Annotated in this window: 56 protein-coding genes and 3 pseudogenes (1 of these 59 running past the window's edge); 32 read left to right on the top strand and 27 right to left on the bottom strand. The window is 61.2% G+C overall.

What is annotated here, in order from left to right; genetic code table 11:
• Both ABIB90_RS27930 and ABIB90_RS27925 read left to right on the top strand, forming a co-directional pair.
• Positions 1-1,006, top strand: the 3' portion of a protein-coding gene (locus ABIB90_RS27930; RefSeq protein WP_354172141.1) for a tyrosine-type recombinase/integrase. 401 nt of this gene lie to the left of the window's left edge; only the last 1,006 of its 1,407 coding nucleotides appear in the window; its start codon lies off the left edge, out of view; the stop codon is at positions 1,004-1,006.
• Positions 1,007-1,317: 311 nt separating this feature from the next.
• Complete coding sequence (locus tag ABIB90_RS27925) at positions 1,318-2,091, top strand: bestrophin-like domain (RefSeq protein WP_354172139.1); 774 nt, start codon at positions 1,318-1,320, stop codon at positions 2,089-2,091.
• 340 nt (positions 2,092-2,431) lie between these two features.
• Here ABIB90_RS27925 and ABIB90_RS27920 read toward each other — a convergent pair whose 3' ends face one another.
• Positions 2,432-3,784, bottom strand: coding sequence for a phospholipase D family protein (locus ABIB90_RS27920; RefSeq protein WP_354172137.1), 1,353 nt, complete (start codon positions 3,782-3,784; stop codon positions 2,432-2,434).
• Between the two features lie 637 nt (positions 3,785-4,421).
• Between ABIB90_RS27920 and ABIB90_RS27915 the strand changes: the two genes are divergently transcribed.
• Complete coding sequence (locus ABIB90_RS27915; RefSeq protein WP_354059947.1) at positions 4,422-4,595, top strand: hypothetical protein; 174 nt, start codon at positions 4,422-4,424, stop codon at positions 4,593-4,595.
• A 231-nt stretch (positions 4,596-4,826) separates the two neighbouring features.
• Here the strand turns inward: ABIB90_RS27915 and ABIB90_RS27910 are convergent, their stop codons facing one another.
• Positions 4,827-5,348, bottom strand: coding sequence for an HdeA/HdeB family chaperone (locus ABIB90_RS27910; protein WP_354201712.1), 522 nt, complete (start codon positions 5,346-5,348; stop codon positions 4,827-4,829).
• A 629-nt stretch (positions 5,349-5,977) separates the two neighbouring features.
• Positions 5,978-6,118 (bottom strand): annotated as a pseudogene (locus ABIB90_RS27905) (helix-turn-helix domain-containing protein); the annotation flags it as partial.
• Positions 6,119-7,196: 1,078 nt separating this feature from the next.
• Here ABIB90_RS27905 and ABIB90_RS27900 point away from each other — a divergent pair.
• Positions 7,197-7,331 (top strand): hypothetical protein, encoded by a 135-nt coding sequence (locus ABIB90_RS27900; protein WP_354172134.1) that lies wholly within the window; start codon positions 7,197-7,199, stop codon positions 7,329-7,331.
• Between the two features lie 317 nt (positions 7,332-7,648).
• On the opposite strand, the gene lpxD is transcribed toward ABIB90_RS27900, so the two are convergent.
• A complete protein-coding gene (gene lpxD / locus ABIB90_RS27895) occupies positions 7,649-8,674 on the bottom strand; it encodes a UDP-3-O-(3-hydroxymyristoyl)glucosamine N-acyltransferase (RefSeq protein WP_354172132.1) in 1,026 nt (341 codons plus the stop codon).
• 428 nt (positions 8,675-9,102) lie between these two features.
• Here lpxD and ABIB90_RS27890 point away from each other — a divergent pair, with 428 nt between their 5' ends.
• Complete coding sequence (locus ABIB90_RS27890; protein ID WP_354172130.1) at positions 9,103-9,483, top strand: hypothetical protein; 381 nt, start codon at positions 9,103-9,105, stop codon at positions 9,481-9,483.
• A gap of 79 nt (positions 9,484-9,562) precedes the next feature.
• On the opposite strand, the gene ABIB90_RS27885 is transcribed toward ABIB90_RS27890, so the two are convergent.
• A complete protein-coding gene (locus tag ABIB90_RS27885; RefSeq protein ID WP_354059941.1) occupies positions 9,563-10,489 on the bottom strand; it encodes a hypothetical protein in 927 nt (308 codons plus the stop codon).
• 1,418 nt (positions 10,490-11,907) lie between these two features.
• A complete protein-coding gene (locus ABIB90_RS27880) occupies positions 11,908-12,387 on the bottom strand; it encodes a PH domain-containing protein (protein WP_063995469.1) in 480 nt (159 codons plus the stop codon).
• Positions 12,388-12,633: 246 nt separating this feature from the next.
• Between ABIB90_RS27880 and ABIB90_RS27875 the strand changes: the two genes are divergently transcribed.
• On the top strand, positions 12,634-13,386 hold the full coding sequence (locus ABIB90_RS27875) for a hypothetical protein (protein WP_063995468.1): 753 nt from the start codon (positions 12,634-12,636) through the stop codon (positions 13,384-13,386).
• Between the two features lie 260 nt (positions 13,387-13,646).
• Positions 13,647-13,883 (top strand): hypothetical protein, encoded by a 237-nt coding sequence (locus ABIB90_RS27870; RefSeq protein ID WP_354172298.1) that lies wholly within the window; start codon positions 13,647-13,649, stop codon positions 13,881-13,883.
• A gap of 322 nt (positions 13,884-14,205) precedes the next feature.
• On the opposite strand, the gene ABIB90_RS27865 is transcribed toward ABIB90_RS27870, so the two are convergent.
• Positions 14,206-14,961: an outer membrane protein gene (locus tag ABIB90_RS27865; protein ID WP_354172300.1), complete on the bottom strand. Its 756-nt coding sequence runs from the start codon at positions 14,959-14,961 to the stop codon at positions 14,206-14,208.
• 222 nt (positions 14,962-15,183) lie between these two features.
• Entirely contained in the window at positions 15,184-15,498 is a 315-nt protein-coding gene (locus ABIB90_RS41655) for a DUF1488 family protein (protein ID WP_502917087.1), read from the bottom strand.
• 216 nt (positions 15,499-15,714) lie between these two features.
• Here ABIB90_RS41655 and ABIB90_RS27855 point away from each other — a divergent pair.
• A pseudogene (locus tag ABIB90_RS27855) lies at positions 15,715-15,981 on the top strand (tyrosine-type recombinase/integrase); the annotation flags it as partial.
• A gap of 175 nt (positions 15,982-16,156) precedes the next feature.
• On the opposite strand, the pseudogene ABIB90_RS27850 reads toward ABIB90_RS27855, so the two are convergent.
• A pseudogene (locus ABIB90_RS27850) lies at positions 16,157-16,740 on the bottom strand (calcium:cation antiporter family protein); the annotation flags it as partial.
• Between the two features lie 194 nt (positions 16,741-16,934).
• On the opposite strand from ABIB90_RS27850, the gene ABIB90_RS27845 reads away from it, so the two are divergent.
• Together ABIB90_RS27845 and ABIB90_RS27840 are read left to right on the top strand one after the other, a co-directional pair.
• On the top strand, positions 16,935-18,527 hold the full coding sequence (locus tag ABIB90_RS27845; RefSeq protein ID WP_354172304.1) for a DUF3631 domain-containing protein: 1,593 nt from the start codon (positions 16,935-16,937) through the stop codon (positions 18,525-18,527).
• Positions 18,528-18,574: 47 nt separating this feature from the next.
• On the top strand, positions 18,575-18,862 hold the full coding sequence (locus ABIB90_RS27840; RefSeq protein WP_354201711.1) for a helix-turn-helix transcriptional regulator: 288 nt from the start codon (positions 18,575-18,577) through the stop codon (positions 18,860-18,862).
• A gap of 180 nt (positions 18,863-19,042) precedes the next feature.
• Here ABIB90_RS27840 and ABIB90_RS27835 read toward each other — a convergent pair whose 3' ends face one another.
• Together ABIB90_RS27835 and ABIB90_RS27830 are read right to left on the bottom strand one after the other, a co-directional pair.
• On the bottom strand, positions 19,043-20,914 hold the full coding sequence (locus ABIB90_RS27835; RefSeq protein ID WP_354172308.1) for a sensor histidine kinase: 1,872 nt from the start codon (positions 20,912-20,914) through the stop codon (positions 19,043-19,045).
• Positions 20,915-20,927: 13 nt separating this feature from the next.
• On the bottom strand, positions 20,928-22,268 hold the full coding sequence (locus ABIB90_RS27830; RefSeq protein ID WP_354201710.1) for a carbohydrate porin: 1,341 nt from the start codon (positions 22,266-22,268) through the stop codon (positions 20,928-20,930).
• A 397-nt stretch (positions 22,269-22,665) separates the two neighbouring features.
• On the opposite strand from ABIB90_RS27830, the gene ABIB90_RS27825 reads away from it, so the two are divergent.
• From ABIB90_RS27825 to ABIB90_RS27805, 5 genes are all read left to right on the top strand, one after another.
• Positions 22,666-23,298, top strand: a complete 633-nt coding sequence (locus tag ABIB90_RS27825; protein ID WP_354201709.1) for a response regulator transcription factor — start codon at positions 22,666-22,668, stop codon at positions 23,296-23,298.
• A gap of 83 nt (positions 23,299-23,381) precedes the next feature.
• Positions 23,382-23,750 carry a response regulator transcription factor gene (locus ABIB90_RS27820; protein WP_354172315.1) on the top strand — a complete coding sequence of 123 codons (369 nt, stop codon included), beginning with the start codon at positions 23,382-23,384 and terminating at the stop codon, positions 23,748-23,750.
• Positions 23,751-23,874: 124 nt separating this feature from the next.
• A complete protein-coding gene (locus ABIB90_RS27815) occupies positions 23,875-24,585 on the top strand; it encodes an ion channel (RefSeq protein ID WP_354172317.1) in 711 nt (236 codons plus the stop codon).
• Positions 24,586-24,770: 185 nt separating this feature from the next.
• A complete protein-coding gene (locus ABIB90_RS27810) occupies positions 24,771-25,034 on the top strand; it encodes a hypothetical protein (RefSeq protein ID WP_354172319.1) in 264 nt (87 codons plus the stop codon).
• 122 nt (positions 25,035-25,156) lie between these two features.
• On the top strand, positions 25,157-25,360 hold the full coding sequence (locus ABIB90_RS27805) for a hypothetical protein (protein WP_354172321.1): 204 nt from the start codon (positions 25,157-25,159) through the stop codon (positions 25,358-25,360).
• A 652-nt stretch (positions 25,361-26,012) separates the two neighbouring features.
• Here ABIB90_RS27805 and ABIB90_RS27800 read toward each other — a convergent pair.
• A complete protein-coding gene (locus tag ABIB90_RS27800) occupies positions 26,013-26,402 on the bottom strand; it encodes a hypothetical protein (protein ID WP_007601441.1) in 390 nt (129 codons plus the stop codon).
• Positions 26,403-26,690: 288 nt separating this feature from the next.
• Here ABIB90_RS27800 and ABIB90_RS27795 point away from each other — a divergent pair, with 288 nt between their 5' ends.
• Positions 26,691-26,948, top strand: coding sequence for a DUF2798 domain-containing protein (locus ABIB90_RS27795; protein ID WP_354201708.1), 258 nt, complete (start codon positions 26,691-26,693; stop codon positions 26,946-26,948).
• 50 nt (positions 26,949-26,998) lie between these two features.
• Here ABIB90_RS27795 and ABIB90_RS27790 read toward each other — a convergent pair whose 3' ends face one another.
• The 3 genes from ABIB90_RS27790 to ABIB90_RS27780 form a co-directional block, all read right to left on the bottom strand.
• Positions 26,999-28,786, bottom strand: a complete 1,788-nt coding sequence (locus tag ABIB90_RS27790) for a chloride channel protein (RefSeq protein WP_007601437.1) — start codon at positions 28,784-28,786, stop codon at positions 26,999-27,001.
• 12 nt (positions 28,787-28,798) lie between these two features.
• Positions 28,799-29,452, bottom strand: a complete 654-nt coding sequence (locus ABIB90_RS27785) for an L-fuculose-phosphate aldolase (RefSeq protein WP_007601436.1) — start codon at positions 29,450-29,452, stop codon at positions 28,799-28,801.
• A 158-nt stretch (positions 29,453-29,610) separates the two neighbouring features.
• Complete coding sequence (locus tag ABIB90_RS27780; protein WP_354201707.1) at positions 29,611-30,237, bottom strand: MarC family protein; 627 nt, start codon at positions 30,235-30,237, stop codon at positions 29,611-29,613.
• A gap of 89 nt (positions 30,238-30,326) precedes the next feature.
• Between ABIB90_RS27780 and ABIB90_RS27775 the strand changes: the two genes are divergently transcribed.
• From ABIB90_RS27775 to ABIB90_RS27755, 5 genes are all read left to right on the top strand, one after another.
• The gene (locus tag ABIB90_RS27775) at positions 30,327-30,533 is read left to right on the top strand and encodes a hypothetical protein (RefSeq protein WP_007601434.1); all 207 of its coding nucleotides are present in this window, start codon (positions 30,327-30,329) and stop codon (positions 30,531-30,533) included.
• Positions 30,534-30,633: 100 nt separating this feature from the next.
• On the top strand, positions 30,634-31,200 hold the full coding sequence (locus ABIB90_RS27770; protein WP_354201706.1) for a YciE/YciF ferroxidase family protein: 567 nt from the start codon (positions 30,634-30,636) through the stop codon (positions 31,198-31,200).
• A 154-nt stretch (positions 31,201-31,354) separates the two neighbouring features.
• On the top strand, positions 31,355-31,738 hold the full coding sequence (locus ABIB90_RS27765; protein ID WP_354201705.1) for an Hsp20/alpha crystallin family protein: 384 nt from the start codon (positions 31,355-31,357) through the stop codon (positions 31,736-31,738).
• 8 nt (positions 31,739-31,746) lie between these two features.
• Complete coding sequence (gene lon, locus ABIB90_RS27760; protein WP_354201704.1) at positions 31,747-34,152, top strand: endopeptidase La; 2,406 nt, start codon at positions 31,747-31,749, stop codon at positions 34,150-34,152.
• A gap of 5 nt (positions 34,153-34,157) precedes the next feature.
• Positions 34,158-34,313, top strand: coding sequence for a hypothetical protein (locus tag ABIB90_RS27755; RefSeq protein ID WP_167552295.1), 156 nt, complete (start codon positions 34,158-34,160; stop codon positions 34,311-34,313).
• A gap of 71 nt (positions 34,314-34,384) precedes the next feature.
• Here the strand turns inward: ABIB90_RS27755 and ABIB90_RS27750 are convergent, their stop codons facing one another.
• From ABIB90_RS27750 to ABIB90_RS27740, 3 genes are all read right to left on the bottom strand, one after another.
• Positions 34,385-34,687: an HU family DNA-binding protein gene (locus ABIB90_RS27750; RefSeq protein ID WP_007601427.1), complete on the bottom strand. Its 303-nt coding sequence runs from the start codon at positions 34,685-34,687 to the stop codon at positions 34,385-34,387.
• Between the two features lie 358 nt (positions 34,688-35,045).
• Positions 35,046-36,278, bottom strand: a complete 1,233-nt coding sequence (locus tag ABIB90_RS27745; RefSeq protein ID WP_354201702.1) for an acetyl-CoA C-acetyltransferase — start codon at positions 36,276-36,278, stop codon at positions 35,046-35,048.
• 146 nt (positions 36,279-36,424) lie between these two features.
• Entirely contained in the window at positions 36,425-37,888 is a 1,464-nt protein-coding gene (locus ABIB90_RS27740) for a GH1 family beta-glucosidase (RefSeq protein WP_354201701.1), read from the bottom strand.
• 491 nt (positions 37,889-38,379) lie between these two features.
• Between ABIB90_RS27740 and ABIB90_RS27735 the strand changes: the two genes are divergently transcribed.
• A complete protein-coding gene (locus tag ABIB90_RS27735) occupies positions 38,380-38,586 on the top strand; it encodes a hypothetical protein (protein WP_007601421.1) in 207 nt (68 codons plus the stop codon).
• 27 nt (positions 38,587-38,613) lie between these two features.
• Here the strand turns inward: ABIB90_RS27735 and ABIB90_RS27730 are convergent, their stop codons facing one another.
• The 6 genes from ABIB90_RS27730 to ABIB90_RS27705 all read right to left on the bottom strand — a co-directional run bounded on the left by ABIB90_RS27730 (position 38,614) and on the right by ABIB90_RS27705 (position 44,079).
• The gene (locus tag ABIB90_RS27730) at positions 38,614-39,021 is read right to left on the bottom strand and encodes a hypothetical protein (protein WP_354201700.1); all 408 of its coding nucleotides are present in this window, start codon (positions 39,019-39,021) and stop codon (positions 38,614-38,616) included.
• A gap of 59 nt (positions 39,022-39,080) precedes the next feature.
• Positions 39,081-39,248 (bottom strand): hypothetical protein, encoded by a 168-nt coding sequence (locus ABIB90_RS27725; protein WP_007601419.1) that lies wholly within the window; start codon positions 39,246-39,248, stop codon positions 39,081-39,083.
• A gap of 169 nt (positions 39,249-39,417) precedes the next feature.
• Positions 39,418-39,651, bottom strand: a complete 234-nt coding sequence (locus tag ABIB90_RS27720; RefSeq protein WP_007601418.1) for a hypothetical protein — start codon at positions 39,649-39,651, stop codon at positions 39,418-39,420.
• Complete coding sequence (locus ABIB90_RS27715; RefSeq protein WP_007601417.1) at positions 39,648-39,947, bottom strand: hypothetical protein; 300 nt, start codon at positions 39,945-39,947, stop codon at positions 39,648-39,650. Before ABIB90_RS27715 ends, ABIB90_RS27720 begins: the two co-directional genes overlap by 4 nt.
• Positions 39,948-40,077: 130 nt before the next feature.
• Positions 40,078-42,567, bottom strand: coding sequence for a TonB-dependent receptor (locus tag ABIB90_RS27710; protein WP_354201699.1), 2,490 nt, complete (start codon positions 42,565-42,567; stop codon positions 40,078-40,080).
• Positions 42,568-42,720: 153 nt separating this feature from the next.
• Complete coding sequence (locus ABIB90_RS27705; protein ID WP_354201698.1) at positions 42,721-44,079, bottom strand: histidine kinase; 1,359 nt, start codon at positions 44,077-44,079, stop codon at positions 42,721-42,723.
• A gap of 145 nt (positions 44,080-44,224) precedes the next feature.
• Between ABIB90_RS27705 and ABIB90_RS27700 the strand changes: the two genes are divergently transcribed.
• Together ABIB90_RS27700 and fghA are read left to right on the top strand one after the other, a co-directional pair.
• Positions 44,225-44,845 (top strand): response regulator, encoded by a 621-nt coding sequence (locus tag ABIB90_RS27700; RefSeq protein WP_018460280.1) that lies wholly within the window; start codon positions 44,225-44,227, stop codon positions 44,843-44,845.
• A 70-nt stretch (positions 44,846-44,915) separates the two neighbouring features.
• The gene (gene fghA, locus ABIB90_RS27695; protein ID WP_354201697.1) at positions 44,916-45,761 is read left to right on the top strand and encodes an S-formylglutathione hydrolase; all 846 of its coding nucleotides are present in this window, start codon (positions 44,916-44,918) and stop codon (positions 45,759-45,761) included.
• Between the two features lie 9 nt (positions 45,762-45,770).
• Here the strand turns inward: fghA and ABIB90_RS27690 are convergent, their stop codons facing one another.
• Positions 45,771-46,271 (bottom strand): DUF3280 domain-containing protein, encoded by a 501-nt coding sequence (locus tag ABIB90_RS27690; protein WP_219678755.1) that lies wholly within the window; start codon positions 46,269-46,271, stop codon positions 45,771-45,773.
• 127 nt (positions 46,272-46,398) lie between these two features.
• Between ABIB90_RS27690 and ABIB90_RS27685 the strand changes: the two genes are divergently transcribed.
• The 6 genes from ABIB90_RS27685 (at position 46,399) to ABIB90_RS27660 (ending at position 51,247) form a co-directional block, all read left to right on the top strand.
• A complete protein-coding gene (locus ABIB90_RS27685) occupies positions 46,399-47,580 on the top strand; it encodes a lanthanide ABC transporter ABC transporter substrate-binding protein PedA1 (RefSeq protein WP_354172343.1) in 1,182 nt (393 codons plus the stop codon).
• An 8-nt stretch (positions 47,581-47,588) separates the two neighbouring features.
• Positions 47,589-48,557 carry a YVTN family beta-propeller repeat protein gene (locus ABIB90_RS27680; RefSeq protein WP_219678751.1) on the top strand — a complete coding sequence of 323 codons (969 nt, stop codon included), beginning with the start codon at positions 47,589-47,591 and terminating at the stop codon, positions 48,555-48,557.
• Positions 48,554-49,360: a lanthanide ABC transporter ATP-binding protein PedB/LutE gene (locus ABIB90_RS27675; RefSeq protein WP_007601404.1), complete on the top strand. Its 807-nt coding sequence runs from the start codon at positions 48,554-48,556 to the stop codon at positions 49,358-49,360. Before ABIB90_RS27680 ends, ABIB90_RS27675 begins: the two co-directional genes overlap by 4 nt.
• On the top strand, positions 49,357-50,205 hold the full coding sequence (locus ABIB90_RS27670) for a lanthanide ABC transporter permease protein PedC (RefSeq protein ID WP_035994388.1): 849 nt from the start codon (positions 49,357-49,359) through the stop codon (positions 50,203-50,205). The genes ABIB90_RS27675 and ABIB90_RS27670 overlap by 4 nt, the downstream gene beginning before the upstream one ends.
• Positions 50,202-50,816: a hypothetical protein gene (locus tag ABIB90_RS27665; RefSeq protein ID WP_354201696.1), complete on the top strand. Its 615-nt coding sequence runs from the start codon at positions 50,202-50,204 to the stop codon at positions 50,814-50,816. Before ABIB90_RS27670 ends, ABIB90_RS27665 begins: the two co-directional genes overlap by 4 nt.
• Positions 50,817-50,947: 131 nt before the next feature.
• Positions 50,948-51,247, top strand: a complete 300-nt coding sequence (locus ABIB90_RS27660) for a copper-binding protein (protein WP_354201695.1) — start codon at positions 50,948-50,950, stop codon at positions 51,245-51,247.
• 161 nt (positions 51,248-51,408) lie between these two features.
• Here the strand turns inward: ABIB90_RS27660 and ABIB90_RS27655 are convergent, their stop codons facing one another.
• Both ABIB90_RS27655 and ABIB90_RS27650 read right to left on the bottom strand, forming a co-directional pair.
• Positions 51,409-51,966, bottom strand: coding sequence for a PQQ-dependent catabolism-associated CXXCW motif protein (locus tag ABIB90_RS27655; protein ID WP_007601399.1), 558 nt, complete (start codon positions 51,964-51,966; stop codon positions 51,409-51,411).
• 1 nt (position 51,967) lies between these two features.
• Positions 51,968-52,849, bottom strand: coding sequence for a substrate-binding domain-containing protein (locus ABIB90_RS27650; protein ID WP_354201694.1), 882 nt, complete (start codon positions 52,847-52,849; stop codon positions 51,968-51,970).
• Between the two features lie 128 nt (positions 52,850-52,977).
• On the opposite strand from ABIB90_RS27650, the gene ABIB90_RS27645 reads away from it, so the two are divergent.
• Together ABIB90_RS27645 and ABIB90_RS27640 are read left to right on the top strand one after the other, a co-directional pair.
• On the top strand, positions 52,978-53,904 hold the full coding sequence (locus ABIB90_RS27645; protein ID WP_354201693.1) for a quinoprotein relay system zinc metallohydrolase 2: 927 nt from the start codon (positions 52,978-52,980) through the stop codon (positions 53,902-53,904).
• Between the two features lie 50 nt (positions 53,905-53,954).
• Positions 53,955-54,773, top strand: a complete 819-nt coding sequence (locus ABIB90_RS27640) for a quinoprotein dehydrogenase-associated SoxYZ-like carrier (protein ID WP_354201692.1) — start codon at positions 53,955-53,957, stop codon at positions 54,771-54,773.
• Positions 54,774-55,061: the final 288 nt, after the last annotated feature.

Here is a 55,061-nt window from a genome sequence, read left to right as displayed (position 1 = left end):
CCGTAAGCCGGACGGCGAGATGCGGCCCCGGCTGGAGGCTTGGGAAAATACGGCGACCCACCTGCGCCGCTTCCTCGGTGCCCGGCTTGGTAAAACACTCGCGGGCGATGTCACAAAGCATGACATCGCGACGCTATCGAACGACATCGTCGCGGGGACGTTTGGCAGGCCCTCGGTCAGCAACGCGCGCCACATGCGCAAGGCAGCGTCGGGCCTGTTCAACTGGGCGGCGGAGGCAGGCCGCGACTATGTGACGGCCAGCCCTTGCATCAACCTGCCCAAGCTCGATCCCGAGCATCCGCGCACTCGGGTTCTCTCCGAGGACGAGATCAGGACTTTCTGGCATGGCCTCGACCGCAATGATCTGCCCTATGACCGCCGCACCCGCCTCGCGCTCAAGTTCGAGCTGGTGACCATGCTGAGATCACGCGAAGTGCTCGGTGCGCATCGCGACGAGCTGTTTGACATCAAAGGCAAATATCCGCGTTTTGACGTACCTCTCAAGCGGGTCAAGAAGCGGCGGGTGATCCAGCAGCCGTTGTCGGATCTGGCTCTTGAGATCATCAAGGAGGCGCTGACCTCGGATGATCCGCAGTTCGTATTCGAGAGCCCGATATACAAGGGCCAGCCGATCCACCGCAAAGCGATGGCCGACGCGTTGCGCGGCACGAAACACGAAACGAACAAGAACAAGACCAAGACCACCGGTCTCTGCGAGTTGCTCGGACTCAAGCGGTTCACGCCGCACGACCTGCGCCGGACAGCGGCAACATTGGCCGGCGATCTTGGCTTTGACGATGCTGCCATCGCCAAATGCCTTGACCACGCCGTGACAAAGAAGGGCGAGACCATCGTGCCGACCGTCACGGGCAAGGTCTACAACCACTCCCAACGGATGAAGGAAAAGCGGGCGGTGCTGGACGGAATCGCGACCGAGCTGCGGCGGATCGTCGGCGAGCCTGTCGCCGAGGGCCTGGAGCATGGAGGGCCACGGCTCGTCGCCTGACTGCGCCACCGACCAACTCTGAGCCCATCACAGGTCTCGGGCCAGACCATCCCCCTGCGTAGGGAAGGTTTAGGCCTAAAAAACTTAAGTATATCAAGGCAATGGCGATCATGTGTCTACATTTGTGTGCGATCCGGCGACGGCCGGCTGCGAGACAATATATTAATGTTCAGAAGCCCTGTGGGTAGCAGTGGAGGCCCGCTCGCGCTCCGGTCAGCGGATGACTAATACCAAGACCATGATCTCGATCAAAAGTATGATCAGTTGTTCTGAGCATCACAAGCGACAGGGGGAATTTTCAAGGTGAGGTCGTGGGGCAACTGTACAACTTCTACTTTCTCGTCATTTTCTCAATTGGCGCCGCCATTGTCTTTCTAGCGAGCGAATTTGGATGGCGACTGGGAATACGGACCGAGGGTCACGGCGCGAGCGCCAACATCTCTGCGCTGGAGCAATCGCTTTTGGGATTGCTAGCTTTGATTATTGGGTTCACTTTTCTGATGGCGCTCACACGTTTCGAAGCTCGGCGCGAAGCGGTTCTCGTTGAAGCGAACGCGATTGGCACGACGGCTCTGCGCGCACGCCTCCTGCCAGCACCTCATCGGGCCGAATCACTGAAGCTCCTTCGGGAATATGCCCAGATACGGATCGTTCCGGCCGGCAAGCCTTTTGCGGAACTTCCGACGCTTGTTGATCGTTCGAACACGATCCAAGAAGCGCTATGGCAGCAGGTAATAGCTCTTTCTGCCAAAGATAATAGTATGGTGCCAACAGGGTTATTTATCCAAGCGCTTAACGAGATGATCGACGACCAAGGAAAGCGTCTTGCGGCGTTGCAAAACTTCATTCCGCACATTGTCTTACTAATGCTTTCCGGCATGGCTGCTGTTGCGTGCGGCTTTGCGGGCTATGCAAGCGGGCTTGACCCGCTCCGGACTCGAACTCCTGTTCTCATTACGACTGCTCTAGTCTGTAGCGTAATATTCGTAATACTCGATCTGGACCGCCCAAATGTCGGCTTCATTACGATAAGTCAGCAACCATTGATCGACACATTAGCAAGCCTTTCAACCTTTAACGACTAGCGTTGGTGCCGAGTTGCGCGCTCAATTCCACGTCAAAGCAGAGCATAGCGTGATGGAGGCCGGGCAGCAGCGCTGCAACGGTTGAGCGTGCCTGCCCAGTTCGCATGCGAGCGAATGCAAGCTATGGGCCTGTTTGAACGCGCGGCGACGCATCACAGGCGGCAGAACGGCAGTCATTTCGCAGACTTCCAGCCCGGGGACTGCGATTCGACGGGGGGCGTGGAATGCCAAGCCGCTAGGGGTTGCCGCGGATAGTGTGCTGGCCACAATTGCAAGCGGCCTCTGCGCCTCGTTCGGAAGTCATGGCTGTTGCTCGCCGTCGGTCGCGAACGAACCAGCGTCAAAGTTGCGAGTCGATAGGTAGGAGCTTACATAGGTTGGCGGCCAAACGTCTTCGAAAGCCAGCGTCGGGCTCGTCCCGATAGCTCACCTTTTGACCGTCCCTCTCCGTCTCCCACACCAATTCCCCTTTCGGATCGAGGAGGACGCGGTAGCAATTTTCGGGAGCCACACCGGTCCCCATGTAGTCAGTCAGCCTTTTAGTCAGCTCTGCACTCTCGATGTAGAGGCCCGCTTCGGTGTTGATCACGGCAGAGCGCGGATCGAGATTGAAGCTACCGATGAACACGGCTTCACCGTCGAAGGCCATGGCCTTGGCATGCAATGCCGCTCGTGACCGCCCGGAAACGAGCGACCAACCAGACCGAAAAGCGTCAGTGTCCGGGCGCAGTTCGTATAGCTCCATACCATGCCCGAGCAGCCGCCGTCGGGTCTTGGCATAACCTGAGTGGGCCGGAAGCATGTCGTTCGAAGCGAGTGAGTTTGTCAGTACGCGCACACGAACATTCCGCTGCTGCAGCCCCGTAACGGTCGCCTGCGCTCCGGCCGGCAGGACGAAGTACGGCGATTCGACCAAAAGTTCCTTTTTCAGATGTGCGATCCGTTCCCGGATGAAAGCAATGACATTATCACTCTCCCTGCCGGGGGCGATGCTTTCCGGATCGTCGGCGACAATATAGCCGTTAGCCCATACGAGATTGTCGCGAAGCTCGCCGCTCTGGGTCGCCAACTGGTAGAGGTCATGGTCGATTGGATAAGGATAGTTGGCCGCCGCAATCGCCTCACGCAATCGAAACATGACGACATCGAGATCGTCTGCGCCATGCTCGCTGTCGACGATGGCTGAGATCGGCACGGTTGAGCAGCTGTTCCAGTACTGGTCGAAAACCCTCGAGAGATCTGGGACGACAGGCCCAACTGCCAACACGTCCAGATCGCGATAATTAGCAATGGTGTTCACCCCATAATAGATGTCACCGATGTTGCGGCCACCGACAATTGCGGCCGCGTTGTCAGCAACCATCAACTTGTTATGCATGCGTCGATTGACCCGGCCGAAATCAAAAATGAAATCGAGAATTGACCAGCGCCGGTTAGTGAGCGGGTTGAACAGACGGATCTCAACATTGGGGTGAGCGTCGAGGCACGCTTTGACGGAATCGCTGTCCTTGTAGAAGGGATCGTCGACGAGGAGGCGCACCCTGACGCCGCGATCGGCAGCCTTCATCACGTGGTCGACGACGATCCGACCGGTCGTATCGCCATCCCACATGTAGTACTGCATGTCGAGGCTACGCTCGGCCAAGTCGGCCAACGCCAGACGAACGATGAAAGCCTCGCGCCCGCCGCTCAAGAGGCTGAAGCCGGAAAGGCCAGGATGCTGATCGGCCGCCGACCCGAAGAATTGGCCCAGCCTCGTCGATGCAGGGTCGCTAAATGCTGTCGATGGCTTTCGGGGAAAGCCTGTCCGATCGGTGCTACCGGGGGTGAGAACTTCAGCAAGCCCTGCCGCGGTTGTAGACCTCTGGTTGATCTTCGGTGAGGAAGGTGAATACCTTGCGATCAGGCTTAATCGTTCCTCTGTGAATGCGCGGGAGAGTTTCCTCGAAGCGCTGCATCCACAGTTAGGCGAACGTTACTTGCGTCAGCTGAGCACTGAATTTGCCTTTAACCGTGGGAAATATCTCAATGTCAGCCGAGCGGACGTTTGCCGCGTACTGAAAGGGATCGACGAAACCGAGTACTTTGCTCCGCGACACTTTGGGCCCACTAAATCAATGCGTACACGCTCAGGGTGCAATGACAATAATCCTAACCGAGCGATACGGCTACGCTATGCGAAAACGGCAAAGAAATTTCTGTGAGATGCGCCGAAGTCGCATAGGCCGTGTGACAAGCCTGTGACAGCTTCTCAGCGCGCGCACAAAAGAAGCATTCGGAGCGCCCCGTTCTGAATTGGTTCAAATCAGACAGATTGGCGGAGGGGACCGGTGTGTGAAAAACCGCTGACCGCGGCTCAGTGCGATGAAGTTGAGAACGCGATGCGTGAGGACGCGGCCGCGCTGCCGCCGGGATCGCCGATGAAGGAGAAACTGTTGCAGATGGCGAATGACTACCGCCTTTTGGCAGACCTCAAAAAATCAGTACTGCGACAAGTGCAATGATCAGATCGGGACGTGGGCGGTTGGCTTCCTTCTAAAAACGTTTATCGGTAAGCCTTTCGCACATGCGTGCTCATCAGAGCCGAACGAACTGGCAAAAACCAAAATCACGGTGAACCGAGTCTAGTCCAACATGCCACAGTGAACGAAGCTCAAATGAATTGCGCTGTTACGCAGGAGCCACGCTAATGCAGCGCGCTCCGTTGCTCGCAAGCGGTTGCAAACTGGTTCGACCTAGGTAGCTCTATTCTGAATGGCCGTTGGTAGAGTCCGGGATTTGTTTTTCTTACAATACGCAACGACCGCACTGGAATTCCGCTGCAGGCGCTCGTAGTCCAATACACTGTTGCTTGCCGCTGCGTTGTAATAGCCACTCATGAAGTATCTTACGAAATCTTGATCTGCTGGACCGTATGCCAGCCAAGTTCCGCAGGTGATCTTGTTAAAATCCAGCGTAGCGTTAGGCACAGCAGTTACGCCTATCGATTTTTCCAGCCCTACCATCACACTGGCATTTGGGTTGGATTGGCACCACCCTCTTACGCTTGTGACATTTGCCCGATGCAGGTCAAAATCTACAAACGTCCTCCGACTTTCATAACTAAACCAACCGGTCATCCAAGCCGAAAACTTGCTTGACGGGGCAGCCGACATGGCAAGATATTCGCCACAGGTGATGCTGCGAATATCGGCCGTCGTGGCGCGCGCCTCACTGGCGAAAGCTGAGGAGACTACGACCAGCGCAAGCAGAAGCAATCTGCACCTCATTATGATGACCTCCCGAGCAACGATTGGAAACCAGATCAAGCAACAGCATGATCACACATTCCGTGACGACAACTGTATTCGGGCGTCGTGGCGACTGCCTAGTTGATCTAGATCAACGCCGGCGAAGCAATGTCCCTGCCAACCATTCCGGCTCGAGCAAAGTATGTCCTCGCGAAGGAAGGATGGCGAGCACTGGCGCAAGAGACCGCGAAGGCGCTTACGCCTGCCGCGATTCGGGCGTAAAGTACTCACTCAAGAGTCGATCGATCACCAATTGGGTCTCAACTTCGGTTCGGAATCCTGCGAGCATCAAAATAGAACCTCGCCGCGGTTCTTGCGCCAGCGACGTCTCGCGGTCCTCGGTCGTGATTGACGGGTCCGGGAAGTGCCGTCGGATCGAGGCATGACAAGACATGATCTCCCCCTCTTCCAAGTGAACTGCTCCGGAGCAAGCTGCAGCAGGGCAGAGGGACTCGCAATTGCACCGAAGGGCATTGTCCTTGAGTACACTATGAATAGCACTTGAGCCGGCCTGCAAACCCGAGCGCCAATGACGTCACCCTTCTTCGCTCCACACGCAGGCAAGCACTGCGCTCGTCGAAAGTAATCAACGGCAATTAGGGTTTTGCGCTGCGACTCCGCCTGTGTGGAGACCTGGACCGGAACTGTCGTGGTGTCATTCCGGTCCATCGCTTGAACGCGTGTCTGAGTGAACTCAGCTCGCGATAGCCAAGCAGCCAAGCAACTTCGGATACGGGAAGCTGCTCCTGTTGTCCTCTAGGTCAATACGCAAATTTGCCTGTCGTGATTAGAATTGTAGAGTACCGACCCCAACGGTACTCAATGCCCCCCGGCCTCAGTCTTCCAGACTGAGGCCGTCTCATTTTCGGCGCGTGCGGTTTCTGCATAACAGGCTGACTAAGGGCCGTAGTCCGAAAGAGCCAGAGTGATTCCGGTGTCGCTGAGAGCCGCCGAGGTCGTTCGCGGCGACGCGCTCGTCGAACCATCTGCGGACTTCGATCGATGTTGCCGGCAGCCCGACAGCGACTCCGGTCGGCATTCACCCATTGGCACAAAGTGCAGTAGCCGCAGGCTGCAGATCTGCTTGTCTACGGTGCGCCTTGCCGATTCTTTCCAGCCCCCAAGCTTCTCAGAATTGGCGAGAACGTACAGGCCCCGGCGCGGCATCCGCTTCGCCGGGGCCACGGAGGCGGAGATAGTCCTGGACCATGGACGCAACGGCAGATCGGCAACGAGTTTGGCCTTGGGTCGCCGCTGGGCAGAGCATGCGTCGGCACACGAGCTCGCGACCATGGTGAGCGGGTCGTTTGATGATCTCAGCCCAAATGCTGCCAGCGGACCTGTCAGATCATTTCGTCGGCGGCTTTCGCGAAGGCGTGTTGCACGTCTGGCGCGGGTCTTAAGACCTCAGCATAAGGGCGCCCGGATGAGACTAGGCGCCCTTGCCCGCCATCGTTGGCGGATCCAAGCTGTGAGTTCTAAGGGATCGTTGGGCGACCTCGAGGAACGCTGGAATACCAAGCGAATCAATAGCCGAACCTCTCGTCACAACTGAAGCGGGCGCGGGTTGATAGGTCCTGCCGGTTACGCCAACTATATTGACCAGCCTGTTAGAGGCGTCTTCCCATGCTTCACCGAGGGATTATTGATTGGTCCGAAGATCGAGGGCGCTCGCCCCTTCGGTTCTGTTTTACGGAACTTTAATAGGTCCTTGCCAACGTTGAGACCATTGCGATCGTCGCGGCGGCGACACTCGTTTGAACTTACCATTATCAAGATCTGCTCGGTTGGCAGTCTCTTCATGGAGAGACCGTTATGCTCAAAGGCTTTATGATCGCCGTTGTCGCGCTGCTTTTTTTGTTGCTGTGTGATCAGCAAGTATCAAATGGAAAGTATACTGAGGCGGCTATGGTTATGGCGAAGCACATCAAGCGTTCGTTCGGCGTCTGACCGTCGTGGGCCATGAGCGAGACAGACATTCTTAAATCTCTAAACGTCGGAAAGTGTCCGGATTGCGGATCGGACCAATTGCGATCCGGACTGCGCGTTGATATCGCCGAGCACTTGTCCTGTGTGAGATGCGCAGCGCGTTTCTACGTCGCGCCGCGACCACCCCTTGCAACGGTGTTCATCCGGCAGTGACGGGTCGCGTTTTACCATAAGGAATTACCAAAGCCCCCTAAGCCTAGGCTCCTCCTGCGACTCGTCCTCAACGCGCATCGCCGCTCAACACCCTTGAGGTAGATCAAGCCAGTCTGGCCGCCTTTTCAGTTCCTCTGGGCGGCGATCTTCTTAAGCGTGGCAATCTGTCGGAAGAAGGTTTTTATCGACTGGGCAGGGCTTCCGAGAACCCTAGCACCGGGTGCTAGATCCGAAATGACGCCCGCTTGCGCGCCGATCTCCGAACCTCGCCCTATCCGGAGGTGCCCCGCCATAGCCGCCTGCCCTCCGACGCGGACGAAATCCTCAAGCACGGTTGAACCCGAGATCCCAACTTGTGCAACTACAACGCAACAGCGGCCGAGAGTAACATTGTGGCCGATTTGCACGAGGTTATCGAGGCGGGAGCCAGCGCCGATCACGGTGTCACGCGATGATCCGCGATCAATCGTCGAATTGGCACCAACTTCGACATCATCTTCCAGAATAACTCGCCCAAGCTGGGGGATCGAGAGAAACCCGCCGTTGGTGGATGCGAATCCGAACCCTTCCTGGCCAATCCGCGCACCCGGATATACGTAAACGCGTGCTCCCAATACCGCGTAACTCAGGCTCACATGTGTGCCAATCCGGCAGTCCCTACCGATGCTGACGCCGCTTCCGATGACTGCGCAAGGACCGATCCGACAGCCCGGCCCTATTTCCGCTCCGCTTCCGATCACACACAGGGGTCCAACTTCTGTTGAAGGATCAATTTGAGCGCCATCCGCTATTATTGCCGAAGGGTGAACACCAGGACATGGCGGTGGTACAGGGTAGAACAGGGCAGCAACGCGGGCCCAAGCCGCATACGGTTCGCTCGTTTGGATCGCCACAGTTGCCGCTGGTACTCGTGAAGCCATATCAGGGTGAACGAGCACCGCGCCGGCGGAGGTTTGATCCAGGGCGGAAGCGTAACGGCGATTGTCTAGAAAGCTCACTTGAGTCGGCCCGGCCGCTTGCAAAGGGGCCAAACCTTCCAGCAATAGTTCACGTTCGTCTGCCACACCCCGCGCCGTGCTAGCGACGAGCGCGAGTGGATGCGGACCAGTTCGCCGGAAGAACCTTGCACTGCCCAGCACTGTTTCGAGCATCACGTCCCCCTGCAGCAAACCGGGTTCGACTGGCATTCCTCCTACGCCTGTCCCGGCCCATCCATGTCTGTTGGTCAGTCGCAGCCGCGGCGAAAAGCGTTCCCTAGATGCCTTGGGCCAACAGCAATGTTGCTCTCTGCCGTCGGCAGAATTGATTCAGATCAAGCCGCATCTTCGGCTGAGCACTTCGCACTGGATAACGGGACCCGCAACGCGTTCAGAAAGCGGTTACAAGCCACTTGATAGTGGTAATATTGCTGGTGCCACCAAGCCGCCCTTGCCCCCCTAGCATCTTGAAACGTCGGACCTGCCGGCTCTTCTCCAGGCACGTCAGAGTTGACTTAGATCAACCTTCCGCTCGGCGATCGCCCTTTTTTGATCGGGACAGGCTGGTAATTCTCGAGCTTTCCGGTTTCTGAGATGAAAAGATGACGCGAGCATTGCTCTTCATTGTGGTGGCAATCCTTTGCGCATCGTGCAGAACCGACGCGCAGCTTGACCCGATCCAGGCCACCGTGATTGTCGATGCGGCCGAAGTCACCGATAGAGAAGAATGCCTCTACCAAGAAGTCGCCCGACTATTGGAGCCAAAGGGCAGTTCACCCATCAGCCTGCAGAATGTTGCGGTGGCCGCCACTCGGTTTTGTAGCGCTGCTGTCAGAAAACGTCTCCAGAGGGCGGCCTCCGTATCCCCGTCTGATGCGCAAACTCTCGCACGCGATGATCAGATGAAGACGGAACATCGCGCGTTCGCCATCGGGTTGGAATTGCGCGAGAAAAGGACAAATGGAGGAGTGGCAGGGAACTGAACGGGGCGGCTCCCGCCGGTCTGTGCATCTTGCAACAGGTTTATCTCCGTAGCCAGCCCGGCAGTGTCTTCGCAGCGATCTATCGCGGAACATTCGAAGCTTGCCGCTCCTGTGCTTCGTAATATTCGGCTGAAAACTTGATCGACCACCGGGAGAAGAACGAACGCAATTTCTGCGTGGGTCTTTCCACGCCAAGATGTTCAGCGACGTGCGCATTGCGAAGCCATCCGGCGAGCGACGCAAAACAGGCTGAGCGCATCAACGCGTGAAGCACTGCGAGGCCGACCGTATCGGCCTGTCTATAACGGTAGCCTAGCTTTTTAATGACGTACTGACGCTGGATGTTTTCGTAGGCCCTGCCCATGAGTCGAGCGAACGAACTTTTCTTCGCCTGCGGCCACGCTGCCGGATAAACCGGCAATACCAGAAGCTTGCTCTTAGCGATCACCGTAGCCAACGGATGCAAAAGCTGCATCCAGGCTGGCCAAGACGCTAATTTGGCAAACAATACCGCATGCATCACTGTCGCGACCCCGAAAGAGATCGGAAGCCACACTACCGCAGCCACGATTACAAGCAATGCAGTGTTCGGGGTGAGATGACGACATTTTCGAAACACCCACGCCATACCTTTTGCAAAGGCAACGTGCAGGCTTCGCTCGAACGCCCGATAGCTAATTTTGCGCCGGAGCCACGACCAGCGACGGCGCATCGACACGATCCAATTTCGACGCCTCGCCTCAGACAGAGGAAGGATCCACAGCGCACCGGCGGTGACAGCGACCATTAGGTTACCCAGAACCTTGGCCGCGAAAAGCGGAAGCCAGACGATCTCCATGACCAGAGGGAAAGTATAGTCGAGCAATCGCATTAAAACCGCGATAGTGAAACGCAGGATCTTGTTCGCGGCGATCGCTATGAAAGCAAGTGGAACGATGATCACGTCGTCCAGTGCACCGCGCACGCGGTGCTCTTCAATCCATGCGGGGCTTTGCTCATTGGCCACGGCACTACCGGTCGAGACGCGTTTCTTCGCCTAATCAGCTACGCTGACCGCGAGAGAAACTACTGCTCTATTTGAGCCAGGCGCTAGCAGGTCATTCCGGTCGCACATCTGCGGACGGCTCGACGGGTTTGCCGGACGGTTGTTCGTGCCACGCAAACACCGTTCACCCGAGTTCTGCCCGCGCCGCAGGCAGCAGCGATTTCCGTGATTATGCTGTCCGGCTGCGCGAGCACAGGAGCAACGGGCGCGGCTTGCGCCGACACCGCGAGAGACAGAGCGAGCGCGCCAATTGCAACCAACCTGATCATTCTCACCTCCTCGAAGAGCGATGAACGGGCCAAGCTGACGTCGCACTTGCTTCCAAGACTTGAGATGGATCAAAGGTTCTTAACTGACCCGCTTCTTCAGCAGTGTTGGGACAAGTGCTCTCGGCTCCTCAGGCGATCTTCCCTATCGACTCAGTTGCAGTCTGCGTGGAGAGCCTTCCATCATCGGGTGCTGTGGCAGTTCTACTATTTCACCCGGTTGGCGTGTATCGGGGGACACTACGATCAGTTTGACCCGGGTTTTTGATGTCGCCGTGCTAGCGTTAGGCACGTTCAACCTCGTGCTGGTGGCACTGCTTGTCTTGTCTTTCTGAGGTGCTCCGCAGGCCAACGCGGATCGCCGTGCATACGCGGCGCTGTTTGCGCCTCAATTTCACCATCCGACTCAGGCTGTGGTTGCAATCGTTGCCGGCGTCTCGTCTGTGACGGTTCTCGATCCCGAACCGGCGCGCGACGAAGCGGAGCCAGAGGCCCGGAGAGAACCCCATCAAACCGGGCCTTTGCGCTGTCCTTTGAGCAAAGCGCACGGGCGCACCATGTATGGCATCGCCTGATCCCTCCGAGAACGTCTGCAACGGGGGGGCGGCGTGAACTTAAAGCGGGCGCGGCGTCCGGTTTGCCTCTGACAGTCGACGTGACACGTCTCCACCCGCACTTCCGCTTAGGGCCAGAAGAGGTCCTTCATGACGCCTGTGTTAAACCTGCGCTTTCGCTTCTTCATCCGGGCGGTTTTGACCCAGACGCGGCTCCACTCCTGCAAAAGCCTCTGGATGTTCGCACGATGGCGGATGATCGGGTGCACTCCGGGGGGGTGTAGGCCGAGATTTGATTCGAGCAGGTACTGGTGCCGGTTATTGGGTCATTTCCCTGCAGATATCGAGGCGAAATGCCCAGCGGGGCTTCCCCGGGGGCGGAATGTTGGGATCGGAATGGTCAGAGGTAACACCCGCTTATGATTGCTGGTAGCTGCCGAAGTCACCCTGACCTTGATCTTCGCCAATTCAGCGGCTTGGTGCGTTCAGGTCGGCGGCATTGACGGCTGGCCGGCAATGCTTTTTCGTGAGGCTGGCGGCTGTCACACCACGCCTTGGTTCACGTACCAACCGGCCTTGTCGTGATGGCGTTGCGAAACGCGAGCGGCGCCGTGATGGTGGTAATGGTTCGCGTGCCTTCGCCGACACCCTGAATGGTGAGGTCGCCGTAGTCCATGAAGCGGCCAAGAATGCTCTGTTTGACATCGACACTCTCAACTTTGTCGAGGCTCATCTCAAAGGTGTCCCGCTTGATGAAACCTGTCTTGTGGACAACCCGCATGTTGGTCACGTCGGTCTCGGTGGTCCAGCGGTGAAACCAAGCCGTCGCCGTCCAGTACAAAGCCGCAAGCCCAGCTACCGCCGCGAAGGCCAAGCAAACCGAAGCCAGCACGTCGGAAGTAAAGAAGCGCCACAGCACCAAAAATGCGACCACCACGATCCACGCAGCGATTGCGGGCAGAAAGTACATCCAGTGTTCGTTGGTCGAATACAGCAACCGTTCGCCGGGCTGTATAATCTTGTCGATATACCGCGCCATAACGGACCCTGAGTTAACCCACCACCGCAGCATCTTGCGCCCTTTGAGCCGATCGGGACCTTGATTTATCTCAAGCCTTCGATCGACCGCGCCCGGAAGCTGCGGTTCATACGAGAGCCGCAACGATCCCCCTCTAAAAGGGCCGGAGCGAGCTGAGGGTGATTGCTATTCATTTGGATTGCCGATGGCGGTAGCGGCTATCAGGGTTTGTTCCCGATTCCTTCGCCTGGCTGGGAGTCAAGGCACTTGTTTGATTGGTGGCAACCCAGAAAGCGGCTCAGGAAACATTCCGACTACAAAGCGGGCGGTCACCGCTTCTTCGGACCGCACGTTATCCTCGATGAATTGCGCCGCCACGTTCCTCGATATCTCGATGAGGTCGATCAGGGCGAACTGATCTATCCAGCGTGCAAGCGGGCATTATCGGATTTGAACGGTGATGTTCGCTCGGTTTGGGATCACACCCGGCTGGAAGCGATGCGCTATGTAATGATGGTGCCAAGGGCCGACTTTGACTTACTAAGCGATGCAGACCGGCAAATCGAAATGATAGACGCTTACCTCCTCCAGCGTCCTCACGACGAGACCGTGGTCGATTTCACGGGAACGGCGGCGACTGATTTTTCGATTGCTATCTTGGCTGGTCTCAATTGGCTAACACATTGCGCTAAATTGGCCGGCGTTCAGCCAAGTAAGCAGTTGGGCACTATTCGTCACTTCAGAAGTCTCGTCACGCTAGCTCACAGGTGGTGGTTAACTGAGGGCGCTGGCGAACGCTCCAGTCAACTGTTGGCGAATGGAGAGCAGCCACCACTCATGTTCTACTTGATATGGTCCGACTACACGAGGCTCGCAAAGCACATCGCTGCCGCCACAGTTTTCGGATCGTCGATCAACCGTGCAGCAAAACTGGTAGCGTTGCCTGCCGATCTTATTCCCCGCTTTGAGGCTGCGCGGGATCCCCTCGAATTGGATGCCGACATAGCGCAACCCCGCTAGCGTTTTGCGCTACGATCCTGTTCAGAGCGATGGCAGCCCACCAAGAGTTCGCTCGGACTGAACTGTTGCAGGCACCGGGTAAACGGTTGTTTGCTTGTCGCAGATCGAACATCTAAAGCGCCGGAACGAATTAAACTATCGGATTTTCGCTGCAACGCCAGCGTGTGCGGTTCGTGCGTTTCGGACGAAGGGCGGGACCTCTCCGGGGCGGTTGGCCGGGATTGATTTCGGTCAGGTACTGGTACCAGTTATTGCCTCACATGATCCAAATCAACGATGCCCGCGCGACGGCCGCCAAAGAAAGGCGCATGCGAAACATCGTGGACGAAGCTGGCGAGATCGTTGCGATGGCATCGGATGAGCATACGCTGATCGGCGGTCACCACCGCCTCGCGGTGGCGGCGAGCGCCGGTAAACAACTGTACTGGAAAGATACCGGGGAACCCGTGAAACTTGATCCGTTTTTCAAGGGAAGTTCTCGTCGACATACAGCCTGATGCGCAGGGAGCGTGACGCGTATAGAAGGCAATCATCACGTCGGCGCTGCCTTTCGTGCGTCTGATAAGCGTGAGCCGGTCTAGCGCACTTTTCCTCGCGCTCTCGGCGCACCGCTCCGCTCGCGGTTTTTTTGGATTTGAGCCATGTCTTCGATCCTCCGCCGCGGTTCGCGGCGGGTCATTAGCCGGTGCAGGGGACAGAGCTAACCGAGGGCTCGATTGCGGGTGGCGGGTCTGAGGACTTTTAGATTGTACCCTCCAACAAAAAAGGCCGGCATTTCTGCCGACCTTCGTTTGCTGGAGAACTCTAAATAACGCGAGATCAGTACTTCGCGACGACCGGGCTGCCGTAATTGCCGAAGCGGTAGTTCACGCGCACCGTGAGCATGTCCACGTCCTGCGTGATCCGGTCGTTCACAAATCCAGCAAGAGCGGGAGGGGCCGTGAACGAATTATTGCGGTGCCCCATGAACAGATGGTCGTACTCAATACCGGCTGACCAATTCGGCGCGAAGCCATACTCCCAACCAACACCCACGGTGCCACCCCAGCGGGTCGCGCTTTGCGCCACGAGTTCAGTGCCGAAAGCGTTTTCGAGGACGCTGAAGCGGTTGTCCGTCACCGCCGCGCCGCCCTTCACGTAAAACAGTGACGCATTCCAAGCGTAGCCGATCTGACCGGTGAAGAGGCCGATGGCACTGGTTTTGGTACGAGTTGAGAGCGCAGGATTGATGAGGCTGACGCGCTGGTTGCTGAGATCCGCCCAATCGCCCTGCGCTTCCAGACCAAACACCCACTGGCTGGATTGCCAGCGATAACCGAGCTGGCCACCAATGACGCCACCGGACCGATCGCGGCAGCCAGAAGCGAAGGCCACGCCAGCCGCGTCAAGGAAATCCACGCAATTGTGGTTCTGCGCCCAGCCGCCATTGCCGCCGATATAGAAGCCGGTCCAGTTGTAGATCGGGGCAACGTAGGGAGCCGGCGCAGCCTTCATCGGCATGTCGGCAGCCGAGGCTGGCACAGCCATTCCGAGAGCAAGCACGCCTACCGTGCCTAGTAAAAACTTCTTCATCATTAAATCCCCACTTGTTATGCGCTTCAGGCGAAGCGGTCATTGGCACGACTGCCGATCGATCTATGGTGGCACGATAGGCGGAAATCTCCCAAAGACCTGTATCCGATGGACAACACTCAAGACCAAAGTGAGCATTCGTCTAAGCTGATGATTTGTTTGTATTTTTTTGAGTAAAGTCACTCATTCGGCGGAGATCGCGGCGAATAGGCGCTATCCGACCATTCAGCTACTTCCCGGCTTTATCGTATGACGTCTGCCGAAACGGCTGGTCGGAATGTGTTTCGAAAAAATACTGACCACTGTTTTCTCATTGGATGATTGGTCGAACAGTGCGGACGCTATGGCTTCGATCAGCACGCGACGAGCCTTAAATTCAGCAAGCAAGTCCCCCTTCGAGCCTCTCCGGCGATCAGCCAAGTCGCTAAGCGCGGCAGTGCTAATTTGGCATTGCACAATTTGCTGTCCATTCCTCATCGTAAACTTGAACGCCATCAGGTCGGCATCATACCCAATGGCCTTTCCTCTCCTCAGCGGCATGAACCCGGTCCCCTTTTCCCAACGACCCGTGAAGCGGACCGCGCGGTGGGCTGCCAGGTGAGCATCTATAAGGCGCGGCAACTGACCTTCTTGAGGCAACGGAGCAAAGCATGTCCTCAGCGGTTTGCAAATTCGAGACCTGCTGGGATCGCGGGTGACGTCACCGAGATCGACCCGGTCTTGGTATTGCAGCGCAGCACGCCTTCCGTTCGCGTCCTTCACGCGGAAACATTGCTCCTCCTCCAACTGGCAAGAAGTCGGGAGAATACTTGGTTCACTGGCCGGCGGCGGAGTGGGCATATGACGACGCGCCAGTACGCCCGACTCCTATCTCACTGGATCGTTGATATCGGACTGGATCCGCACCTGTTCGGGACGCATTCGCTTCGCCGGACCAAGGCAACCTTGATCTATCGCCGAACCGGCAACCTGCGAGCCGTACAACTCCTGCTGGGGCATACCAAGATCGAGAGCACCGTTTGATACCTAGGCATCGAGGTCGACGACGCCCTCGCGATAGCAGAACAAGTTGACGTCTGATTTCGGGGGCAGAGCAGACGTGCTCTACGCTGCCCTCACAGACGGCTCCGGGCCAACAACGGACTCACTCACAAACGGCACGGCGCCGACGGACGGTGATGAAAAGGAGGTGTTGGCGTCACCCAATCTCCTGGCTCGCTGGCGGGACCACGTACAGCGTCAACGCAAAGACCGCGTAGATGAAGATAAGCAGGGCGCCGACGAACCAGGCCGAGCGCCCGCTGCTCGTAATGAAGCTCGCGGTCACGGTCGCAATCATCACCATGGTGACGGCGCCCGGCCAGAACTGCAGGCTCATTGGCGACGGTCCGACGACATAGCTGAGCAGCACCAGTGCGGGTGCGCCTTGTGGGTCTTCAGTGAGAACAGCAGGCCGAGCGCGTAAGCGATGATGAGCAGTATGGCGAGACCGACGCTGAGCTTCCGCATGACAGCCTCGCCTTGTACGAGATCGAGGTCGGCGACCGCCGACGGGGCGAGCAGGGCGACGGTGGCCATCAGCAAGAGACCGGAGTAGAGCCGCGCGCCGGCACGATTATATTCCTGGACGTGATAGCGCAGGCCGCCGAGCAATAGACAGGCACCGAGCATGAACAGGGCGTTGGTGACAATCGCACCGGCAATCGACGCTTTCACGAGCATATACTGGCCGGCCTGAAGCGCGGTGATCGCAATGATCAGCTCCGTTAGGTTTCCCAGCGTCTAGCGCGACATTCTCGCCGGGCATTCGCTCCACGACAATCTGCGCGATCTCTCCTGCAAGATGATCTATGCCGGGATGGAGCCTGGTGCCGTCGTTAATTTCCTGCGCGGGTTAATGGAGCAGTCCAACACTCCGCGTGATGACCGCCGGCAGGAGCGCCTCGCCGACATCCCGCGCCTCGTTCGAGGGCGCCGTGAAGCTGAAAGCCGAGGCCGGCAGGCTTGTGCGCCGCAACGCCGGGGCACCTGCTGAAGCCGGCGCCGCGCTCCTCGAGGACGTGCGTGGCTTCCTGTGCCGGTTCGTCAGTTATCCCTCCGTGCACGCGGCCATCGCGCATACCCTCTGGGTCGTACACACGCACCTGATGAGCGCATGGGAGAGCACCGCGCGGCTTGCATTCCTTTCGCCGGAACCTGGGTCGGGCAAGACTCGCGCCCTGGAGGTGACTGAGATGCTGGTGCCAAGGCCCGTGCATGCCACGAACGTTTCACCCGCCTACCTGTATCGGAAGTGCGGGGGCGAAGGTGGACCGCCGACCATCCTGTTCGACGAGATCGACGCAATCTTCGGACCGAAGGCGCGGGAGCATGAGGACGTTCGGTCGTTCCTCAACAGCGGTCACCGCCGCGGCGCCACCTTCGGTCGTTGCGTCATCTACGGAAAGCGCGTCGAGACCGAGGACGTGCAAAGCTTTGCCGCCGTCGCGCTGGCAGGGCTGGGCTGGCTGCCGGACTCGATCATGACGCGCAGCGTGGTCATCCGGATGCGGCGGCGCGCGCCCAACGAGCACGTCGAGGCTTTCCGGCACCGCACCCACGCCCCCGTTGGTAGGAATCTCTTCCTCCGGCTCGAAGACTGGGCGGCAGCCAGCGCAGGCCACGCCGAGGCAGCGCGGCCGGAAATGCCCTCAGGCATCGAGGACCGGACCGCAGACCTGTGGGAGCCGCTGCTGGCGGTTGCAGACCTTGCGGGTGGCGAGTGGCCTGAACTGGCGCGCAAAGCAGCCGTCGCGCTGGTTGCCGCCGCGACTACCGATACACCACCGAGCCTGAACATCCGCCTACTGTCTGATTTGCGGACGATTTTCGCCGCAGCCGACGCGGCGATCCAGATGACCGTCCCGAAAGGGCTTCCAACTAAGGCAATTCTGGAGGCGCTGCACGCGCTCGAGGCAGCCCCGTGGAGCCACCTCAAGGAGCCCTTCAACGACCATTCCCTGGCGAGCCGGCTGCATGGCTACGGCATCAAGTCCGACAAGCTCCGGCCGCATGGGGCGAACCAGTGCAAGGGCTACCTCCTCGCCGATCTGGAAGATGCGTGGCGGCGCTATTTGCCCCCTCCCGTCTCTCTCAGTCCCCGAGAAGGCGTCACAACCGTCACAAGCGTCACAAGCGAGGCTGTTCAGGGGGGAGCGTGTGACGCTTGTGACGGTTGCAGCGTCACCGGCAAGGATCATCCGTCACATCACAATGCTCAGGCTACAGACGCTGTGACGGATGTGACGGATGTGACGCCTTTTCCGGGCGGCACAGAGAGGCCGACGAGGCTTGCAGCGGAAGGTTCCGAGAAGGGCCTGAGCGTTCACTTCATCCGCGAGCTCGCCGAGTGGTATCTGGGCAAAGTCGAGGAAGAGCGGCTGGCGACAGGCACGCTCCGGCAGGCGGCACTGGATGCCGAACTGCGCGCGATTCTCTCGGACCACGGTGTTTTCCCCGAGTTCATCGAGATCGAGTCCGAGCGCGTGATGCAGGTCGTTTGCGCCCCCCTGGAGTGCACGGCCAAGTAATGAAGACGCGGACCAGGTCTACCGGCCCGTCGAGATGATGGAAGTACATGATGACCGCAAAAAAGGTAGCACTCGCCGAAGCCGACACCGAAGTGGTGCACATCACCGCTGCGCGCCGCATGCTCACCGAAGCTCAGGTGTTGGACATCATCCCGGTGAGCCGCACCACGCTGTATCGCATGGAGAAGGCAGGTCGCTTTCCGAAATGCACCTACATCAGCCCGAACCGGCGCGTCTGGTATGAAGACGAGATCGTGGCTTGGCAGAATGCGGTTGATGAGTTCGATCCGCGTCGGGCACGGGGCAAGGGCCGGCGCGCCGGCGCTGTTCGGTAGCCCGCGAAGACGCGCTGAAATTTGTTCTTTGACCTATACGATGCGCCTGGGCTTTCCGGAGCATGGTCTGCAAGGTGCCCGCATCCACACGCCCCTTTCCTCCTCCATCAGCAGGAGAACCGGGTCGCCTTTGGATGGATCGGCTCGACCACTGCGCTTGGCGCACGGCTGCCGTTTGGGTCAACCGACAATGGGAAGCCTGATCCGGAACGTTGCGCCGCCGTGATCGCGATTTTTTGCCGAAATGAACCCGTTGTGCGCCTCGATAATGGTGCGGGCGATGGACAGCCCCATGCCCATGCCTTCCGCCTTGCTGGTGAAAAAAGGTTCGAAAACCTGGTTTAGCTTGTCTTCGGAAATACCGGGCCCGCGATCCGAAACGGATAACTGGGCGAACTCCTCAACGCGCGAAGTCCGGATGCTGATGCTGCGATGTCCAGGCGGCGTATCCTTCATCGCCTCGATGCCGTTCATTACAAGGTTCAGAACAACCTGTTGAAGTTGAATGCGGTCACCGACGATCGGAAGCGCATTCGACATGGTCAGACTGGTCAATTCGATCTGTCGTGCGATGGCCAGTGCTGAAAGAAAATCTACGGTTTCCCGCACAACATCATTGAGGTCCAATTGTACCGGGTCGAAGGGGGCCTTTTTCATCAGGCTTCGTATCCTTCGGATGACTTCGCTGGCGCGCTGATCATCCCGTAGAATATCGCCCAGGATTTCGCTTAGTTCGGCAAGGTCCGGATTGGGAGATTTAAGTATCGCCTGTGCCGTTTCGGTATTCGTCAGAATGGACCCTAGCGGCTGATTTATTTCATGGGCAATCGACGCGGTAAGTTCGCCAGCGGTTGAGAAGCGGTTGACGTGGGCGAGTTCTTTCATTCGCTGCCGCGCTTGTACTTCCGCCAACCGACGCTGACGATGTGCATTGAGCAGGGCCAAGATTAACCCAGCTTGGGCGAGAAGAACGGCAGCTATCAGCACGATTTGTGAGGAATAACGCTGCCATGCAGTTTGCTCCCGAAACAGGATTTCGCTCCCAGCCGGCAGGCGGCTCTCGCTGATGTTCCAGCGCTGAAGTAGTCGCCAATCGTATTTCGGTGCTGAGAAGCCGACGGGATTGATGCCGCTGATCTTCTCGCCTCCCAACATGCGCACGGCAACAGCAGCCATTGATTGGGCGCCCTCAGCCGGTGAAAACATCGGACCGCCTACGACCTGACCGACAAAATAAGACTGATCGAACGAAAAAATGGGAGCGTTGGCGACTTCATAGATGCGCCTCAATGGCTCCTTGTCTCCATAGACGGCACCTGCACCGTCCACCGCTAGCTGCTGATAAAAAAGTGCAGTGTGCGGTGGCAAAGTCGCAACTGCTTTCAGTATATCCGCTAACGGCTGCTCGCCGAAAAAGATTAACTCAACTTTGTTTTTCTTCAGCAGTGGACCGACTATCCGTTGGCTCTCGGCAGCCCAAAAGCGCTCACTGGGGGAGCTTCCGAGGATGATCGCGATGGCTTTTGTCTCCGGCAACAGCCGCAAAATGTTTTCAAAAGCCGCGACTTGATCGTATCGCACCCCGGCCAAAGCGTCCCGCTCGGACAACATGGATGGCTCAACCCGCCGCACCTCGACTGCCGCAAGCAGCATCGGCGTCGTCGGATAGAGGTCTGGCCTGTGCTGCTGGACGAAGAGGGCAGCGGGGGCACCAAGAGCGACGATCAAATCTGGCGGCCGTTGAGTATAGAGCGCCTTAAGATACTCAACAAATTTCGCATCGGCGGCGTCGTCCCCGTCCAGCGCCGTGACGAGCGAGTGTTCCTGAATGTTCAGCGGCCAAGGCGATTGTTTGTTGAGTTCTCTCTGTATTTCTCTGCTCCATGCGGCTCCCTGCTCAAAATTCGGACCGAATGTATGAAGCAGCAAAATCTTTTTCGGTTGGCCGGCAATCTGGCCAGACAGGGTTTGGGCGGTTGTGCCCCCCATCGAGACGACAAGCACGACAACGGCAGCGACCCACACACAAACGTGCCGCTTTAGCGAGGTCATCGCGATGGTCGCCTCACCAGTACATCGTCGCATTGGCTAACACGTTAAGGGCACTCCCGGTCTGCGGCGTATAGACCACCGGCGTGGGGTTATTGGTGTACCCGAGCCCGATGCCCACACGGATGCCGGGCGCAACGGGTGCATAATAGGCTGCAGTTATCGAAAAATTGTCAGTATGCGCGAGCTGGCCGCCTCGCACGGCGGCATCGACCAGATATTGGGTGAAGACATTGCGGGAGACAACCAAGGATACCATATCGCCTGGCCGGGACGGCAGCAGACCTATGCCATAGAGGCGTGCCTCATAGTACTCGCTGACGCGATTAAATTCCGGCGGAGCGTACATCGCGGTTAGCCCAGCGTACCACCCCCTTGCCGCCTGACCTTCGACTGGAACAAGTTGGACAAATTGTCGATCCGCCAGAAGATAGGCTGCGTAATTCCCGGCATTCCGACCGCCGAATTCGAAATCGACATACTTGCTGGTGTTGATGATAGCTGCGGCACGCACCCAGGTCGCAAGCTGGCCGGGAGCGGCCTCCTTGCGATAGCCAACCTCGTTGATCGCGAGGAATCCACTGTTCGGCGTCGACCAGTCCAGGCCGGTCGGGTTAGCGGTCTTCTCGGCGAAGGGACCATCCGGGCTGCTCGCCACCTGCACACCGAATTTGTCATATAGCCCCTCCGGGCCGTTGACCTTGATGTTGATCGCCGGTTTCGCCCAGGCCCAGGCGCTTAGACCCGCCGCGACCGGAATCTGTCCGCTCGGTCCAAAGATGCTGGACGACAAATTGCCTGCCAGAAATGGTCCCCAATACTCAACGACATTGGCCAAATATCCAACCTTCAATTCCACCTGCCGGTTCAGGAAGGTCTGATAATAGCTGAGTGTCGCAAGGCTAAATGCGTTCGGCCCGGCCGGTGCCCAGCTGTCGTAATTGTAGATGCCGCCGCCCGCGATCTGACCGTCGGAAATCCCGTATCTGCTGAGGTCGTAAGTCATCTGCATCACGTTATTCGTGAAGAAGGTTGGCTTCTGGCCATTATAGACCTGCTGGCCAAACGTGTTCCGTTCGGCGGGCAGCATGTTGTCGTAAAAGTTGTTGTTCGTGTAGCCGACGTAGCCGATCCCGAGTGCCGCGAGACTTGATCGGATGCCGGCGAAATCGGGATCGACGGTGTCCTGCGGGCCAGGCAGCGCCACGATGAGCCCCTTGATCCGAAGCGACTGAAAGTCAACCTTTGGCGCGACTGGCGCGGGGCCGAATGCGGTGTCTTCTGTCAGCTCCGCAGCATGACAGGTCGCCCGCAGAAGGAAGCCAGCACAAATCGATAATGCGAACGCCTTCAACATGCAGTCCCAATCGCAATGCGAGGTGCACCATCGCTGGCACGGCTGGTGCAAGGCCGCAGGTCCGCCAAATCTCGCATCGTCATACGCCGTATGACTTACCTGACCATCGATCATAATTTGGTAGCGATCCGCAACGCAACCTGGAAAACGTCCGGTTGAATCTCTGATAGAGTGCCATCGCCCGGTTTTCGCGCCTTGGCAGGGCACGGTAGTAGCTGTCGACCGTCCATGCGGAGTGTCGCCATCGTCAGGGCTGCGCGGCACGACGGCGTGGCACAAACCGCATTGAGACTTTGGTAGTAGATCGCAGCGACAGATCAGCTATGCCTGAACAAGGGCCAAACGACACTTACTCTCCCCGAGTTGCGCGGTACATTTTTGCAGCGAAAGAGGACCGATGTTTGGGCTCGTGCATATTGTCGACGATGATCCGTCATTCCGGGGGGCCATGGAGCGGCATTTGAAGCACGCCGGTTACCAGGTCGCAGTCTATGCGTCAGCGCAGGAGTTGCTCGACCGACTGCCGAGCGACGGCAGTCCGGGTTGTATTCTTCTCGACGTGCAAATGCCCGATCTGGACGGCCCGGCCTTGCAAAAAAAATTGGGCGAATTCGACTCGGCATTGCCGATCATATTTCTCTCCGGTCATACCGACATTCCTATCACCGTGCGGGCCATAAAGGCGGGCGCTCGGGATTTCTTGAGCAAGCCGGTAAGCTCCGAAGACCTTCTTCGCGCAATCGCAGGAGCGTTGGCACATCATCAATCGACATTAGATCTGCAAAACAAAGTAAGTGCGACCCGTGCTCGTCTCGCTACATTGACGCCGCGCGAGCGACAGGTCTTCAACTTCATCGTTCGGGGCAAAATCAACAAGCAGATCGCTCACGCGCTTGGAACAACGGAGCGCACGATCAAAGCTCACCGTCACGGTGTGATGGAGAAAATGCAGGTCCGGTCGTTAGCTGAGCTGGTATCTCTTGCCGAGAGGATCGGCGCTCTTTCCCCAAACACGGAACACACGCCCTGAGCTGAAAGAAGTATCTTAGGTAAACGCCACGGCTCCGCAGAGCCGCTAGCGATTATGCCCCGGAAGCGATCAGAGGTCCCGGAGTGCACAGCAGGCAAGTCATAGTCGTTGACGACGATCCCGGAATGCTGAGGGCTGTACGGCGGCTGCTCCGCCAACATGACTATAAACCGCTCCTCTTCTCGTCTGCCGAAGATCTGGAGCAGCACGCCGACATCGCCAACGCACTCTGCATCATCTTGGACATCAACCTCAACCTGCGATCCGGGATCGACCTCCGACATCAACTCAAAGCGCGAGGCGTTTTGGTCCCCGTCATTTTCATCACCGGCAATGAGACCCATTCCGTTCGCGACGCCGCACTGCTGTCCGGATGCGTCGCATTTCTAACGAAGCCGTTCTCAGCGCACGAGCTGATCGAACCGCTCAAACAGGCTGCGGCAGGCCACTAACCCATTCACTGAGCGCGCCCGGGTTTGCTCCCGTTCCCTTGATCTAGGTCAACGAGACTGAACTTTCGTCCTGAATTGTACAAAGGTGCAGCGCTGCGGTCAGCGCCAGGCCTTAGGAACATCGATGAAGACGCCCGTAAGCGAGCTGCGCCGTTTGCGCGGAGAACGCATTGACTGGCTGCTCTCGGTGCTCACGGGAGTGCTGGCATTACTGATTTTTGTCTTCGCCCCGCTACAAGCAATGGGCATTACCGCCTTTCATCTGTTTGCGGATGGCCTGTTGCTAGCGATCATCGTCAGCATGGTGATCATCTCCAACAATCCGACTGCTCTCGTTCTGATGTCGCTCGCGCTCGTTTTCAACGTCGCCGTATTCTTCCTGCGCATTTACTACCCAGTACCGTACCACCTTCACATTTTGGCCGGCGCATGGCTGGTCATCGCCTGCACGTTAGGCGCTGTCGTGCTTCAGGCCGTATTCAGGCGAGGTCTCGTTACATATCACCGAATTATCGGAGCGATCCTTCTGTACCTTTTGATTGCGGTGGCCTTTGCAACGCTGTTCCTGTTTGTAGGGCTGGCGGCTCCCGACGCAATCAAGGGAATAGCTTTCGAGGACGATCATTCGGTCGCCGCATCGCTTTTTTACATGAGCTTTGTCACGCTTACGTCGACTGGGTATGGAGACATCGTTCCGGTGCATCCGTTGGCACGAAGTCTCTGCAACATCGAGAGCGTGATCGGTCAGCTTTATCCGGCAACGCTTCTCGCGAGGCTCGTCACCCTCGAGCTCGGCAGTACGGGCTCAGCGAGTAAGCTCACGCCTACCACCTGAGCCGCAGGAGCTGCACCGACACGTGTGCGCTGCACTCACCTCTTGTGTGGGGTTCCCGCGTCGCTAGGCGAACGCTTGGTTGATCTGTGTCAACGCCGGCGATCCTTTAGCGGACACGCTGCGTTGCAGCCGCACCAGAGACGGCGTCCGTGTATCTCTTGTGCAGGCACAAAAGGGAGACCCGCATGCATCCCAAGAAGCGTCTTTCGATCCAGTCAGCGACAATTAGCGGGATTGCTGCTAGCGCCCTCTTGGGCCTTGCAGGTCTCACGCTGAATCCAAGCCCAGCCAATGCAGTCGTGTATTGCCAATACACTGCCTACCCGGCGGGTTGCGTTGCTCGGGCCGGTGTGGTGCTGGGTGCGCGTCCAGTGGCCCGCGCTGCGGTACGCCATAATGCCGGTGGCAATGCCAATGGTGGCGTCAACCGCGTCGGCGTGCGGCGATAAGCCAGTTTGCAGGTGACTGGGCAGAAAGGAGCTGTCGCGGTCATCTCGGCCCGGAGGACCGGGACCGATGACGAGCAGCGGCCTCGCGGTATGAAGTACACGTGGTAACGTTTGAAGTGCCCATGGATGGCACGCTGCAAAGACGGCGACATCCGCGCCTGACCAAGACGTTCGTCACTGAAGCAGAAGCGCGGGATTTTGCGCGAGCGAAATTCGCCGAAGGATTGATTGTCACTGCAGGCACCATCATCCCGCACCTGCCGAGAGTGTCGATTCCGTCGCAGGAGATTCCAGCGTGGTTTGAAGCTGACCAAGTAAATGACTGATCAGCGTGCCAGCAAGCCGGGAGCTTGAGGATGTCGGAGCCGAAACAGGTCCGTCGTCGCAACGCACTCGCTTTCCTTGGAAACGGAAGGGTGTTTGAACCACCATGTGAAACTAGGGCCTAATAGGGCCCGGCGGTTTCAGGCCGGACCAAGCGCCCGGTGGCGATCCTTACAACCCCTCAATGATCGAGGGTTTTCAGGTTCCAACCCACCAGAAATCACTGGACGACAGGGCCACACGGTTTTGCCGTACGCACGGCCCGCCATTTCACCACCGGTTTCGACGACGTTGTGCACGTTGCCGCCGACCTGATGACGAGACGAAGCCTAGCAGCGCCGCTCGTCGGAACGAAGCCTCGGGCTCACGGAGAGCAATCCGCCCTGCCCAAACCTCTCGCACCCGAACGCTGCCGCGTCCACCGCAAGCCCGGCTCGCGAATATGACGACCACAAGATCGCCCCTCAAGGATGAGCCGGGATGGCCGATACATACGTCAAAACCGAATTTCGGTAAAGTGGAATATTTTTTCAAGAGAGGATTGACGCACCCGCGACACAGGTCGCGCAATGAGACGCCTCGCGCAGAAGCAACAAGGGGCGGTGCAAAACACCGCCCCTTGGCGCGAAACGAGACTGCGGCGAGGACAGGCGCCTAATACGGCTGATAATAGCCACGCGGACCATAGTAGGGACCGCCGCCGTAATATCCCTGGCCGCCGTAGTAAGGACCGGGGCCGTAATTATAGCGGTCCTCGTAGTACTCTTGGCGCCTGCTCTCTGCGATCGCGCCGCCGATCAGACCTGCCGCCACGCCCATGAAGGCGAGGCCTGCAGCGTTCGGACCTCGTCGATAGTAGCGGTGGCGGCGAGCGGCGCTGAAATCGGTGGCAGCCGGAGCGGCCGGGCCCGCGGCAGCGGCCTTGCTGGGCGCGGGCGAGTTGGCAGCCGAAGGCGTGACAGAGGCCGCAATCAGAACAAGACTTGCGAAAGCTGCCAACGCAACGTTGCGGCCGGCTGCAGAAATCATCGGTCCCTTATTCATCTTGACCTTCCCTGTTCTCGCTCAAAGCGACATCATCAAACAAGACTTAATGCGCAAGCTACTGAAATGGTTTCGTGATCGCTGCAATCTGCCACGCTTTGAACGATTGTAAACCGAACGACCAGATCCAGCTTGAACCATCCAACATGAGCGGATAATGAACAGCCGCACCGTTTTTCGGTCGCCGTAAGCGTTTTACGTGAACCAACGCATCAACCGACGCCGTCGGGATCGATGCCATTCTTGGGTTCACCGTGACTGACGCGTCCTATTCCAAAGAGAAACCAGATGATTGCGGTTCGCAAACTGCCGGCGCGCTATGCGCCGATCGTGATCCCATTTGTGCTGTCCGTCCTCATGACGGCCGTGGTGTCGATCATTTCCACCCTTCGAAGCCTCGGCGCAACGCCGGCGTTCCTCGCGACCTGGCCGGGCGCCTGGGCGCTGTCATGGCTCGTCGCCTTTCCGACGCTGCTGATGGTGCTGCCGCTGGTCCGCCGGATCGTGGAGGGCGTCGTTGCGGCTCCCGCCCAACCGAGCCGATAGCAGGCGCGGACGGCGGCGCGTGACGCACGCCGTCCCGCTTCCGCGTGACTTTACGACAGCGCCCCCAGCACGCCGCGCGTTGCCTTGTCGATCTCCTCGACATAGCGGCGGCGGGCGAAGGTCTCGGTGAGGAAGCCGACCACTTTGCGGCTGTCGGTGGAATCGACGACTGCCAGCATCTCGGCTTCCGCCTCGTCGAACACCGCCATGGCCGACTTCACGTTCATTTCGGGGATCAGCACGATCTCGGTCAGGCGCGCGAGCTCGATCACCTGGATTTCGTCGGCGATGGTGTCGAGATCGCCGGAGAACAGGTCGGGCAGCAGGACGAGACCGACATATTCGTCCGCATTGTTGACGATGACGATCCCGGGCCGCGAGCCCAGCGCGAATTCGCGGCGGACCGCGGCGATCGTCGTGGTCGACGGCACCTTGCCGACATCGGAGCGCATCAGCCGCTCGACGGTGAGGTTGCGCAGCCAGCCGACGTCGTTGGCGCTGCGGATGGTCTCGCCGCGCAGATGCAGGCGCCAGGTCGAGAAGGAGTGCCCGAACATGAAGCGGACGCAGATCGAGGTGACGATGCAACCGGCGAGCACCACGGCGGTGACGTCGACGTTGCGGGTCATCTCGAGCACGAGGAACGACATGGTCAAGGGACCGCCGACGATGGCGACGCCGAGCGTCGCCATGCCCGTCAGCATCGCGACCAGCGGATCGATCACGAAGTTCGGGCTGATCAAGAGCAGCACCGCCGAAAAGAACTTTCCGATCAGACTGCCGACGAACAGCGAGGCAAAGAACAGCCCGCCGCGGAAGCCGGAGGCGAGCGAGATCAGGCAGGCCGTCACCTTCAAGGCGATGATCAGCGCGATCAGGCCGATCGTCATGTCGTGAAAGAGATCGAGCACCATCGCGCCGTGGCCGGCCGCCAGCACCTGCGGCGTGACAATCGCAAAGCCTCCGACGATGAGGCCGCCGATCACCGGGCGCAGCCAGACCGGCAGCCATTTGAACAGGCGCTCGAACATCGAGGACGAGCGCATCACGGCGATGCCGACGCCGCTGGTGACGAGCGCGAGCCCGATCAGCGCCAGATATTGCTCGACGCCGACGGCGCTGACCTTGGGTATTTCGAGCGAGTATGGCGCGCCGCCGAGCCATTGCGCGGTCAGTGCACCCGCGAGCGAGGCGGCGAGGATTGGCGCAGCGCTGCCGACCGAATAGACGCCGACGATCAGCTCGCAGGCGTAGAAGGCGCCGGTGATCGGCGCACCGAAGGCGGCCGCGATCGCCGCAGCGGCACCGCAGCCGACGATCAGGCGCAGATCGTTGCGGCGCAGATTGAAGAACTTGCCGAGCAGCGAGGCGATGCCCGAGCCGATCTGGGTATAGCCGGCTTCGAGGCCGACGGAGGCGCCGCAGCCGTTCGAGATCAAGGTCTGGCTCGACACCACCACGCTGTCGCGCATCGACAGATTGCCGCCACGCAGCGCGTTCGCCTCGATCGGATCGACCGCGCTGGAGAGCTTGAGCCTTCGCCGCCACCACTCCATGATCCCGAGCGCCAATCCGCCCAGCGCGGGCGCGATCAACGCGGCCCAGGGACTGACGCTGGTATTGGCGGACAGGCGAACGTCGATGGGAATGCCGTAGATCACCATATGGGCAATCTGCGCAATCTCGGCCATCAGCGTCACGATGGCGCCGGCGAGCGTGCCGATCACCAGCGCCAGCGGGATCAGATAGAATTCGTTGCTGCGCAGCAGCGCCCGCAGCCGAACCATGACGCGGTTCGTCCCCTTGCGGTCGGCGAGATGTCTGATCCGCAGGAACACTTTTGGCCCGCCCTACCCTTCCGACATGCCGTAACCGGACATGCGCTGGCGGACCCGCTCGATCTCGGCACTCGACAGCAGCGGCGGCTCTCCGATCTGGAGACAGCCGTGATATTGCCGCGCCAGTGTCTCGACCTCGACGGCGAGCCACATCGCCTTGTCCAACGACTTGCCGATCGCGATCATGCCGTGATGGTCGAGCAGGCAGGCAAGCCGGCCCTCCAGCGCCCGCACTGCATGTTCGGACAGCTCCGCCGTTCCGAAGGTGGCATAGGGCGCGCAGCGGATGCTGTCGCCGCCGGCGGCTGCGATCATGTAGTGCACGGGCGGGATCTCCAGGCCCATGATCGCCAGGATGGTGCAATAGGTCGGATGGGCGTGGACGACGGCGTTGACGTCTGGCCGGGCCTTCAGGATGTCGAGGTGGAAGCGCCACTCGCTTGACGGCTTCTGATCGGGCGCGTGCGAGCCGTCCATCGCCATGAACACGATCTGGTCCGGCGTCATGGCGTCGTAGGGCACGCTGGTCGGGGTGACCAGAAGCCCGTCCACATGCCGGACGCTGATATTGCCCGAGGTGCCCTGGTTGATGCCGAGCGCGTTCATGCGGCGGCAGGCGCCGATGATGGCCTGTCTCTTGTCGAGCTCGTCCGCTGTCATCGACATCTCGATTTCCTGACGATGGGCGCCTGTCAGACGGGGAGTACGTCAAGCATTATGGCAGCGCAAGAGAAAGCGGACCGGATCGCGCGCGATCGCGCCAGCCGCCTCATGGCATCATGAAATAAACATGAAAATCAACGCATTAACAGATTGTCGCAGCTCTACGGCAAGCTCGCCCGGACGGCCGCGATGCCATTGATCACGAACTGCACCGAATAGGCCGCGAGCAGCATGCCGAGCACGCGCGAGAGGACGGCGTTGCCGGTGCGCCCAAGGCTCCGCGCGATCATGTTCGCGGAGACAAAGCAGAGCATGCAAAGTAAGCAGACGCAGAGCACGACCGCGATGATGATCGCGAGCCTCGGCCCGTAGCCGGCATCGCCCGTCAGGAGCAGCGTGGTCGCGATCGCGCCGGGACCGGCCATCATCGGGATCGCCAGCGGGAATACCGCGACGTCGGAGGCATGCTCGGAGCTTGCCTTGTCGGCCTCGCGGGCCTCGCGATGCGGACGGTCGCCGAAGATCATCTGATAGGACACGCCGAACAGCAGCAACCCGCCGGCGATCTGGAAGGCAGGGATGCCGATCCCGAGCTGGCGCAGCAGCCAGTTTCCAATCAGGGCGATCACCACCAGGACCGACGCCGCAATCAGTGGCGCGCGTAGCGCGATGGTGCGCTTGGTCTTGTCGGGCATGCCTCCGGTCGCGGCGAGGAAGGCGGGCACGAGACCAACGGGATCCACCACCAGCAGCAACGTCACAAACGCGGACAGGGAGAAATCGATCATGTCTCGGTGGGCTCCCTGGACGCAGGAACGATGGCTGGCGGACTGACTTAGCCCGGCAGAACCGCTTTGAAAATCACCGGAGATGCACAATGAGCGACAGTGGAATTGGAATGTTGCTGGGTCACCTTTCGGGCAACCTGCTCTGGCTCTGGTTCATCGGAGCCTTCGTGCTCGGTGCGGTCCTCGTCTACGGCGTGGCGAAGGCGGGGCGCCTGCGGCGCCGCGAGCGCGCACAGCTCGACCGCAACACCGAGGCGCGGCAGCGGCAGGAAGATCCCTACAAGCGTCCGACCTGAGCGCAGGTTGCCGTTTGGAACTTTCGTTCTCCGAAAGCTTTTGATCGCCTGAGGATTGCGGAAGGCGATGCCTTCGCGTGTCACCTCAAGAGGAGGATGTATGGCCAAGAAAGCAAAGAAGCGCACGACCAAGAAATCGTCGACGGGCCGCGCCCGTCAGGCGCCGAAGATGTTGAGCGACCTGTTTCTCGAGACGCTCAAGGACATCTATTTCGCCGAGAACAAGATCATCAAGACCTTGCCCAAGATGGCCAAGGCCGCCAACTCGAAGGAGCTCGCGGCGGCTTTCAACAAGCATCTGCGCGAGACCCAGGGCCAGGTCAAACGTCTGGACCAGATCTTCAAGATGTTGGGCAAGCCGGCCCGCGGCAAGCCCTGCGAAGCGATCAACGGCATCACCGACGAAGGCGCCGAGATCATGAAGGAGTTCAAGAACGCTCCTGCGCTCGACGCCGGCCTGCTCGCAGCTGCGCAGGCGGTCGAGCATTACGAAATCTCCCGCTACGGTACGCTGCGCACCTGGGCCGAGGAGCTCGGCATGCAGGACGCGGCAAAGCTGCTGCAGGCGACGCTGAACGAGGAAGAGGCGACCGATCACACCCTGACCGAGCTCGCCACCTCCGTGATCAACCTCGAGGCGGAAGAGGAATACCGCCAGGCGGCCTGAGCCCCACGTGGCGTGACGACGAAACGCCGCGGCCGGAAGGCCGCGGCGCTTGTGTTTTCGGATCGCACGATCCGCATGGCACCTGCGCGCCGCCGGGCTGGAATTCTCGGGAACCGGCCCCATATTCAGCGTTCCCCACCGCCGAGCCCGCATCATGCAACCCAAAAATCCCCTCGACTGGATGCTGTCCGAAGCCCTGGACTCGCTGACTCGCGCCGAACGGCTGCGCCAGCAGTTCGGCCGCCAGGAAGCGTGCTGGGAGCCACCGATCGACGTGCTCGAAACCGAGCATGAGCTTCTGATCTTGGTCGCGCTTCCGGGTGTCAATCCCGACAATGTCGAGACTGTCATCCATGACGGCGCGCTCGTCATCTCCGGCCAGCGCACCCTTCCGCCGGAGCTTCGCAACGCCCGCATCCACCGGCTCGAACTGCCGCAGGGGCGTTTTGAGCGCCGCATTGCATTACCCGTTGGCCGCTACGCCATCAGCCGCTTCGTGATGGACGGCTGCGTCGCGCTGCGCCTCGCCAAATCCTGAGGTCGATCATGGCCACCGAACCAATGAATACCGCACCGACCAATCCCCAGAGCAATTCCGACGTGAAGATTCCCGAAGACGCGCTGATCATCATCCCGGTGCGCGAGATGGTGCTGTTCCCCGGCGCCATCGCGCCGATCGCGATCGCGCGGCCGAAGTCGGTCGCTGCCGCGCAGCAGGCGCTGCGCGAGCAGCGGCCGGTCGGCATCGTCCTGCAACGCAGCCCCGAGACCGAGGAGCCCGGACCGGACGACCTCTATCGGGTCGCGACCATCGCCAACATCGTGCGCTACATCACCGCGCCCGACGGCACCCATCACATCGTCTGCCAGGGCGTGCAGCGCGCGCGCATCCTCGACTTCCTGCCGGGGACGCCGTTCCCGGCCGCGCGGATCCAGCAGATTCCGGAGCCGGCCACGAGCACGCCCGAGATCGAGGCCCGCGGGCTCAACCTGCAGCGCCAGGCCATCGAGGCGATCGAACTGCTGCCGCAGGCGCCGCCCGAGCTGATCGCGATGTTCCAGGGCACCACCGCGCCCGGCGCGCTGGCGGACCTGGCGACCTCGTTCATGGACATCAAGCCGCAGGACAAGCAGGAGGTGTTGGAGACCATCGACCTCGCTCTGCGTGTCGAGAAGGTGTCGAAGCATCTGGCCGAACGGCTGGAGGTGCTGCGCATCAGCAACGAGATCGGCCAGCAGACCCGCGCCAGCTTCGACGAACGGCAGCGCGAGGCGATCCTGCGCGAGCAGATGGCGACCATTCAGCGCCAGCTCGGCGAAGGCGACGGCAAGGCGGCCGAGGTCGCCGAGCTGACCGCTGCCATCGCCAAGGCCAACATGCCGCCCGAGGCCGACGCGCATGCGAAGAAGGAGCTGCGCCGCTACGAGCGCATGCCGGAGGCCGCCGGCGAGGCCGGCATGGTCCGCACTTACCTGGACTGGCTGATCGAGCTGCCGTGGGCGCTGCCCGCGGAGAAGCCGATCGACATCAAGGAAGCGCGCCGCATCCTCGATGCCGATCACTTTGGCCTGGAGAAGATCAAGAGCCGGATCATCGAATATCTGGCGGTGCGCAAGCTGGCGCCGCAGGGCAAGGCGCCGATCCTGTGCTTCGTCGGACCGCCCGGCGTCGGCAAGACCTCGCTCGGTCAATCCATCGCACGCGCGATGGACCGTCCCTTCGTGCGCGTCAGCCTCGGCGGCGTGCATGACGAGGCCGAGATCCGCGGCCATCGGCGCACCTATATCGGCGCGCTGCCCGGCAACATCATCCAGGGCATCAAGAAGGCGGGCACCCGGAACTGCGTCATGATGCTGGACGAGATCGACAAGATGGGTCGCGGCGTGCAGGGCGATCCTTCCGCCGCGATGCTGGAGGTGCTCGACCCCGAGCAGAACGGGACGTTCCGGGACAATTATTTGGGCGTGCCCTTCGACCTGTCGCGCGTTGTGTTCATCGCGACCGCCAACATGCTGGACCAGATCCCGGGTCCGCTGCTGGACCGCATGGAGCTGATCAGCCTCACCGGCTACACCCAGGAAGAGAAGCTGGAGATCGCCAAGCGCTATCTGGTACGGCGGCAGCTCGAGGCCAACGGCTTGACGGCCGAGCAGGCCGAGATCGAGCCGGAGGCGCTGGAGCTGGTCGTCAACGGCTACACCCGCGAAGCCGGCGTGCGTAACCTCGAGCGCGAGATCGGCAAGCTGTTCCGCCATGCCGCCGTGCAGGTCGCCGAAGGCACGGCTGCCAAGGTCGTCGTGACGCCGAAGGATATCGGCACCGTACTCGGCCAGCCGCGCTTCGAGGGCGAGATCGCGCAGCGCACCAGCATTCCAGGCGTGGCCACCGGCCTTGCCTGGACGCCGGTCGGCGGCGACATCCTGTTCATCGAAGCCTCGCGGGTATCCGGCCGCGGCGGGATGATCCTGACCGGCCAGCTCGGCGAGGTCATGCGCGAGAGCGTGCAGGCTGCGATGACGCTGGTGAAGAGCAAGGCCACGCAGCTCGGCATCGATCCGCAGCTGTTCGAAAAGAGCGACATCCACGTTCACGTGCCCGCAGGCGCGACCCCGAAGGACGGGCCGAGCGCGGGCGTTGCGATGTTCACGGCGCTGACGTCTCTGCTCACCAATCGCACGGTGCGCAGCGACACCGCCATGACCGGCGAGATCTCGCTCCGCGGCCTGGTGCTGCCGGTCGGTGGCATCAAGGAGAAAGTGGTGGCGGCTGCGGCCGCGGGGCTGAAGCGGGTGATGCTGCCGGCGCGCAACAAGCGGGACTACGACGACATCCCGAAGAGCGCGCGGGACAACCTCGAATTCATCTGGCTGGAGCGCGTCGACGAAGCCATCGCCGCGGCGCTCGAGCCGGCCGAGGCCCAAGCCGATGCCAAGGTCGAAGCGGCGGAGTGAATGCGATGAAAAAACTGCTGGAAAGAGCGAAGCGATCGCGGACGACGCAGCGACTGCGCCAATTGCTGGATCGCGCCATCGACGGGGTTCGCGATGCGCTGGCGGCATCAGGACCGCGGCTTCAGCCGATCCCGGTCCGCGCGAAGCGCCGCAAGGGTTGAGCCCTCCGTCTCAAGTCCTCGCGACAGCCCCGAACAAAAGGCCCCCTCCACGCGAGGGGGCCTTTGCGTTGTTAGCCCACGGCGTCCTTGGCGGCCTTGACCGGACGGGCGCGGACGATCTTCCGGGCCGGCTTGGCCTTGAACATCATCTCTTCGCCCGTGAACGGGTTGGTGCCCTTGCGCGCCTTGGTCGCGGGCTTCTTGATGACCACGAACTTGGCGAAGCCCGGCACCAGGAACAGGCCGTTCTTCTTGAGCTCCTTGTGGCCGACGTCGGTCAGCGTCTCCATGACGCTCTTGACGTCACGCTTGGAAAGCTCGGTGGTGGTCGCGATCTTTTCGATCAGCTGCGATTTCGACATTTGGGTGGCCATCGTGTCTCCTCTGATTCGTTGACGGCTGCATATTAGACCAACCGGTGAAGGCCTATAGCCTTCTGCACAGTTTTGTCGGGGTTTTACGGGCTTTTTTGGCCCTCTGTGGCAAAAAACCCTGCTTTTTAGCCACTTCCGGAGCGGAAGAAGCCTCAGGCAGCGGATTTCACCTTGTTTCAAAGGCCCGCACGCAGCCTTGCTAAAGCTGATTCGATGCTTTCGACAAGCGACGACCGGCCTCTTTGTCGGAGTCCGGTCGCGATTCACCCTGGAAAATAAGCCTAGATCGTCGCGATGCGGCGATCGCGGGTACTTTCTCTCCCCTAATTTTACGGGGCGCGACGAGCTTTCGCTCGCGCTAGATACGTTCGATGACGACGGCCGGGGCCATGCCACCGGCCGCGCACATGGTGACGAGACCGCGCTTCAAGTCGCGCCGTTCGAGCTCGTCGAGCACGGTGCCGATCAGGATCGAGCCGGTGGCGCCGATGGGGTGGCCGAGTGCGATCGAGCCGCCGTTGACGTTGACCTTGGCGCGATCGAGCTTGAGGTCGCGGATGTATTTTTCCGCGACCACGGCAAAAGCCTCGTTGATCTCGAACAGGTCAATGTCGTCGATGGTCAGCCCCGCCTTCGCCAGCACCTTGCGCGTCGCCGGCACCGGCGCGTTCAGCATCAGCGTCGGCGAGTCCCCCATGTTGGCCATCGCAACCACGCGGGCGCGCGGCTTCAGGCCGTGCGCCCTGGCGTAAGCGGGCGACGCCAGAAGGATCGCGGCGGCGCCGTCGACGACGCCGGACGAATTGCCGGCGTGGTGCATGAAATCGATCTCGATATCGGGGTACTTCTGCAGGATCAGGCCGCGATAGGTCGTGCCCTTGTCGTCGAGCACATGGTCGGCGACCGCGGGGAACGCGGGCTTCAATGCGCTCAGCCCTTCCATCGTGGTCTGCGGCCGCGGATATTCTTCATGGTCGAGCGCGAGGCTGCCGTCCTCGCGATGCACCGGCACGAGGCTCTTCTTGAAGTGACCGTTCGCGATCGCATGCGCGGCACGCTTCTGGCTTTCGAGGCCGAGCGCGTCGACGTCCCTTCGCGTGATGCCTTCCAGCGTCGCGATCGCATCGGCGCAGACGCCCTGATGCGACTGCGGATGCCGCGCACGCAGGCGCAGATTGCCGTTGTCCATCATCATCGGACCGCCGCCGCGACGTCCTTCCATCGACATCATCTCGCAGCCGCCGGCGACGACGAGGTCTTCCGCGCCCGCCATGATCGAGGCTGCCGCCATGTTGACGCTGGTGATGCCGGAGCCGCAGAAGCGGTCGAGCGTCACGGCACTGGCGCGCACGTCGTAGCCGGTGTCCAGCGCCGACATACGGCCGAGATCGCCGCCTTGCGTTGCGACCTGCGCGCTGCAACCCCAGACGATGTCGTCGACGTCGGCGGTGTCGATGCCGGTACGCGTCGCGAGCGCGCGCAGCACTGTTGCTCCCAGCTGCTGCGGATGAATGCCCGAGAGTGCCCCCTTGCCAGCCTTGCCGACGCCCCGCGGAGTTCGGCAGGCATCAATGATAAGTGCGTCGGTCATTGGCGTTTCCTCTTTTTGAATGGTTAGAGGCGTTTTGAATCAGGAGGCGAAGGGAGTCAATGCACGCTGGCGGAACCCCTCACCCTGTCTCCTCAGCGCGAGCCAAGCTCGTCGCGCCCCAGCAAGAACGGGGCGCGGGAGAGCAATCACACCCCCGCCGCGTTCTTCGCGATCACGTTGCGATAGAAGCTGGCGCTGAGTTTCGGCGTGCGCACCTGCGTGTCGAAATTGACGTGGTAGAGCCCAAAGCGCTTGTTGAGCCCGAACACCCATTCAAAATTGTCCATCAAGCTCCAGAGGAAGTAGCCGCGCACCGGCACGCCTTCGGCGGTGGCGCGCTGGAGCTGGGCGAGGTAGTTGCGCAAATACATGATGCGGTCGGTGTCGTAGATCTTGCCGTCAGGCGTCACGACGTCGTCGCCGGAGGTGCCGTTCTCGCTGATATAGATCGCGTCCGTCTTCCAGATCTTCGCCGCCAGCTTCGGCACCCAGTAGATCGTCTCGGGACCGATGCGCAGCCAGTCCGAATTCATGTGCGGGAACGATTTCGGGATCGGCAGCGGCATGAAGCCCGCGCCCTGGTCGGAGGCCACCACGTAGTTCTGCGGCGCGTAGATGTTGAGGCCGAGGAAATCGACCGGCGAGGAGATGATCTTCAGCTCCGCATCGGTGTATTTCGGCGCGTCGCGCCCGGCGAACTTCAGGAAGGCGTCGGTGTACTGGCCCGTCATGATGACGTTGAGGTAGCCGGCGTTCATCTCGCGTAGCGCGATCTCGGCGGCACGGACGTTCTCCGGTGTGTCGATCGCGGGGGCGCAGGCATCGATGTTCTCGGCCGGCCCCACCCTGGTGCCTCGGCGGCAATGGGCGCGTACCGCCTGCACCGCGAGCCCGTGTGCGAGCGCGCTGTTGTGCCTGATCTGGTTGACCTCGGCTTGCGGCAGCGTCACACCGGGGGCGTCGATGCCGATGCCGTAGCCGAAATGGACGAACCGACCGCTCTCGTTCAGTGTAAAGACGTTCTTGACGCGATCGGTCAGGTGCTCGGCGACATAGGCCGCGTAATCACCGAAGATCTTGCAGGTCTCCGTCGAGCGCCAGCCGCCAAACCGGTCCTGGAGCGATTGCGGCAGGTCCCAATGATAAAGCGTCAGCCACGGCTCGATGCCGTTCTTGAGGAGTTCGTCGACCAGGCGGTTGTAGAAGTCGAGTCCCTTCGGGTTGGGCTTGCCGTCGCCGTCCGGAAACAGCCGCGGCCAGGCCACCGAGAAGCGATAAGCCTTGCAGCCGAGCTCCTTGATGAGCGCGATGTCCTCCTTGTAGCGGTGATAGTGCTCGTTGGCGCGGTCGCCGGTGCTGCCGTCTTCGATCTTGCCGGGGATGCGGACGAACTTGTCCCAGATCGAGGCCCCTCGTCCGTCCTCGTTGACCGCGCCCTCGACCTGATAGGACGAGGTCGCCGTGCCCCAGACGAAGCCCGCCGGAAAGCCGTCCCCGCTCCGTGGCGGGGATGCGGGCTTGGCGTCCGCCCCTCCGAGAGGATTGGCGATGCCGGCTGCGGACAATCCCGCCAGCGTGGCGAACTGGCGACGCGAGACCTTGTCCGACATTGATAGTGCTCCGGGGCGATGCTGTTGCGGCGGCACCATGGCGAATCGCGGGTCGTTTGAGAAGCGGGCGAGCCGAAGGCTGAGGATGCAGAATTGCCGAATGCGACAAAGTTGTCCGAAAGGGGCCACGCCGATCGTCGGCCGAGCTACCCCAAAAGTCGAGATATCAGCCCCACCGTCATTCGAATTCCAGCCCAATCCGGCGAGGAAGTTATCAGTTCCCCTCGACAGGGGCCCGTAGGCTCACAGAATGCCATAAACCCCACGGAAATTACGACCAAAGTTCGCAAATATGGGATATGGTGCAACCATCGCCGCTCCGCTCTGGGCGATTGTCTGTCTGCACCGGTCAACCAAGAGAACGACTGACTTATGACGCGGTTCGACCGCATCATACTGTGGTAACCTCTTCCGCTGGACCAAGTGCCTGTCCTGCCAGGGATACAACGACTGACCCCGCGTCAGAGTCACTGTGAATTCGAGGTAGATCTATGTCGTATGCCTACAAGCTGAATGAAGACGTTCGCCACCAGCCCCAAGGCCCACAAGGACGTGCCGCAACCGAGCCACCGATGATTTATACCATCGTCCAGCATATGCCCATCGAGGCCGATGGACGTCTCCGATACCGCATCAAGTGCAAGTCGGAGAAAATCGAGCGAGTCGTCACGGAAGATCAGCTTTCGTATTCGCAGTGAACTGCTCGATGACGGCGGCTTCCTCGCTCAGCGCGAGCGCTTCGGCAACTTTGGCAGCTTGTCGGGATTGAACGGCGGTATCTGCCGGGTTCGTTCTGGCGCGGGCGTCTGCTGTTCCGTCAGGATCAGCGTACCCTGGAGGATCATTCCCGGCACTTGCGCTGCCGTCGCCGTGTAGGTCGCGACCTTGCCCGGGCAGTTTCCCTCGATATCCAGCGTGAGCTCATCGTCGACGCCGAACACCGTTGCGCGTCCGTCGGTATGGCGCTTCGTCGACACGGTGGCGGTGAAGCGATCTCCGTCGACCTCGCAAGAGCCGTGATAGGTCATCAGGCTGTCGCAGCCCCAGATCTGTCCGTCTGCGACATGGACGATCCCGGTCCCCTGATCGAGCGGCGTCTTGTACCACGCCGCATAGGTGCCGTCCTTCAACATGGGAGCAGTCTCCCGGTATTCCCTCGCGCATCATCGACACGATCAGCGCTAACAAAGCGTTAATCGCGCGGCCCGTGCCAATCCGGACTATTCCTGCGCAGCTCGGCTTCGAGGTCTTCAATGATGCTGTGAAGCAGACAGGCGGCAAGCGGATCGGTCACTTCGCGCTCCAAATGCCGGTAACGCGCGATCTGGAATTCCTGCTCTCTCAACTGGTGCTCTGTCATCGGACGGGCCCTCCAACGAACCGACGCAGAGACAGCCGAACAGTTTCGTTACAATTTTAGGATCATTCGCTATGGTTTCCGATCGGTAAAAACAACGCGACGCCAAGCTTCGCCGGCGCAAGGGATCATCGGAGATTTCGAAAGGTCGATACGCCGACATGCGCCGCTGTTACGGCACGTCACCACTTCTCCGATTCTCGCCGATGCTGTGCGGCTTGTTGAGGAAGAACTCCCGGTTACCGAGAGCCGCTTCCGCATACTGGTCGATCGCAACCTGGATGGCCTCGATGTGCATGCGGCACCAGCCCTCGAGGCAGGACAGGCGCCGCGCATGATGGAGAGCCTTCAGAAATTCCGGGGGCTCCTGCATGTCGGAAAAGTAGGTCGGCCTCTCCCCCTTCATGCCCGTGCCATCTCTCGCGGCGGCACCAGCCGGCGCTTCTCAACACCGACGCGCGATGGCATCGGCCGACGGCGGGGAACGAAGAGGCTGGCGACGACGATCGGGTCGGTGTCTCCGAGTGCGGCCCGCTCCTGAACGAGCCCGCTCATCACCGTGCGCATCTTCATGACTTCGCCTGCGACGAAGCTGCAGTCCTCGTCCCTGTTGATCTGCTCATGCATGATCGCCTCGGCCTCACGCATGCTGACGCGTAACGCCCTGATGATCCTGCGGATTTCGTTGATGCGGTTGTCCATGGCTCGCTCCCTTGGCTGGACGAACAGCATAAGAACAAAACATGAACAATGAGTCAATCGGCTTGAGGTAGAACAGAGCCGGCGTGACACGCCGTTCCGGGCGGCGCCACCCCGGGCTTACCGAGCCAGATCAGAACGTCACCCGCATCCCCGCATAGAAGGCACGCGGCCTTGCCGGGCTGAGCGAGCGCGGGTCGCTGAACTCGGCGGCGCCATTGGTGAAGTTGGGCACGGCTTTGGTGTCGAAGAACTGTCCGTAGGTCGCATAGCGCTTGTCGAAGATATTGTCGATCTTGCCGTAGAGCTGGACGTTCTTGGTCACCTGGTAGGACGTGTGCAGGTTGAACACGGTATAGGACGGCAGCTTCGCATATTGGTTGGACTCGTCCCCAACCAGATATTGGCTGGAGACGAACAGCGCGTTGCCGCCGACTTTCCACACGTCGGTGACGGCATAGTCGACGCCGACCTTGACGCGATGGCGCGGGATCGCGGGGAGCTGGTTGCCGGGCAGCACCTGAATGGTTTCGGTGACAGTATCCCTGAACGGGCTTTCGGAACCGAGTGCGAAAGCGTCGAGATAGCGTGCGTCGACAAACGCGTAGCTCGCCTGAAACTGAAGCGTGGGCGACTTGATATTGACCTCGGCTTCGAGCCCCTGACGCCTGGTACGGCCGACGTTGGAGAAATAGCCGAAGCCGGTGCGGCCGACTGCGGGAACGGCGACGATGTCGTCGATATTGGTGGCGCGGAAGCCGCCGATTTTCCAACCGAGCGTGCCGATGTTCAACTCTCTGCTGCCGCGTAGGCCCGCTTCCACGGTCTTGGACACGACCTGCTTCAATGGCGGATCGGAGACGAGAAACGCAGCAATGAGACAGGGACGGGCAGGATCGGAGCAGCCGAGCTCGAGCGGCGTCGGAACGCGGTTGGCTTCGGAATAGCCGGCATAGGCCGTCAGCTCCGGCGTGATCTTGTAGGTGCCGCCGATCACCGGATTGAAGCGGGTGAAGGTGTGATCGCCATTGAGATCGGTCCCGAGCTGATCCTCCAGCGTGATGCGCGCCACGTTGAAACGGCCGCCGCCGGTGATGGCGAAGGCGTCCGTGATATTGAACGTGTCCATTGCATAGAGGCCGTTATATTGATTGACGGTCCGCAGCGAGACAGGGCCGGCAACGGTATCAGGTACGCCGGTTGGCCCCAGGAACAGGCCGCCGCCGCTGACGACGTAGTTTTCTCCGATCGTGCCGATTTCGGCGGTGGCGTTGTAGCGCGTGACACTGGCGTCATAGGTCGCGCCCATCACGAAGCGATTGTCATGGCCGAACAGCTGGTCGGTGTTGGTGGCCTGCCCCGACACGCCGAAGGTGGTCGAACGTATCGAGCTGCGGTCGATCTCGCCGAGGACGGTCCCGGACGCGAAAGGATTGGCAAGCGGCAGGCCGTTCACGCCGTTTGCCGGTGTGGCGCCGTCGCCGAAGCAAAGAAGGCCGGTGAGCCCCGGATCGGTGCATTCCTGCGCGTCGGTCGGATTGCCGTCGACGAGCTTCTGCTCGTACCTGCGCACATGCGCGGTGCCTTCGAGCGTCCAGGTCGGCGTCGCATCGACCTTGCCTGTCAAGTTGAGATAGCCGACACGATTGGAAGTGGTCTGCGGGGTCGTGTAGGTCGCGCCCCAATATTTGTCGAGCAGCTCGGCGGGAACGGTGGCGTTGGCGCCGAAATCGTTCTTGGCGACGCCCATATTGGCGTGGAATTCGCTGTCGCCGGCCCTGTAGCCGACGTCGCCGTAGAAGCGCCGCACGTCGGATTGGGAGAAATTGCGGAAGCCGTTGTCGTGCAGGCCTTCGAGCGCGGCATAGACGCCGTAGTTCTTGTCAACCGTCTTGCCCCATTGCGCCGAGCCCTGGATGCGGCCGAACGAGCCGCCCATGAGATCAAGCTCCGCGCCCTGATAGGTGAAACCGTCCTTCATTTGCAAATTGATCGCGCCGCCTAGCGCGTTGAGGCCGAAGGCGGGATTGTTGGTCACGAGCGTCACCGACCGGATCGCCGCGGTCGGGATCAGGTCCCAGTTGACGGCATCGGAGAAGGCTTCGTTGATGCGAACGCCGTTCTGATACACCGCGAGGCCTTGCGGCGTGCCCGTCACGGGCGAAGCGACGAAGCCGCGGAATTCGACATTCGGCTGGAACGGATTGCCAGTGACCTCGGTGATGTTAACGCCGGCGATGTTGTCGCGAAGCGCGTCGGTGATGTTCAAGGAGCCGGTGCGCTTGATCTGGCTGGCGTCGACGGCGTTGATCGCCGACGGAACCTTGTCGACGTCAAGACCTCTGCCGGCACCCGGCGCGGTCGGGTAGACGTAAAGGCGCGTCTTGGGGCTGGCGGATGACGGTGCCCCGATGTGCGCGACCGGTCGCGATGACGCGGTGCGTCGCGCCGTTGACCGCGGCGGCGCCGTTACCTCGACAGGCGGCAAGTTCTGGACGTTAGTTTCTTCATCCTGCGCGGCCCCCGCGGGGATCGCGAAGACGGAGAGCAGCGCGGTCGAAACCGAGGCCATCAACAAACGACGCTTGAACCAAATAGCTTTGAACCAAAGAGCCTTGCCCATCCGAGCCTTCCCATCCGTGACCACCGGCTGTTTTGATTTTCGCCGGTTGGTCGAGACGAGTGTAATCGGCAGGAACGCGTGCGCCAGCCACAAAAGGTCGGGCCGTATCCGCACCAATTTTCCCGACAAAATCGGGAATTTTTCCCGACGCGATCAGGCCGCCGCCGTCGGAACCAGTGCCTCGACGGTCAGACCGCCGTCACCCGAGACGACGTTGAGCGTGCCGCCCAGCGCCAGAATCCGCTCGCGCATGCCGACGAGCCCGAAGCCGAGCTTCTGGCCCGGCTCCATGCCGCGGCCGTTGTCGCTGATCCGCACCCGGGCACCGCTGCGGCCATCGCTTGCCGCCTGCGCCACCGGCTCGATGACGACATTGACCGAGGTCGCCCCGGCGTGGCGGAACACGTTGGTGAGCGCCTCCTGCACGATGCGGTAGATGGTGAGGTCGGCAGTCTCCCCGGTGACGCCAAGCGCCGGCGAGATCACGGTCTCGATGGCGACATCGGGATGCGACTCCCGCCACAGCCGCGACAGCGATTCCAGCGCCCGGCGCAGGCCGAGCTCGGCCAGGCCGACGGGCCGGAGGCGCTCCAGCACGCGGCGATTGAACTGTTGAAGCGCGTTGATCTGCTCCAGCATGGCGCTGCCGTGTTTTCGCACGGCCTCGGCACTCGGGGCGCGTCCATCCGCCTGCTTCGCCAGCGCGCTGACATGCGCGCGTAGCGAGAACAGATATGGCCCGAACTCGTCATGGAGCTCGCGCGCGATCTCCTTGCGCTCGAGGTCCTGGAGCGACACCGTGCGCTCGGCGAGGCGCCGCTTGTCCTCGATGGCGTCACCGAGCGTCGCCGCAAGATGGTTGAGCTTGGTGCAGATCGCGGCGAGCTCCGGCGCGCCGCCCGGCGCGACGCGCGCCTGATAGCGCCCGTCTTCGAGCTCGGCCATCACATCCGCCAGCGACTGGAGCGGCGCCAGTGCCCGGCCGATCACATTCATCATCACCAAGAACAGCGCCAGCGCGATCACCGAGCCGACCTCGAGCTGGGTCACGATGGCGTCCCAGATCTCGGCGATCTCGTCATCGGGATGGGAGGTGATCAGCAGCGAACCCGGCTTGCCATGGATCGAGACGGGTACGCTCACCGCGGTCTGCTCGGGATGAACCAAGCTGACGAACCAGGCCGGCGGCGCGCGGGTGTCGTCATCGACGTCGGTCCGCGGCTGCGTCAGCGGACTGCCGGCTTCGTCCCGAAGCGCGATGCTGACATGGCGCAGGCGACTGAGGTCGCGCGCAATCTGGTTGAGCCTGGCATCAGGATCGGGCGCCTCGTTGAGATCCGCAACGATCATCTCGATGAATTCGCGCGCGAGCCGGATCACGCTCTGGTCCTCGGCCTGCACGCGCGGCCCGGCTTCTGCGACCTGGCGGCCGATATTGACGGCGAGTCCCAGCGCCAGCAGCAGCGCCAGCAGCAGGTTGATGCGCCCGCGCAAGGATAGATTTTGCCACATTGGTATCGCCCGTGCCCCCGCGAAGGATTGGCCTGCGCCTGTCCGATAACGTTGACAGAGGCGAAGCGCCCGATATCTAATCGAAAGCGTACAGCAATCCCGGCCGCGCGCGAAACAGGCCAAGACGCTGTCGCGAGGAACGCCTATGCGCATTTTGATCGTCGACGATCATCCCATCGTCGCCTCCGGCTGCCGTGCCGTGCTGGCCGACGAGGGCGAGATCGAGATTTTGGAGGCCGCCGACGCCGAAGACGGCGAGTGCGTCTTCATCGTCGAGCGCCCCGACCTCTCGATCATCGACATCAACCTGCCGACCGTGTCCGGCTTTGAGCTCGCGCGCCGCATCCTCGAGCGCGCGCCCGAGGCCCGAATCATCATGTTCAGCATGAACGACGACCCTGCTTTTGCCGCGCGTGCGATCGAGTGCGGCGCCAAGGGCTATGTCTCCAAGACCGGTGACCCCGACGATCTCGTCGAGGCGATTCGCACCGTTGGCGGCGGCGGCACCTATCTGCCGAGCGCGATCGCGCGCAGCATCGCCTTTGCGGGACCCGCGCTGGCGCAAAGTCCGCTGTCGAAACTGAATGCGCGCGAGATGGAGATATTGCGGCTGCTCAGCGCCGGAAAGAGCCTTTCCGAGATCGCCTGGCTGGTGCAGTCGTCCTACAAGACTGTCGCCAACACCTCGTCCATCATGCGCCAGAAGCTCGGGGTGAAAACCTCTGTCGAGCTGGTGCGGCTGGCGATCGACAGTGGCGTAGCCTGACGGCCGCCACGAATTCGGTCACACAAGCGTTGCAATCCTGATGTGGTTTGATGCCACGGAGCATAATGGCATGACGATACAGACTGTCTCGACTAATACATCCTATGGCGGCGTGCAGGGCGTGTATCGCCATGCCAGCGAGGCAACCGGAACCGACATGGTGTTCTCGGTCTATGTTCCTCCGCACGCGCAGGGCGCCAAGCTGCCCGTGGTCTGGTATCTCTCCGGCCTCACTTGCACGCATGCCAACGTCACCGAGAAAGGCGAATTCCGCAAAGCCTGCGCCGAGCTCGGCCTGATCTTCGTCGCGCCCGACACTTCCCCGCGGGGCCCCGACGTGCCGGGCGATGCCAATAATGCCTATGATTTCGGTCTTGGCGCCGGCTTCTATGTCGACGCGACGGAAGCGCCGTTTTCGCGCAATTATCGCATGTGGAGCTACGTCACCGACGAACTGCCGAAACTCGTGGCGGAGAATTTTCCGGTCGATGCCAAGCGGCAATCGGTGATGGGCCATTCGATGGGCGGCCATGGCGCATTGACGGTCGCGCTGCGCAACCCGCACCGTTTTCGCGCGGCCAGCGCCTTTGCGCCGATCGTGGCGCCATCGCTCGTGCCCTGGGGCATCAAGGCGCTGACGGGCTATCTCGGGCCGAACAAGGATATGTGGCGCAGCCACGACACGGTGGCGCTGATCGAGGACGGCGCGAAGTTTTCAGGCTTCCTCGTCGACGTCGGCGAGGCCGATAATTTCCTGAAGGAGCAGCTTCGTCCTGAATTGCTGCAGGCGGCCTGTGCCAAGGCCAACATCCCGCTGACGCTGCGGCGGCAGGCGGGCTATGACCACAGCTATTATTTCATCTCGACCTTCATGGGCGATCACCTGCACTGGCATGCGGAGCGATTGAAGGAGTAAATATCCCCCTCACGGCTTGCCGTAATTCGGTGCCAGCAACCGGTTGCGGATCAGATAGCTCATCGTGCGCGTCCAGGATTCATCCGTGTTGCCGCGCATGTCGGCGCTGGCGGCCGTGATCATGTTGCCGGTCTTCACGTCGCGCAGATAGATGTTCAGATTGATGATCAGGTTCGAGACCTTCTGCACCATGCCGGTGATTTCCAAATCGGCACCCAACTGCCCGGCAAGCTTGAGGTCGCAGCCGCCGCAGGCCTGCAGATTGGCGTGACGGGCCGCGTCCCGGACCGGCGCGATATCGATCAGCTGGAACCTGCCTGACTCAACCAGTGCCTTGCGCAACTGCTCGCTGATGAGGTCGAGCCGCGCCTCCTCCGGCTTGGAGCCATAGAACTCGCCGGGCAGGCTGGTGTCGATCAGTTCAAAGTCGAACACCGCGAGTTTCGGCGGATCGGCGAGCGCGGCCGAACCCGTCAACAACAAAGCTGCGAAACATATCAGCGCTCGCATGATCGTGATTCCCGGCGTGGCAGCGTGAGGACGAAATGCGGGGTTGCATGGCCTGACAAATCGGTCATGCTTTAGCAGAGACAATTCTCCATCGGCGGTCAAGCCGGGGAGAACATCTGGAGGAAACATGATCCGATGGTTGGTCGGCCTGATCGGCCTGGGTGTTGCTGCAACGAGTGCGCTCGCGGCCGACCCTGTCATGATCGGCGTCGGCTATCTCGGAATCGCCGGCAGCAGATCGACGCTGTCGCTGGTCGAGCAGCCCGCGGAGAATGACGGCGTCGCCGGCGCGCGCCTCGCCATCGAGGACAACAACACCACCGGCAAATTCCTCAACCAGCGTTTTGCGCTGGAGGAGCGGCGGATCAAGGAGGGCGAGGATGCCGTGCAGGCCGCGACCGACCTCGCCGCACGCAACGGCTTCATCATCGCCGATCTGCCGGCCGACGCGCTGCTGAAAGTCGCCGACGCCTTGCGCGAGCGCGGCACGTTGCTGTTCAACGCCGGCGCGATCGACGAGCGGCTGCGCGAGGCCGATTGCCGCGCCAATGTCATCCATACCGCGCCGACCCGCGCAATGCTGGCCGATGCGCTCGGCCAATATCTGGTGTGGAAGCAGTGGAAGCGCTGGCTGCTCGTGGTCGGCTCGCATGACGAGGACAAGTTGTTCGCCGATGCGCTCCGGCGCACCGCGACGCGGTTCGGCGCCAAGATCGTGCAGGAGCGCAGCTTCGAAGACAAAGGCGGCGCGCGCCGCACGGACTCGGGCGTGACGCTGATCCAGCGCCAGATGCCGGTGTTCACGCAACAGGCTCCGGCCTATGACGTGCTGGTCGCCGCCGACGAGAGCGAAGTATTCGGCGCCTATTTGCCCTATCGCACCTGGGATCCTCGCCCCGTCGCCGGCTCGGCCGGCCTCGTGCCGCGCAGCTGGGACGCATCGCAGGACCAGTGGGGCGCGATCCAGATGCAGAACCGCTTCGTCAAGCTCAACGCGCGGCGGATGACCGCGCTCGACATGCAGGCGTGGACGGCCGTGCGCATGATCGGAGAGGCCACCTCGCGCACCAATTCCGGCGATATCAAGAAGGTCACCGATTTTATCAAGGGCCCGGAGTTCTCGGTCGCCGCCTTCAAGGGCACCAAGCTGACCTTGCGCGATTGGAACCTGCAGCTGCGCCAGCCGATCCTGCTGGTCGATGGCCGCATGGTGGTGTCGGTGTCGCCGCAAGAAGGTTTCCTGCATCAAGTCTCCGAGCTCGACACGCTCGGCTATGACCGCCCGGAGAGCAAATGCAAGCTGAAATGAGAAAGCAGATGTTGCGCACGTGGCGTGTTGGGTTGCTGTTCGGACTGGCGCTGGCGGCAGCGCCGGCGCATGCGTTCATCGCTTATGTCTCGAACGAGAAGAGCAACACGGTGTCGGTGATCGACACCGACAGCTGGACGGTGACCAAGACCATCAAGGTCGGCCAGCGCCCGCGCGGCATCGACTTCACGCGCGACGGCAAGTTCGTGATGGTCGCGGTCGGCGACGACGACACCATCCAGATGATCGACGCCAAGACGCAAACCGTGGTGGACAGCCTGCCCTCCGGGCCCGACCCGGAATTGTTCGCCCAGGATGCCGCTGGCAAGGTCCTCTATGTCGCGAACGAGAACGACAACACGGTGACCGTGATCGACCTCGAGAAGCGCGCCCGCCTTGGCGACATCCAGGTCGGCGTCGAGCCCGAGGGCATGACGATCAGCCCGGACGGCAAGACGCTGATCAACACGTCCGAGACCACCAACATGGCGCATTTCATCGACACGTCGTCGCGCCAGATCGTCGCCAACGTGCTGGTCGACGCGCGGCCGCGCTTTGCCGAATTCAAGCACGACGCTTCCGAATTGTGGGTGTCCTCGGAGATCGGCGGCACCGTCTCGATCATCGACCCCGCAAAGCACGAGGTGACCGGGAAGATCAATTTCGAGATTCCGGGGTTGAGGAAAGAGGCGATCCAGCCCGTCGGCATCGGCATGACCCGGGACGACAAGACCGCCTTCATCGCGCTCGGGCCAGCCAACCGCATCGCCGTGGTCGATACCGCCTCGCGCAAGGTGACCAAATATCTGCTGGTGGGACAACGGGTCTGGCACATGGCCTTCACGCCGGACGAAAAATTTCTGCTCACCACCAATGGCGTCTCGAACGACGTCTCCGTCATCGACGTCGCCGCGCAAAAGGTGATCAAGACCATTCAGGTGGGCGAACTGCCCTGGGGTATCACGATCGCGCCATGACCAGCCCTGCTCCCATCGCCGAACAACGCGAAACACCAAGGCCCGATCCGGCGGGTGTGCCCGCGCTATCGATCGACAGCGTCAGCCACGCCTATGGCCCGCGCCGCGCGCTGATGGACGTGTCCTTCGACGTGCAGCCCGCGAGCTTCACGGCCCTGCTTGGCCTCAACGGGGCGGGCAAGAGCACGCTGTTCTCGCTGATCACGCGCCTGTTCGGCATCCAGTCCGGCCGCGTCGGCATTTTCGGCCATGATGTCAGCAAGAGTCCCGGAGAAGCGCTGCGGTTGCTCGGCGTCGTGTTCCAGCCGCGCACGCTCGATCTCGATCTGTCGCTGACGCAGAACCTGCTCTATCACGCCGCACTCCACGGCATCAGCCGCCGCGAGGCCCGCGCGCGAGCCGCCGAGCTGCTCGGTCGCATCGGGCTTACCGAGCGCGCCGGCAGCAAGGTGCGCGATCTCTCGGGCGGGCAGATGCGGCGGCTGGAGATCGCCCGTGCGCTGCTGCATCGGCCACGCCTGCTCTTGCTGGACGAGCCCACCGTCGGCCTCGACGTCAAAGCGCGCGCCGACATCATCAGCCATGTGCGCCAGCTCGTGAGCGAGCAAGGCATCGGCGTGCTCTGGGCCACGCATCTGTTCGACGAGATCATGGCCGGTGACGATCTCGTGGTGCTGCACCAGGGCAAGGTGCTGGCGCGGGGACCGATGAGCCGCGTCGTCGCGGAAGCCGGCGCGCAGGACGTCAACTCCGCCTTCATGCGCCTGACCGGCGCGCAGACCGTGCCGGGCGGTGGCGCATGAGCAGCATCAGCATGCGCGAGGCGCCACGCGGCTTCTCGGCCGCCGAATACATGACCTGCCTCACGGGCATCGTCTGGCGCGAAGGACTGCGCTTCCTGCACCAGCGCGAGCGGTTCGTCTCGGCGCTGGTGCGGCCGCTGGTGTGGCTGTTCATCTTCGCCGCCGGTTTCCGCCAGGTGCTCGGCATCTCCATCATCCCGCCCTACGAGACCTACATCCTCTACGAGGTCTTCATCGCGCCCGGGCTGATGGCCATGATCCAGCTGTTCAACGGCATGCAATCCTCGCTCTCGATGGTCTATGACCGCGAGATGGGCAACATGCGCACGCTGCTGGTAAGCCCACTGCCGCGCGGCTACCTGTTGTTCTGCAAGCTGCTCGCGGGCACCGCGGTGTCGCTGCTCCAGGTCTATGCGTTCCTGCTGATCGCCTGGTTCTGGGACATCACCCCTCCTCTGTCAGGCTATCTCACGGTATTGCCGGCACTGATCCTGTCCGGACTGATGCTGGGTTCGCTCGGCATGCTGATCTCCTCTGGCATCAAGCAGCTGGAGAACTTTGCCGGCGTGATGAACTTTGTCATTTTCCCGATGTTCTTCGCTTCATCGGCGCTCTACCCGCTCTGGCGGGTGCAGGAGGGCAGCCCATATCTCTACTATGTCTGCGAGGCCAATCCGTTCACCCATGCGGTCGAGCTGATCCGCTTCGCGCTGTACGGACAGATCAACTGGATCTCGCTGGCGGTGGTCGCGACCTGCACAATCGTCTTCATGATCGGCGCGATTCTGGCCTATGATCCCTCGCGCGGGCTGGCGCGACGGGGCCCTGCGGGAGGCGAAGGATGACGGTTCGGGTTCTGGCCATGGCCGCTCTGATGCTCGCAGCCGCGGGCACGGCGGCACGCGCGGCCGATCCGCGCTATCCGGATTGGCCCTGCACGCAGGGAAAAGTGCCGGAAATTTCGCTCGCGGCCGTTTGGGCTGGCCCCTCGCTCGACGACGTGCAGAACAAGTGGAAGGACGACGCCAAGGTCAGCGCGCTGGTCGCCAAACTGTCGGCACGCAAGACACCGCTGGAAGAGGCCGAGAAGTTGGTGAAGGAGTTTTTGGCGGGCTCCGCGGCCGACAAGACCGCGAATGCGAAACTGCTGTTCGCAGGTCTGTTCGACACGCTCAACGCTCAGCGCTCGCAGGTCATGAGCGGGTTGGAACGCGTCAGCCGCAAGCAGCGCGAAGCCGCCGACAAGATCCGCGAGGAGAGTGTCCAGCTCCAGGCGCTCCAGGGCGCCACGCCGCGCGACGAGGCTAAGGTCGAGGCGCTCAGCAACGAGCTGATCTGGAAGACCCGCATTTTCGAGGACCGCCACAAGGTCGTGCGGTTCGTTTGCGAGGTTCCCACCACCATCGACCAGCGGCTGTTTGCGCTCGGACGCGTGATCCAGCAGGAAATGGAATAGCGTCAGCCTCATTGACCGCTTGCGGCAGGTTCCCGCGCCTCCATTGCGATCATTAACCTGTGCTATATGCCGGAACCAAATCGGTCTAGGATGTCTTGTCGACGGGTAATCCAAGGCATCGGGAGGCCTCGATGGGAACCACAAAATTCATCCTCGCAGGCGCTGCGGCCATCAGCATGCTCGCAGGCAGCGCATTCGCTGACGATCTGACCGGCATGGTCACTCGGATTGATCGGCTCAACAGCACGATCTCGATCCAGCAGACGCAGAAGGGCACAGTCGGCGGCAGCGCAGGCGGGGCCGGCGCGCTGCAGGAGTACAAGGCCAAGGACGCCGCGATGCTCGATGCCGTCCACGCCGGCGACCGGGTGAGCTACTCTGCGACCGACAATAACGGCACGGGCACGCTGACCAAGCTGCAGAAGCAGTAGGCCGGGATCTTTGCGGCCATCCTTCGAGACGCCCGCCTACGGCGGGCTCCTCAGGATGAGGTCTGGTTTCGTGGCGAGATGTCAGACCCTCATGGTGAGGAGACCGCGAAGCGGTCGTCTCGAACCACGAGGCCATCGACGACACAGCTCGGCTCAATTCTTCACTGCTCCGGCCGCGGCTCGGGCTGCGCCTCCTCAGTCGGAAGCTTTGCACGCTCCCAGCCGTCGGTGCCATCGGGATACCAGGCGACGCTGGAGTAGCCATACGCGAGCGCGCGCTTGGCGGCGTTCCAGGACATCCAGCAATCCGCCAGGCAATAGATCACAAGCAGCGCGGTCTTGTCGCCGTGTGATGCACGCGCGAGGCCGCGCTGGAAATAGTCGTCCATGGCGGGCGGCAGCGTTCCGTAGCCGGTATCCGGCAGCCAGATGCTGCCCGGAATGTTTTTGCGCGGCGCCTCGCGCCAGACGGTACCCGCTGGAAGGTTCTTCGGCTTCGGCGCGCGCGGCAGCACGTCGATGAAGGCGCCGCTCTTCGCGTGCCAGATCGCCTCGGCTTCTGACGTCGACAGCACGCGCGCGCCGCCGAGCGTCGCCGGCACGGGCGCGCGGTAGTTGTCGGTGCGATAACCCTCGGGCTCGAACGGCTCCTGCTGCTGCGCAACGACCGGCGCCATCAGCACGGCGGCGACCAGCGCAGCGACAACGCGCCGCCTCATGTCATGGTGCCTTCTTGGCCGTCTCCGCGCCGAGCGGCCGATCGCTCTCGTCGAGCAGCGGCACGCCGAAATCGAGCAGGATCTTGTTGATCTCGCCCTGGTTCTCCTGGATCAGCTTGTTGAGCTGCCGCTTCCAGTTCTGGTCGGCGCCACGCACGCCCATGCCGATGCGATAGACCAGCTTTGGCCCGGTGGTTTCCTTCACCAGCGGCGTGACATGAAGCGACCCCGCCTTCTTCGCGTAGAACCCTGCCATCGGTCCCCACAGCACGCCGGCGTCGATCTTGCCCGCCGTGAGATCATCGATCATTGCCTGCGCCGAATTGTCGTAGCGCGTGTCGATCATCAGCGGATAGGGCTTTGCATCACCCATCAGTCCCGCGATGGCCATGTTGGTGGCAGGCGGCGTACCGGCGACGATGCCGACATGCTTGCCCTTCAGCCTGGCATCCTCGAGCGTGTCGACCTCCTCCAGCCCGCCGCCTGGTTTCGCGACCAGCGCATAGCTCGTGCGGTAATAGGGATTGGTGCCTTGCACGAGGTCATCGCCTTGGGGGAAGCCCATGATGACGTCGCAGCGATGCGAGCCGAGCGTCATGCGCACGAAGCCGGTGGCTTGCGGAAAAAAGACATAGTCGAGCTTCTTCTGGAGCTTGTCCGCAAACAGCTCGGCAAGCTTGTTCTCGAACCCCTCGCCCTTCTCGTTCGAGAACGGCAGATTGCGCGGGTCGGAACAGACGCGCAGCACCTTGGGGTCGACCAGCTCGAACGAGAGGTCACCCGTCTCGTTGGTCTGCGCGATGGCGACGTCGCCGAACGCGCAAGACGCAACCAGGATACTCAGTGAAAACAACCAGCGACGATGTCGTCCGGCCTCCGTCATCGCGCTTCCTCCTAGGCTTGTTTGAATGCTAGCCATGCAACGCATGACGCGCCATGTCTTGCCAGAGTTTGTGCTGGCTTTCTTTGTTGCAGTGCAATGCGCGCAACCCTTTGAACTGAGGCGGAAAAGTGTCTCGCATCGCTCTCGTGATCGCAGCCTTGTCCCTGCTGGTGACAGCGACGCTAGCATGCGCCGCAGCGGCCGAATTGCCTGTGAGCGAAGTCGCGCCGGGAATATTCGTACACTCCGGGACCATCGCGCTGATGACCCGCGAGAACGAGGGCGACATCGCCAACGTCGGCTTCATCGTGGGCAAGGATGCGGTGGCCGTGATCGATACCGGCGGTAGCTTTCGCGAGGGCGAGGCGCTATTGGCGGCGGTGCGAGCCCGCACCAGCAAGCCGATCCGCTACGTCATCAATACCCACGGCCATCCCGACCATGTTTTCGGCAATGCGGCCTTCGCCGTCGGAGACACCATTTTCGTCGGTCACAGCAGGCTGCCGCGGGCGCTGGCTGCGCGCGGCCCGTACTATCTCGACAATTTTAGGCGCATCATGGGCGACGAATTGATATCTCCCGTCAATATCGTGCCGCCCACAATGCTTGTCACGGATACAATGACGCTCGATCTCGGCGCGCGCCGCCTGAGCTTGCGGGCCTGGCCGGCCGGGCACAGCGACAATGATTTGACCGTATTCGATGAGACGACGAAGACGCTGTTCGCTGGCGACCTCGTCTTCCTCCGCCATATTCCGGTGATGGACGGCAGCATTCGCGGCTGGCTCGGCACCCTCGGGGAACTCGAGAGCATTCCGGCGCAGCGCGTCGTTCCCGGTCACGGGCCCGTGAGCGAATGGCCTGCGGCGCTGATCGATGAGCGGCGCTATCTGATGGCACTGCTGACGGACGTCCGGGCAGCGAACAAGAAGGGCGAACCGATCCGAACCGCCGCTGACAAGGCCGCCGCCTCGGAACGGCCGCACTGGGAGCTGTTCGACGACTACAACGCTCGCAACGCAACCGCAGCATTTTCGGAAATTGAATGGGAGTAGCGGACGCGCTACGATGTCCGTTACGTTGCTTCGTCCGCAGGACCATGACCATGACGGGATGCACGCGCCGACTGCCTCTGATCGCCCTGCTCCTCGGCATTGCATTCGCCGTGCCGGTGCAGGCTGAAGAAGCTTACGATCCCTGGCCGGGACTGGTGCAGGACATCTTCAGCAACCGTCCGATGAATGACGGCGGCAATGTCATTGGCATCGAGATGCCGTACCGCGCCGAGGACGCGGCCATCGTGCCCGTGACCCTGCGCAGCAAGCTCTCGCCCGGCGATGCCCGCCGCATCCGTTCGATCACGCTGGTGATCGATCGTAACCCCGCGCCGATGGCGGCGAAATTCGAGCTCGGACCGGATGCCAACGTCACTGAAATCTCGACGCGCGTGCGCGTCAACAACTACACCGACGTCCATGCGGTGGCCGAGCTCAGCGACGGACAGCTCTACGTCTCGAAAGTCTATGTGAAGGCCTCCGGCGGCTGCTCGGCACCAGCGGGAAAGAATGCCGAGGAAGCCCAGAACCGGCTCGGCCAGATGCGCTACCGGCAATTCGCGCGCGAAGAGGCGCCCGCGAGCCGCATGCGGGAGGCGCAGATCATGATCGGCCATCCCAACAATTCCGGGCTGCAGATGGACCAGGTCACGCAGCTCTACATTCCCGCCTTCTTCGTCAACCAGCTCAAGCTGACGCAGGACGACAGCCCCGTGCTTTCGATGGAAGGCGGCATCTCGATCTCGGAAGATCCCAATCTGCGCTTCACCTATGTGTCCAACGGCGCGAAGCGTTTTCGCGCGGAAGCCAAGGACACGGATGGTCACGTGTTCCGCAACGAGTGGGATATGGAGAAGCCGGGGACGTAGCGCGCCACCTTCCCTTTCAAAGTCAAACGCATTGCGGATGGCTGTGCCCTCGCCCCTTGTGGGAGAGGGCAGCACCGCTGGTAGACAAAACTTCGCTTGGGTGAGGGGTTTGCCTCCGCGAGCTACTCTCTTGCGATAGTATTCGCGGAGGCATACCCCTCATCCGGCGCTTCGCGCCACCTTCTCCCACAAGGGGCCTGTTGCGCTATTGGCTTTTGAGGCTGAAGACGTCGAGAGAGAAGGTCTGGGTCGCGACAGGCTCCGGCCAAGACTGTGATTGTCGCCCTC

Origin of the sequence: Bradyrhizobium sp. JR4.1, from assembly GCF_040548605.1 — a bacterium.
GTDB classification, from domain to species: domain Bacteria; phylum Pseudomonadota; class Alphaproteobacteria; order Rhizobiales; family Xanthobacteraceae; genus Bradyrhizobium; species Bradyrhizobium canariense.
The sequence above is the reverse complement of the archived record's forward strand: the minus strand, read 5'-3'. Positions and strand labels throughout refer to the sequence as shown.

Coding starts and splice junctions, on each gene's coding strand:
- ABIB90_RS27900 (WP_354172134.1), top strand. CDS start 7,197: ATGCTCAAAGGCTTTATGATCGCCGTTGTCGCGCTGCTTTTTTTGTTG.
- lpxD (WP_354172132.1), bottom strand. CDS start 8,674: ATGCTCGAAACAGTGCTGGGCAGTGCAAGGTTCTTCCGGCGAACTGGT.
- ABIB90_RS27890 (WP_354172130.1), top strand. CDS start 9,103: ATGACGCGAGCATTGCTCTTCATTGTGGTGGCAATCCTTTGCGCATCG.
- ABIB90_RS27880 (WP_063995469.1), bottom strand. CDS start 12,387: ATGGCGCGGTATATCGACAAGATTATACAGCCCGGCGAACGGTTGCTG.
- ABIB90_RS27870 (WP_354172298.1), top strand. CDS start 13,647: ATGATCCAAATCAACGATGCCCGCGCGACGGCCGCCAAAGAAAGGCGC.
- ABIB90_RS27865 (WP_354172300.1), bottom strand. CDS start 14,961: ATGATGAAGAAGTTTTTACTAGGCACGGTAGGCGTGCTTGCTCTCGGA.
- ABIB90_RS41655 (WP_502917087.1), bottom strand. CDS start 15,498: ATGCCGCTGAGGAGAGGAAAGGCCATTGGGTATGATGCCGACCTGATG.
- ABIB90_RS27840 (WP_354201711.1), top strand. CDS start 18,575: ATGATGACCGCAAAAAAGGTAGCACTCGCCGAAGCCGACACCGAAGTG.
- ABIB90_RS27835 (WP_354172308.1), bottom strand. CDS start 20,914: ATGACCTCGCTAAAGCGGCACGTTTGTGTGTGGGTCGCTGCCGTTGTC.
- ABIB90_RS27830 (WP_354201710.1), bottom strand. CDS start 22,268: ATGTTGAAGGCGTTCGCATTATCGATTTGTGCTGGCTTCCTTCTGCGG.
- ABIB90_RS27825 (WP_354201709.1), top strand. CDS start 22,666: ATGTTTGGGCTCGTGCATATTGTCGACGATGATCCGTCATTCCGGGGG.
- ABIB90_RS27815 (WP_354172317.1), top strand. CDS start 23,875: ATGAAGACGCCCGTAAGCGAGCTGCGCCGTTTGCGCGGAGAACGCATT.
- ABIB90_RS27810 (WP_354172319.1), top strand. CDS start 24,771: ATGCATCCCAAGAAGCGTCTTTCGATCCAGTCAGCGACAATTAGCGGG.
- ABIB90_RS27805 (WP_354172321.1), top strand. CDS start 25,157: ATGGATGGCACGCTGCAAAGACGGCGACATCCGCGCCTGACCAAGACG.
- ABIB90_RS27800 (WP_007601441.1), bottom strand. CDS start 26,402: ATGAATAAGGGACCGATGATTTCTGCAGCCGGCCGCAACGTTGCGTTG.
- ABIB90_RS27795 (WP_354201708.1), top strand. CDS start 26,691: ATGATTGCGGTTCGCAAACTGCCGGCGCGCTATGCGCCGATCGTGATC.
- ABIB90_RS27785 (WP_007601436.1), bottom strand. CDS start 29,452: ATGTCGATGACAGCGGACGAGCTCGACAAGAGACAGGCCATCATCGGC.
- ABIB90_RS27780 (WP_354201707.1), bottom strand. CDS start 30,237: ATGATCGATTTCTCCCTGTCCGCGTTTGTGACGTTGCTGCTGGTGGTG.
- ABIB90_RS27775 (WP_007601434.1), top strand. CDS start 30,327: ATGAGCGACAGTGGAATTGGAATGTTGCTGGGTCACCTTTCGGGCAAC.
- ABIB90_RS27770 (WP_354201706.1), top strand. CDS start 30,634: ATGGCCAAGAAAGCAAAGAAGCGCACGACCAAGAAATCGTCGACGGGC.
- ABIB90_RS27765 (WP_354201705.1), top strand. CDS start 31,355: ATGCAACCCAAAAATCCCCTCGACTGGATGCTGTCCGAAGCCCTGGAC.
- lon (WP_354201704.1), top strand. CDS start 31,747: ATGGCCACCGAACCAATGAATACCGCACCGACCAATCCCCAGAGCAAT.
- ABIB90_RS27755 (WP_167552295.1), top strand. CDS start 34,158: ATGAAAAAACTGCTGGAAAGAGCGAAGCGATCGCGGACGACGCAGCGA.
- ABIB90_RS27750 (WP_007601427.1), bottom strand. CDS start 34,687: ATGGCCACCCAAATGTCGAAATCGCAGCTGATCGAAAAGATCGCGACC.
- ABIB90_RS27745 (WP_354201702.1), bottom strand. CDS start 36,278: ATGACCGACGCACTTATCATTGATGCCTGCCGAACTCCGCGGGGCGTC.
- ABIB90_RS27740 (WP_354201701.1), bottom strand. CDS start 37,888: ATGTCGGACAAGGTCTCGCGTCGCCAGTTCGCCACGCTGGCGGGATTG.
- ABIB90_RS27735 (WP_007601421.1), top strand. CDS start 38,380: ATGTCGTATGCCTACAAGCTGAATGAAGACGTTCGCCACCAGCCCCAA.
- ABIB90_RS27730 (WP_354201700.1), bottom strand. CDS start 39,021: ATGTTGAAGGACGGCACCTATGCGGCGTGGTACAAGACGCCGCTCGAT.
- ABIB90_RS27725 (WP_007601419.1), bottom strand. CDS start 39,248: ATGACAGAGCACCAGTTGAGAGAGCAGGAATTCCAGATCGCGCGTTAC.
- ABIB90_RS27720 (WP_007601418.1), bottom strand. CDS start 39,651: ATGAAGGGGGAGAGGCCGACCTACTTTTCCGACATGCAGGAGCCCCCG.
- ABIB90_RS27715 (WP_007601417.1), bottom strand. CDS start 39,947: ATGGACAACCGCATCAACGAAATCCGCAGGATCATCAGGGCGTTACGC.
- ABIB90_RS27710 (WP_354201699.1), bottom strand. CDS start 42,567: ATGGGCAAGGCTCTTTGGTTCAAAGCTATTTGGTTCAAGCGTCGTTTG.
- ABIB90_RS27705 (WP_354201698.1), bottom strand. CDS start 44,079: ATGTGGCAAAATCTATCCTTGCGCGGGCGCATCAACCTGCTGCTGGCG.
- ABIB90_RS27700 (WP_018460280.1), top strand. CDS start 44,225: ATGCGCATTTTGATCGTCGACGATCATCCCATCGTCGCCTCCGGCTGC.
- fghA (WP_354201697.1), top strand. CDS start 44,916: ATGACGATACAGACTGTCTCGACTAATACATCCTATGGCGGCGTGCAG.
- ABIB90_RS27690 (WP_219678755.1), bottom strand. CDS start 46,271: ATGCGAGCGCTGATATGTTTCGCAGCTTTGTTGTTGACGGGTTCGGCC.
- ABIB90_RS27685 (WP_354172343.1), top strand. CDS start 46,399: ATGATCCGATGGTTGGTCGGCCTGATCGGCCTGGGTGTTGCTGCAACG.
- ABIB90_RS27680 (WP_219678751.1), top strand. CDS start 47,589: ATGTTGCGCACGTGGCGTGTTGGGTTGCTGTTCGGACTGGCGCTGGCG.
- ABIB90_RS27675 (WP_007601404.1), top strand. CDS start 48,554: ATGACCAGCCCTGCTCCCATCGCCGAACAACGCGAAACACCAAGGCCC.
- ABIB90_RS27670 (WP_035994388.1), top strand. CDS start 49,357: ATGAGCAGCATCAGCATGCGCGAGGCGCCACGCGGCTTCTCGGCCGCC.
- ABIB90_RS27665 (WP_354201696.1), top strand. CDS start 50,202: ATGACGGTTCGGGTTCTGGCCATGGCCGCTCTGATGCTCGCAGCCGCG.
- ABIB90_RS27660 (WP_354201695.1), top strand. CDS start 50,948: ATGGGAACCACAAAATTCATCCTCGCAGGCGCTGCGGCCATCAGCATG.
- ABIB90_RS27655 (WP_007601399.1), bottom strand. CDS start 51,966: ATGAGGCGGCGCGTTGTCGCTGCGCTGGTCGCCGCCGTGCTGATGGCG.
- ABIB90_RS27650 (WP_354201694.1), bottom strand. CDS start 52,849: ATGACGGAGGCCGGACGACATCGTCGCTGGTTGTTTTCACTGAGTATC.
- ABIB90_RS27640 (WP_354201692.1), top strand. CDS start 53,955: ATGACGGGATGCACGCGCCGACTGCCTCTGATCGCCCTGCTCCTCGGC.